At 41.0% G+C, this 57671-nt stretch carries 38 protein-coding genes (2 of these 38 cut by a window edge); 7 read left to right on the top strand and 31 right to left on the bottom strand.

The features are described 5' to 3' along the window. Both ACT3CD_RS09610 and topA read right to left on the bottom strand, forming a co-directional pair. Positions 1 to 189: the 5' end (the start) of an arginase family protein gene (locus ACT3CD_RS09610; protein WP_444645179.1), read on the bottom strand. Its footprint begins 951 nt before the window's first position; the window shows 189 of its 1140 coding nt (coding positions 1–189); its start codon is at positions 187 to 189; its stop codon lies beyond the left edge, outside the window. A 2-nt stretch (positions 190 to 191) separates the two neighbouring features. After that, complete coding sequence (topA, locus tag ACT3CD_RS09605) at positions 192 to 2642, bottom strand: type I DNA topoisomerase (RefSeq protein WP_444645177.1); 2451 nt, start codon at positions 2640 to 2642, stop codon at positions 192 to 194. Positions 2643 to 2990: 348 nt separating this feature from the next. Here topA and ACT3CD_RS09600 point away from each other — a divergent pair, with 348 nt between their 5' ends. Further along, positions 2991 to 5348: a penicillin-binding protein 1A gene (locus ACT3CD_RS09600; protein WP_444645175.1), complete on the top strand. Its 2358-nt coding sequence runs from the start codon at positions 2991 to 2993 to the stop codon at positions 5346 to 5348. Positions 5349 to 5380: 32 nt separating this feature from the next. Here the strand turns inward: ACT3CD_RS09600 and radA are convergent, their stop codons facing one another. The 3 genes from radA to panC form a co-directional block, all read right to left on the bottom strand. Continuing rightward, complete coding sequence (gene radA, locus ACT3CD_RS09595; RefSeq protein WP_444645173.1) at positions 5381 to 6751, bottom strand: DNA repair protein RadA; 1371 nt, start codon at positions 6749 to 6751, stop codon at positions 5381 to 5383. 137 nt (positions 6752 to 6888) lie between these two features. After that, positions 6889 to 7239, bottom strand: a complete 351-nt coding sequence (gene panD, locus ACT3CD_RS09590; protein WP_444645171.1) for an aspartate 1-decarboxylase — start codon at positions 7237 to 7239, stop codon at positions 6889 to 6891. Next, entirely contained in the window at positions 7236 to 8090 is an 855-nt protein-coding gene (gene panC / locus ACT3CD_RS09585; RefSeq protein ID WP_444645170.1) for a pantoate--beta-alanine ligase, read from the bottom strand. The genes panD and panC overlap by 4 nt, the downstream gene beginning before the upstream one ends. A 305-nt stretch (positions 8091 to 8395) precedes the next feature. Between panC and ACT3CD_RS09580 the strand changes: the two genes are divergently transcribed. Together ACT3CD_RS09580 and ACT3CD_RS09575 are read left to right on the top strand one after the other, a co-directional pair. Continuing rightward, positions 8396 to 9196, top strand: a complete 801-nt coding sequence (locus ACT3CD_RS09580; RefSeq protein WP_444645169.1) for a glycogen/starch synthase — start codon at positions 8396 to 8398, stop codon at positions 9194 to 9196. Positions 9197 to 9262: 66 nt separating this feature from the next. Next, positions 9263 to 10687, top strand: a complete 1425-nt coding sequence (locus tag ACT3CD_RS09575; protein WP_444645167.1) for a DUF4270 family protein — start codon at positions 9263 to 9265, stop codon at positions 10685 to 10687. A gap of 79 nt (positions 10688 to 10766) precedes the next feature. Here ACT3CD_RS09575 and ACT3CD_RS09570 read toward each other — a convergent pair whose 3' ends face one another. Further along, complete coding sequence (locus ACT3CD_RS09570; protein ID WP_444645165.1) at positions 10767 to 11366, bottom strand: riboflavin synthase; 600 nt, start codon at positions 11364 to 11366, stop codon at positions 10767 to 10769. Positions 11367 to 11544: 178 nt separating this feature from the next. On the opposite strand from ACT3CD_RS09570, the gene ACT3CD_RS09565 reads away from it, so the two are divergent. Then, positions 11545 to 12552 (top strand): NAD-dependent epimerase/dehydratase family protein, encoded by a 1008-nt coding sequence (locus tag ACT3CD_RS09565; protein ID WP_444645164.1) that lies wholly within the window; start codon positions 11545 to 11547, stop codon positions 12550 to 12552. Positions 12553 to 12638: 86 nt separating this feature from the next. After that, positions 12639 to 14921, top strand: coding sequence for a penicillin-binding protein 1A (locus ACT3CD_RS09560; protein ID WP_444645162.1), 2283 nt, complete (start codon positions 12639 to 12641; stop codon positions 14919 to 14921). Positions 14922 to 15046: 125 nt separating this feature from the next. Here ACT3CD_RS09560 and ACT3CD_RS09555 read toward each other — a convergent pair whose 3' ends face one another. The 5 genes from ACT3CD_RS09555 to ACT3CD_RS09535 form a co-directional block, all read right to left on the bottom strand. Next, on the bottom strand, positions 15047 to 16072 hold the full coding sequence (locus ACT3CD_RS09555) for a hypothetical protein (RefSeq protein WP_444645160.1): 1026 nt from the start codon (positions 16070 to 16072) through the stop codon (positions 15047 to 15049). Positions 16073 to 16542: 470 nt separating this feature from the next. Continuing rightward, entirely contained in the window at positions 16543 to 17583 is a 1041-nt protein-coding gene (locus ACT3CD_RS09550) for a Gfo/Idh/MocA family protein (protein ID WP_444645158.1), read from the bottom strand. Then, positions 17580 to 18146, bottom strand: coding sequence for an acyltransferase (locus ACT3CD_RS09545; protein ID WP_444645157.1), 567 nt, complete (start codon positions 18144 to 18146; stop codon positions 17580 to 17582). Before ACT3CD_RS09545 ends, ACT3CD_RS09550 begins: the two co-directional genes overlap by 4 nt. A 60-nt stretch (positions 18147 to 18206) precedes the next feature. Beyond that, the gene (locus ACT3CD_RS09540) at positions 18207 to 19340 is read right to left on the bottom strand and encodes a DegT/DnrJ/EryC1/StrS family aminotransferase (protein ID WP_444645155.1); all 1134 of its coding nucleotides are present in this window, start codon (positions 19338 to 19340) and stop codon (positions 18207 to 18209) included. 178 nt (positions 19341 to 19518) lie between these two features. Then, complete coding sequence (locus ACT3CD_RS09535) at positions 19519 to 20565, bottom strand: hypothetical protein (protein WP_444645153.1); 1047 nt, start codon at positions 20563 to 20565, stop codon at positions 19519 to 19521. A gap of 144 nt (positions 20566 to 20709) precedes the next feature. Between ACT3CD_RS09535 and ACT3CD_RS09530 the strand changes: the two genes are divergently transcribed. Then, complete coding sequence (locus tag ACT3CD_RS09530; RefSeq protein WP_444645151.1) at positions 20710 to 20901, top strand: hypothetical protein; 192 nt, start codon at positions 20710 to 20712, stop codon at positions 20899 to 20901. A gap of 882 nt (positions 20902 to 21783) precedes the next feature. Here ACT3CD_RS09530 and metK read toward each other — a convergent pair. Beyond that, on the bottom strand, positions 21784 to 23031 hold the full coding sequence (gene metK / locus ACT3CD_RS09525) for a methionine adenosyltransferase (RefSeq protein ID WP_444645150.1): 1248 nt from the start codon (positions 23029 to 23031) through the stop codon (positions 21784 to 21786). 463 nt (positions 23032 to 23494) lie between these two features. Here metK and ACT3CD_RS09520 point away from each other — a divergent pair, with 463 nt between their 5' ends. After that, the gene (locus ACT3CD_RS09520; protein ID WP_444645148.1) at positions 23495 to 24958 is read left to right on the top strand and encodes a beta-N-acetylhexosaminidase; all 1464 of its coding nucleotides are present in this window, start codon (positions 23495 to 23497) and stop codon (positions 24956 to 24958) included. Here ACT3CD_RS09520 and ACT3CD_RS09515 read toward each other — a convergent pair. From ACT3CD_RS09515 to ACT3CD_RS09425, 19 genes are all read right to left on the bottom strand, one after another. Beyond that, the gene (locus tag ACT3CD_RS09515; RefSeq protein WP_444645146.1) at positions 24952 to 26073 is read right to left on the bottom strand and encodes a GDSL-type esterase/lipase family protein; all 1122 of its coding nucleotides are present in this window, start codon (positions 26071 to 26073) and stop codon (positions 24952 to 24954) included. The two genes, ACT3CD_RS09520 and ACT3CD_RS09515, sit on opposite strands and share 7 nt — an antisense overlap. 167 nt (positions 26074 to 26240) lie before the next feature. Continuing rightward, on the bottom strand, positions 26241 to 27455 hold the full coding sequence (gene gluP / locus ACT3CD_RS09510) for a glucose/galactose MFS transporter (protein WP_444645144.1): 1215 nt from the start codon (positions 27453 to 27455) through the stop codon (positions 26241 to 26243). Between the two features lie 554 nt (positions 27456 to 28009). Next, entirely contained in the window at positions 28010 to 29191 is a 1182-nt protein-coding gene (locus ACT3CD_RS09505; protein WP_444645142.1) for an MFS transporter, read from the bottom strand. Positions 29192 to 29234: 43 nt separating this feature from the next. After that, on the bottom strand, positions 29235 to 31577 hold the full coding sequence (locus ACT3CD_RS09500; protein ID WP_444645140.1) for a GH92 family glycosyl hydrolase: 2343 nt from the start codon (positions 31575 to 31577) through the stop codon (positions 29235 to 29237). Between the two features lie 127 nt (positions 31578 to 31704). Then, complete coding sequence (locus tag ACT3CD_RS09495; protein ID WP_444645139.1) at positions 31705 to 32529, bottom strand: alpha/beta hydrolase; 825 nt, start codon at positions 32527 to 32529, stop codon at positions 31705 to 31707. Positions 32530 to 32569: 40 nt separating this feature from the next. Beyond that, positions 32570 to 33811, bottom strand: a complete 1242-nt coding sequence (locus ACT3CD_RS09490) for an alpha/beta hydrolase family protein (RefSeq protein WP_444645137.1) — start codon at positions 33809 to 33811, stop codon at positions 32570 to 32572. 27 nt (positions 33812 to 33838) lie between these two features. Further along, positions 33839 to 35965, bottom strand: coding sequence for a right-handed parallel beta-helix repeat-containing protein (locus ACT3CD_RS09485; RefSeq protein ID WP_444645135.1), 2127 nt, complete (start codon positions 35963 to 35965; stop codon positions 33839 to 33841). Between the two features lie 115 nt (positions 35966 to 36080). Beyond that, positions 36081 to 36923, bottom strand: a complete 843-nt coding sequence (locus ACT3CD_RS09480) for an alpha/beta hydrolase (protein ID WP_444645133.1) — start codon at positions 36921 to 36923, stop codon at positions 36081 to 36083. Between the two features lie 163 nt (positions 36924 to 37086). Next, positions 37087 to 38208: a glycoside hydrolase family 88/105 protein gene (locus ACT3CD_RS09475; protein ID WP_444645131.1), complete on the bottom strand. Its 1122-nt coding sequence runs from the start codon at positions 38206 to 38208 to the stop codon at positions 37087 to 37089. A 34-nt stretch (positions 38209 to 38242) separates the two neighbouring features. Continuing rightward, positions 38243 to 40171: a hypothetical protein gene (locus ACT3CD_RS09470; RefSeq protein ID WP_444645130.1), complete on the bottom strand. Its 1929-nt coding sequence runs from the start codon at positions 40169 to 40171 to the stop codon at positions 38243 to 38245. Positions 40172 to 40445: 274 nt separating this feature from the next. Further along, on the bottom strand, positions 40446 to 42218 hold the full coding sequence (locus tag ACT3CD_RS09465; protein WP_444645128.1) for a hypothetical protein: 1773 nt from the start codon (positions 42216 to 42218) through the stop codon (positions 40446 to 40448). Between the two features lie 102 nt (positions 42219 to 42320). Then, entirely contained in the window at positions 42321 to 44504 is a 2184-nt protein-coding gene (locus tag ACT3CD_RS09460) for a glycoside hydrolase family 3 C-terminal domain-containing protein (protein WP_444645126.1), read from the bottom strand. A gap of 87 nt (positions 44505 to 44591) precedes the next feature. After that, on the bottom strand, positions 44592 to 45377 hold the full coding sequence (locus tag ACT3CD_RS09455; RefSeq protein ID WP_444645125.1) for an SGNH/GDSL hydrolase family protein: 786 nt from the start codon (positions 45375 to 45377) through the stop codon (positions 44592 to 44594). 111 nt (positions 45378 to 45488) lie between these two features. Beyond that, positions 45489 to 46886 (bottom strand): alpha-L-fucosidase, encoded by a 1398-nt coding sequence (locus ACT3CD_RS09450; protein ID WP_444645123.1) that lies wholly within the window; start codon positions 46884 to 46886, stop codon positions 45489 to 45491. Between the two features lie 299 nt (positions 46887 to 47185). Next, the gene (locus tag ACT3CD_RS09445; protein ID WP_444645121.1) at positions 47186 to 48409 is read right to left on the bottom strand and encodes an SGNH/GDSL hydrolase family protein; all 1224 of its coding nucleotides are present in this window, start codon (positions 48407 to 48409) and stop codon (positions 47186 to 47188) included. Positions 48410 to 49003: 594 nt separating this feature from the next. After that, a complete protein-coding gene (locus ACT3CD_RS09440; RefSeq protein WP_444645119.1) occupies positions 49004 to 50968 on the bottom strand; it encodes a hypothetical protein in 1965 nt (654 codons plus the stop codon). 121 nt (positions 50969 to 51089) lie between these two features. Further along, entirely contained in the window at positions 51090 to 52670 is a 1581-nt protein-coding gene (locus ACT3CD_RS09435) for a fimbrillin family protein (protein WP_444645117.1), read from the bottom strand. A gap of 109 nt (positions 52671 to 52779) precedes the next feature. Then, positions 52780 to 54573, bottom strand: a complete 1794-nt coding sequence (locus ACT3CD_RS09430; RefSeq protein WP_444645115.1) for a RagB/SusD family nutrient uptake outer membrane protein — start codon at positions 54571 to 54573, stop codon at positions 52780 to 52782. A 35-nt stretch (positions 54574 to 54608) separates the two neighbouring features. Next, positions 54609 to 57671, bottom strand: the 3' portion of a protein-coding gene (locus ACT3CD_RS09425; protein WP_444645113.1) for a TonB-dependent receptor. 318 nt of this gene lie beyond the right edge of the window; only the last 3063 of its 3381 coding nucleotides appear in the window; the start codon falls outside the window, past its right edge; it ends in the stop codon at positions 54609 to 54611.

Raw genomic sequence — 57671 nt, 5'->3', positions numbered from 1 at the left:
ACATGATTTATTGTCAAAAGCATTTCTTGACTCCTCAACGCCAACAAGAACCATCCTGGGCTTCACATTCATAAACCAGTCAGCACTCCCATCAAAAAACGCCACCTCATCACCCAATGTCTCTTCTTTTTGAAGACCCACTAAATTAAAAGGCTGCTTTATGTATGGTTCAAGATAACGGTTTATCATGCTCACTTCTTTTTCTTAACAACTTTGGTTGCCGTTTTTGATTTGGGCTTTGCTTTGGCTTTTGAGGCTGTTTTTGTTGTCGCTTTCTTTTTAGTCGTACTTTTACTTTTGGCAGCCCCTTTCTTCCCTTTCGTATCGCTCTCAGAGACTATTTTAAGACATTCGTCAAGCGTTAGCTTATCGGCCTCGGTACCTTTGGGTATCTTAAAGTTATCAGTTCCAAACTTTATAAATGGTCCCCAACGCCCATTCAAAATTTGCAGCGTCGGTTCTTCTTCAAACGTTTTTATAATCCGTTTATTGTCTTTTTCTCTTTTTTCTTCAATAAGCTCTATGGCGCGACTCAGGTCTATCTCCATCGGATCATCTATCCCCTTTTTTAACGACACAAATTTACCATCGTGCCGCACGTAAGGACCAAAACGACCTACACCGACGACCACTTTTTTCTCTTCGTAAAGCCCCAAATCACGAGGCAATTCAAATAATTTTAAGGCCTCCTCCAGTGTAATGGTTTCAATATGCTGTTCGCGTGTCAAAGAAGCAAAAGTTGGTTTTTCACCCTCATCCGAAGTCTCTCCAAGCTGCGCCATTGGCCCGTACCGGCCAATACGAACACTAACGGGTTTCCCGGTTTTAGGATCGGTTCCCAAAATTCTCTCTCCGGTATTTCGATCCGACACCTCCAGTGTTTCTACAACCTGATTATGAAATGGCTTATAAAACGCATCTATTGATTTAGTCCAATTAAGCTCTCCTTCTGCAATCTGGTCAAACTGTTTTTCAACCTTCGCCGTAAAATCAAAACTTACAACATCAGGGAAATACCTCACCAAAAAATCATTGACCACCATTCCTATATCCGTGGGAAATAACTTCGACCGCTCAGCACCTGAATTTTCTGTTTTTATTTGACGAATGAGCTTTCCTTCATTCAAAGACAGAAAACGATACTCACGTGGTGTTCCCTGACGATCTTCTTTCACGACATAACCACGTTGTTGAATCGTGCTAATGGTAGGTGCGTAGGTTGACGGACGCCCAATGCCCAATTCTTCCAGTTTACGAACAAGGCTTGCTTCTGAATAACGAGCAGGTTTCTGCGTCCAGCGTTCACGGGCTTCCACTGCTGATAAAATCAAGGAATCATTTTTCTGCAAAGGGGGTAAAAATCCGGACTGTTCCTCGTCCTCCTTTTCCAAATCAGACGATTCCATATATACTTTCAAAAACCCATCAAAAAGCACCACCTCACCCGTTGCCTGAAATTTATAGGAAGAGTCGGCAACATTTACAGAGACGGTTGTCTTTTCAATTTTAGCATCACTCATTTGTGAGGCCATTGTTCTTTTATAAATTAAATCGTAAAGTCGTTGTTCGGCAGAAGAACCAGAGACCGAAGGCTGATCCAGATAGGTGGGACGTATTGCTTCGTGAGCTTCCTGCGCACCTTTACTCTTGGTTTTATATTTCCGCACTTTTACGTAGCTGTCACCCATCTGAGTTTTTATAGCCTCCACCGCCATATTAACAGCTGATTCAGCCAGATTTACAGAATCGGTACGCATGTATGTTATTTTCCCGGCCTCATACAAACGTTGCGCCACAGACATGGTTTGCGCCACAGAGAAGCCGAGCTTACGAGCCGCTTCCTGCTGCAAGGTCGATGTGGTAAAAGGTGCTGCAGGCGATTTGGTCAATGGCTTACGAATAACCTCATCCACAACAAAAGAAGCATTATTGCAGCGGCTTAAGAATTCGGCTGTTTCATCCTCAGTTTTAAAACGATGATTAAGCTCCGCATCCATAAAATGCTCTTTACCATCTTTTGGTTTTACCGTAAAACGAGCCGTAACACGAAAGGCCGATTCAGCCTTAAATGCAAAAATCTCACGCTCACGCTCTACCAGCAAACGCACCGTAACCGATTGTACACGGCCCGCCGAAAGCGATGGCTTGACTTTTTTCCATAATACCGGCGATAGTTCAAAACCAACCAAACGATCAAGCACCCTTCTTGCCTGTTGAGCATCAACCAAATTCAGATCTATTTGACGCGGATTGTCGATGGCTCGTAAAATAGCCGTTTTGGTTATTTCATGGAAAACAATACGTCTGGTATTTTCTGGAGTCAACTTAAGAACTTCATATAAATGCCAGGCTATAGCCTCTCCTTCACGGTCTTCATCAGAAGCAAGCCATACAATAGAAGCTTTAGCGGCTAACTCTTTCAACTCCTTAACCACCTGCTTCTTGTCGACTGACACTTCATACTGAGGTTCATAATTATTGGAAATATCAACGCCAAAATCCTTTTTTTGAAGATCCCTTATATGACCATAGCTCGATTTTACCAAAAATTTGTTTCCAAGGAACTTCTCTATGGTTTTAGCTTTGGCCGGCGACTCAACAATCACCAGATTGACATCACTACTACTTTGATTTTGCGCCATTGTATATTAATTTCTACCTACAAAACATTTAATAAAGGCAACAAATTTATAAAATTATGTCTGACCCTATAATATGTTTGAAAACTTCTTCCCCAAACTTTACATTTTAACACAAATAAAGCCAGTAGATTAGGCGGATATAAAATAATCAAAAGAAAAAAATAAAAATATCATTCCGCTCCAAAAATTCACCAAATAATAGCCAACGCAAATTCTGGCACAAAATTTAGTACATTTATCCCCAAATTATTTTTCGTATGAAACAACCCGGTTTGTAAGGCAACACAAATACCATGGTTAATAGCAAGCAAGGTGTTTCAGCCGACCTTTAAAAACAAATCTTTACGGATGAAAAATTTAACGTTAAAGAAAAAAATCATTATTACACTTTATGGCACTTTTGCCACCGGAGTGATACTTGTCGTCATCCTGTTTTCACTTATCTCATCAGGGATGCTTGGTTTTATGCCTAGTTTCGAAGAGCTTGAAAATCCGCAGACTCAGCTGGCCACCGAAATTTTCGCAGCCGATGGCAAAGTCCTTGGAACCTTTTTCAGTGAAAACCGCAGTCGCGTGGATTATCGCGAAATATCGCCCAATGTAATCAATGCACTAATAGCCACTGAAGATATTCGTTTTCATGACCACTCGGGAATTGACGCCAGAGGATTGGCGCGGGTTCTTTTTGTAACGATCCTGCTTCAGGAAGAAAGCTCAGGTGGCGGAAGTACCATCACACAACAGTTGGCCAAACTACTTTTTCACGATCCGGCCACCAACGTCATGGAACGCGCTTTGCAAAAATTAAAAGAGTGGGTAATCGCCGTCAAACTTGAACGCAGCTACACCAAAGAAGAAATTTTGACGATGTATTTAAACAAAGCACCTTTTATTTACGATGCCTACGGCATAAAATCAGCCGCCTCTACATTTTTTGGCAAATCACCATCTGATTTAAAAACAGAGGAAGCAGCAGTCCTTATAGGAATGTTAAAGAACCCTTCTTTGTTCAACCCAGTACGCCGGCCGGAAATAACCTTAAAACGACGCAACGTTGTTCTGCACCAAATGATGAAGGCCAAATATCTAACCAAACAAACCTATGACTCCCTGAAAACGCTGCCGTTGCAGCTTGAGTTTCAACGTGCCGGCCATCTTGGCGGCCTTGCACCATATTTCAGAGAATACCTGCGCCTGACACTTACTGCGGAACAACCTGTCCGGGAAAATTATGCATCGTGGCAAAGTCAAAAATTCTATGAAGACAGCATCGCCTGGAATACTGACCCATTATTTGGCTGGGTAAACAAAAATCTAAAAGCGGACGGCACCAAATACGACATCTATCGCGACGGTTTAAAAATATACACCACCATCGATTCGCATCTACAAACTTATGCCGAAAAAGCAGTCACCAAACATCTGGGGCAGGATTTACAGCCCCAATTCTTTAAAGAGAAGAAAGGTCGCAGCCGGGCTCCGTTTACACGCCATCTCTCACAGGAGGCTTATGATAATATCATCAACCGAGCCATTCGTCAAACGGATCGCTACCGCATATTAAAACGCCAGGGAACCTCTGAAGATTCCATTAAAATAGCCTTTGAAAAACCAGTTTCAATGCGGGTATTCTCCTACCACGGCGAAGTGGATACCATTATGAGTCCACTGGATTCCATTCATTATTACAAATCCTTTTTACGCGCCAGCCTGTTTTCCATGGATCCGCATTCAGGTTATGTAAGAGCCTACGTTGGCGGGCCAAATTACAAACATTTCAAATACGACATGGCCACTTTAGGCAAACGTCAGGTCGGATCAACTATCAAACCCTTTGTATACACATTGGCCATGCAGGAAGGATTAACGCCATGCGACATGGTGCCCAATATTCCGCAAACATTTTATTTGCCAACAGGCCAAACCTGGACTCCCCGCAACGACGGTTCAAAAAGAGAGGGTGAAATGGTTTCTCTGAAGTGGGGGTTAGCCCAAAGCAACAATAATGTGACTGCCTGGATCATGAAGCAATACACCCCGGAAGCGGTCGTTCGCATGATACACACATTGGGCATAAAAAGTCCCATGGACCCAGTCCCGGCATTGGCCCTGGGAACCCCTGACATAGGCCTCTCGGAAATGGTAGCCGCCTATGCCACTTATGCCAACAAAGGCGTTCACACCGAACCCCTTTTTGTAACAAGAATAGAAGACCGCTACAGTAACGTAATATCAACTTTCAGTCCCAGAAGAAAAGAGGCCATCAACGAATCCAATGCCTATTTGATGATTAACCTTCTGGAAGGTGTTGTTAACACAGGGACTGGATACAGACTAAGATATCGCTACCATTTTAAAGCCGAGATAGGAGGAAAGACAGGTACTACACAAAACAATTCGGATGGCTGGTTTATTGGTGTAACACCGAATTTGGTTACGGGAATTTGGGTCGGTGGCGAAGAACGGGACATTCATTTTGATGACATCCGACAGGGACAAGGAGCCAGTATGGCACTCCCCATTTGGGCGGAATATATGAAACCGGCCTATAACGACCCTCAATCTGGTGTTACCGAGGAAGACCTGTTTGAAAAACCCGGGCACTTCAATGTTAATCTAATCTGTCCGGATGAATACAAACCAAACACCGATGATAAAGAAGTTATTGAATCAACCTACCAAAATCAAAACAACGAATTCTATTAACAGATAAAACAGGTCTAAATAACAGGAGGCTTTCAGGCGAATAACTGTCTGAAAGCCTCTTCAATTTTGGACACCTGAACCACATTGATAGTATAGCTCTTAAAATCAACACCCTTATTGTATCGTGGTATCACAATCGTTTTAAAACCCAACTTTTCAGCTTCGCCTATTCGCTGTTCGATACGGGTAACAGGTCTGATTTCACCAGAGAGGCCAACCTCACCGGTCAGACAGATGCTACCCGGAATAGCCAGATCAGTGTTTGACGACAAAACCGCACTAACCACCGCCAGATCGATAGCCGGGTCGCTCACCTTAAGACCGCCGGCAATATTCAAAAAAACATCTTTGGCCGCCAATTTAAAACCGGCTCTCTTTTCTAAAACAGCCAGTAACATATTCAACCGGCGAAGGTCGAAACCCGTAGACGACCGCTGCGGCGTGCCATAAGCCGCCGTACTGGCCAACGCCTGAACTTCAATTAAAAACGGACGCATACCTTCAATGGCTGAAGCAATAGAAATACCGCTCATATTGCCATCCTGATGCGCCAATAACATTTCACTGGGATTGGACACCTCTCGAAGTCCGGAGCCCAACATCTCAAAAATCCCCATCTCGGAAGTAGATCCAAACCGATTCTTTACCGACCTTAATATCCGGTACATATAATGACGGTCGCCCTCAAATTGCAGAACCACATCAACCATGTGCTCCAAAACTTTAGGCCCCGCCAGGCTTCCTTCTTTAGTAATATGACCAATAAGCAGGACGGGCAAATCACGCTCCTTTGCCACCCGTAATATAGCGGCGGTGCATTCCCGTATTTGAGACACACTGCCCGGCGCCGACTCAACACCTTCACGTTCCATGGTTTGAACCGAATCAATGACAAGAAGACCGGGCTTAACATTATCCACATGATTTAAAATATGCTCCAGTGATGTTTCACTTACCACCAAACAATTAGCCCCCATATCTTTACCCAATCGATCGGCACGCAATTTTATTTGTTGTGGGCTCTCCTCACCTGAAACATAAAGCACCGTGATGTCCTTTAATTGCATAGCCAGCTGAAGCACCAAAGTAGACTTCCCTATTCCGGGCTCACCGCCAAGCAATACCATTGCACCAGGTACCATACCTCCGCCAAGCACCCTGTTAAACTCAACAATACCGGTGTCGATACGTGGTAGCTTATCAACAGATACCTCAGTAACCGGAACCGGTTTTTGCTTAACACCACTCAACGATCCAACACTTTTTAATGCGCCGGCCTTCCCGGTGATAACAGTCTCCTCAACAAAAGTATTCCATTCTCCACACGAATAGCATTTACCTATCCATTTTGGAGATTCCGAACCGCAGTTCTGACAAACAAATACCGTTTTGGTTTTGGCCATTATAAATAATTTAAGATCGAAAATACTGGTTTAAAAAAGCAACCACTTAACAAAAGTGCAGAAAAAGAAATAATAAAAAAAGACCGCCCAAAATGGGACGGTCATAAAAAACACTTAATATTTTCAATGAAAATAAATCAAATCAATTTGTTCGTCGCAGTATCGGGAAAAACAAAAATCGGCTTGAACGTCTTAGCATCTTCAAAGGGCATCATGGCATAGGTGATAATAATAACAATATCACCAACAGCCACCTTACGGGCAGCAGCTCCATTCAGACAAATCACTCCGGAGCCACGTTCTCCCTTAATGACATAAGTTTCGATACGCTCCCCATTGTTATTATTCACCACCTGAACTTTCTCATTTTCAATAATATTGGCAGCCTCCATCAATTCTTCATCGATGGTAATACTACCCACATAGTTCAGATTGGCCTCGGTAACAGTTACATTGTGTAACTTCGACTTTACAACATGAATGTTCATGACATACTGTTTTTGTAAACCACATTATCAATCAGCCTGATTTCACCTGCATAAACAGCTATACATCCCACAATATAATCGCTGTCGTCCCACAACATCACAGGCTGAAGGGTGTTTCCATCCACAATTTCAAAATACTCAACTTCTAACTGATTAGAAGCATTAATGGCATCCATCACCATTTGACGGGTTTCCTTCACACCATTAGCGAGTGCAAAATTACAAGAATCAAATAAAGAACGAGCGATTAAAGGTGCCTTTTTTCGCTGTTCGTCATTTAAAAGTAAATTTCGCGAACTCATAGCCAGCCCGTCTTCCTCCCGAATAATCGGGCAATCAACAACTTGCACACTCATATTAAGTTGCCGAACCATTTCCCGAACCACTGCAATTTGCTGAAAATCCTTTGCCCCAAAAAATGCCTTATGAGGTCTTACGATATCAAATAAACGACTTACGACCTGAGCCACCCCGATAAAATGTCCCGGCCGGAACTGACCTTCCATTACTTTATCAATCGACCCAAAATCAAACACCCTTGTATCGGGTTCAGGATACACTTCATTAACAGATGGCACAAAAAGAAGTTCACAGGCAGTCTGCCTTAAGAGTGCCATATCCTTTTCAATATCACGGGGGTATCGATCAAGATCGTCGGGATTATTAAATTGAGTCGGATTAACAAAAACGCTAACGACTACTACGTCGCAAAGGCGGCCGGCTTCCTTTACCAGCGACAAATGGCCCTGATGCAATGCACCCATTGTTGGCACAAAGCCTATTGTTTTTCCAGATGCTTTAAAGTCCTTTATTTTGGCTGCAAGTTGCGCCGAAGTTTCTACCACCTCCATAGTTTATAAATAAAAAAACAGAGCAAATTAAAAGAATAAAACCCAAAAATTAAAAAAAGGACTCTTAAAAAACCTTACTTCTTTTCACCAAAAAACACCAAAAACGATACATTGCAGCTAAAATCAGCATTTCACGAAGACCAAACGACTTTGTTTTGATCCTTTATTTTTTGTATTTTTGTGCAGAAAATAAAATTATACCTAAACAAAAAAGTCATCATTTATCTAATCACAGATGAATTGATGTCGTAAAATAAAATGTCGTAAAATAATTACGACAGATTGTTTCATTATTTAACAGACCAATGGAAAATACCAGAGTCTTATTTATCTCACAAAAAATCACCCCTTATTTACCGGAATCTGAAATGTCACTGATAGCCAGAAACCTACCACAGGGCATTCAGGAACGAGGCAAAGAAATCAGAACTTTCATGCCCCGATTCGGATCCATCAATGAACGACGCAACCAACTCCATGAAGTTATTCGTCTTTCAGGTATGAACCTGATCATTAATGACACCGATCACCCATTAATAATAAAAGTAGCCTCCATTCAGGCAGCCCGGATGCAAGTCTATTTCATCGACAATGATGATTATTTTCAAAGAAAAGAGACGCTAACCAACGAAGATGGCACTGAATTTGAAGACAATGATGAACGTGCCATCTTTTTCGCACGAGGTGTTTTGGAAACGACCAAAAAGCTAAGATGGGCCCCGGATATTGTTCATTGTCATGGATGGTTTACCGCCATGTCGCCATTAATGGTAAAAACACTAATGTCGGACGATCCATATTTTGCCAATTCCAAGGTTGTCTATTCGGTTTATAACGATGCCTTTAACCAGCCTCTCAACAAAGAAATGAAGGACAAACTGGTGGCTATGGGCGTTGAGGCAAGTAAGCTAAAACAACTGGACGATCCCACTTACACAAACCTGACCAAACTGGCTATTGATTTATCAGATGGCATTATTCAGGGAAGTGAAAGCATTGATTCTGAATTGACAGAGTACATTAAGGCTTCCGGAAAACCATTTTTAGAATACCAAAGCGAAGAAGATTATATTGATGCCTACAACAAATTTTATGATGAACTTTAATCAATGGATTAAAAAAGGCAGGGCACAAACAAACAAATAGAGGAGACACAACCATTTTACAGTTTTATGCAAAACCTGAAACAAAGATTAGCAACAGCTCTGGGCTCAATCGTTTTATCTTCGTTAATTATTGTTGGATGCACTAACGATCCATCCAATATTGGGGGCCAGATACTCCCAACGTCAGACCTGATCACGGCCAATGCCGACTCACAAAAGATGGTTGTCAAGAACATACTGCCGGAATCTATTTTATCAGACGGAACCATGCAAGGTGCCGTTGGATTTATAGGCCATTTTAACGATCCCCGACTTGGATCCACCAAGAGTGACTTCGTTACTGAAGTAAATATTGGCGACGCCATTGATAGTCTTGACGCCGACGGCTTAAACTATTTCCCCGATTCCGTGGTATTAAATTTATACTACACTAATTATAGCTGGTTTGGTGATAAAGATGCCAGTCTGAACCTCAAGGTTTATGAACTAACCGAACGTTTATCGTCCGACCAACCATACTATAGCAATGAGCCAATGGATGGCCGTTACAATCCGGTGGCACTGGGCGAGAAAAGAATCACGCCCTATGACAACAGAACAGACTCTTTATGGTCGGCTTACAAAGCAGACACCATACAAATACGTTTAACGGATGAGCTGGCTAGTCGACTATTCGACGTGCGCAATATTTCAACAGGGGATAAATCAGAACGCGATGCTTTTAAAGATATCCTAAACGGGCTTTATGTTACCCTCGACAACTCTTTGGATGTAACCAATGGTGTTTTATTGAGAATTGATTTATTAAATACCCTGTCAAATTTAACGCTTTACTACCATAAAGAATTTTACGACCTCGAAAAAGAACAAATACTGGCCATAGAGTCTCATAACTATGTCTTCCCAATAAACGAAGAAGGCCGTATCTTCAATCGCTTTGAACACACTTATACCTCAAATGTGATTTTCAATGATACAGACGCCGGTCAGGTATTCGCTCAAGGAATGGCAGGGAGCTATATGGAAGTTGATTTATCTGATATCTACGAGCAATGGGCTGACTCGGTAGATCATTATAGAATATCAAACTCACAACTAGGATTTAGTGTCGTTGAATTAATTTTGAAAGCTGATACAACCACATTAGATGAAGAAGAAGACCTGTACCTTCCAAAGAGTCAAACGCTCTCTATAAAGGTAAAAAACGAAGATGGTAAATTCACTTACCCTTCTTATGAAGAGAATAACGAAAGCTACATGGGCTTTTCAAACTCAGGCCAGGCAGGATTTAACAGCGAAAAAGCTTCTTTCACATTTTCGATGAGTAAAGACTATTTCCAATTCCAACTTAATAAGGTTTTAAGCGGAGAAACGCCTGATAAGTTATTTATCAGGCTACCCAGCACGCAATTTAATCCCTATCGCATCGTAATCTATAATAACCATGAGACCTATTTTCCAAAAGTAAAAGTAAAATATGTCGTCTACTAATAAAGAAAAATACTGAAAACAAAGCCCGGAAATTCGAGAGAATTTCCGGGCTTTGTTTTGCCTTTACAGTCAGATGAGTCTATTTCACCATCATCCGACTAATATATTTACCAATAATATCAAACTCAAGATTAACCACACTGCCCGTCCTAATCTGATGAAAATTAGTAAATTCATAAGTATAAGGAATAATAGCCACCGAAAAACGATCTTCTTTGCTGTTAACCACGGTTAAGCTCACCCCATTTACACAAACAGAGCCCTTTTCAACGGTAACATATCCCTGTGAACTCATCTTCTTATCAACATCGTACTGAAAGGTAAAATACCAACTGCCATCGGCCTCTTTCACTTCAACACAACGTGCCGTCTGATCCACATGTCCTTGTACAATATGACCATCCAATCGGCCATTCATCAACATACTGCGTTCCACATTTACCTTATCGCCAACATTAAGCAACCCAAGGTTAGATTTATCAAGTGTTTCCTGAATTGCAGTCACGGTATAGCCTTTGTCATCTTTTGCAACCACCGTCAGGCAAACGCCGTTGTGTGCCACACTCTGGTCAATTTTCAACTCATCCACAAAAGAACATTGGAGAGTTATATTCAAATTTCCTTTTTCTTTTATCAATTTTACTACCGTTGCCGCTTCTTCAATGATTCCGGAAAACATATTCTAAAGTTTAAAAATGAAACACTATAATCAAAAAAAACAGAACCAATAAAAACTAAAATGTAGGTTCTTAAATGATTTGAATGTGCTAATTTAGTAACAATTTACGAAACGGGTCAACGCTCAATCATAATTAAATGATTACAATATTATAATCCCGGTTAAAAATCAACCAGTTATGATACTATTAACAGGAGGAACAGGATTAGTAGGCAGTCACCTATTAGTTCAACTGACCGAAAAGGGTTACAAGGTAAGAGCTATTTACAGAAATAGACGCAACCTGGAAGAGACCAGAAAAATATTTCAATATTACCATCACAATGACACCTCGTTGTGGAATATGATTGAATGGGTTGAAGCCGACTTAACGGATTACTTTTCACTGGAACAGGCACTTGAGAAAGTAACACGCGTGATCCATGCTGCTGCTATGGTATCATTTAACCCGGGCGAATCAGACAAAATGATGGCTATAAACTCAGAGGGCACCGCCAACCTAATGAATGCCTGTCTGTCCAAAGGGGTTCAAAAGGTGTGTTATGTAAGTTCCATCAGTTCATTGGGCAAGCAACTCGACAATGCTTTGGTAAATGAAGAAGTGGAATGGCAGCCAGATTCACGCCGGTCGGCCTATTCACACAGCAAATTCAGAGCTGAGATGGAAGTCTGGCGTGCTTCAAAAGAAGGACTGCCGGTAGTCATAGTTAATCCATCCGTTGTAATAGGCCCGGTTAATTGGAAAAGAAGCAGCGGCAAACTCTTTTATTCGGTAAAACAAGGGATGCCTTTTTATACCAATGGCATAACCGGTTTTGTTGACGTGAGAGATGTGGCCAAAGCCATCATTATATTGATGGAAAGCGACGTTCTAAATGAACGTTTTATTCTCAATGGAGAGAATCTTCCTTTTAAAACGATGTTTACCATCATAGCACAAGAATTACATAAAAAACCACCGTTTATCAAAGTGTCAAAACCACTCACCGAGTTGGGCTGGCGTATTAACCTCCTTCTCTGTTTTATTGCCGCCAAAGCACCAGCCATCACCCGCGACACAGCACGATCGGCTCAGTTAAAGTCCTTTTATTCGGCGGATAAATTTAAAAATCGCTTCAAATTCACCTTTACTCCCATCCAGGAAGCGGTAAAGAACACCGCCCGCTGGTATCAATTAAACCAATAACATCAGAATCCAGACATCTTATTTTCATGACCCACTCAAAAAAAAGATCTAAAAAAAAGAAAGCCTCACCATTGAAAAAAAGGGTTATGCTATGGGCTTTCAAATTATTGACATTGGGTATAAGCCTTCTGACTCTTTTTATATGTTTAGTTTACATAGGCCTGTTTGGCCGTTTGCCAGACAAACAAACGCTCAAAAACATCCGCCACGAAACAGCCTCGGCAGTTTATTCGTCAGACGATAAACTTATTGGGAAATACTATATTGAAAACCGTCTGACAATTGATAATAAAGACATCTGCCAACATGTGAAAAATGCCCTGATAGCAACGGAAGACAGCCGATTTTTTGAACATAAAGGATTGGATTACATTAGTCTGGGGCGGGTTATCATCAAAACATTTCTTTTGGGTGATTTTAGTCAGGGTGGCGGCAGTACCATCAGTCAACAGCTGGCAAAAAATCTATACCCCCGAAAAGATCTGGGCTTCCTGACGCTTCCGGTAAGTAAAATCAAAGAAATATTTATCGCCTCCCGGCTGGAACAAGTCTATAACAAAGATGAAATACTGGGCTTATATCTAAACACAGTTCCTTTTGGAGAAAACATTTATGGCATTGAAGTCGCAGCCAACCGCTTCTTCAATAAAAGGTCCTCTAAACTAACTCCTCCTGAAGCGGCAACACTGGTAGGCATGCTGGCCGCCAACACAGCTTATAATCCGAGATTAAATCCTGAAAGGAGTAAAAAACGCCGTGACATCGTTTTACAGCGTATGCAGCAAAATGGTTTTCTAAGCGACGACGAAGCCCGCCTTTATCGCTCGCAACCCATCAAAACCAGCTACCATCGTCTCGACCGAACCACAGGGCCTGCGCCCTATTTTCTGGATCAGGTGCGGATTCAGACACTCGACATTCTGCACCAAACGTATGGTGACACCTACGACATCTATACCCAGGGACTAAAAATATATACGACACTTGATACAGAATTACAACGTTTTGCATCTGATGCTGTACACCAGCACATGAGTTACCTGCAAAAAACATTTAACACACATTGGAATCAGTCAGAGCCGTGGGATGCTTTTCCGTCGTTCTTCAAACAGGAACTCAAAAAGACCCCTCGTTATCAGCAACTACAGAATCAGGGCTTAAGCGAAACCAGCATCATCAAAACTTTGGGAAAACCAACACGCATGACCATCTTCACTAACGGTGTCGAAAAAACGATTTCAATTTCGCCCATCGATTCCCTCAGGCTGGCTTTACGAACATTGCAGTCCGGTTTTTTGGCCGTCAACCCAACCAACGGCTACGTACTTGCCTGGAGTGGCGGTCTCAACTACAAATACTACCCGTACGACCATGTAACTTCACGACGACAAGTGGGCAGCACCTTTAAACCCATTGTTTATGCCACCGCACTAGACGAAGGGGTTATGCCGTGCGAAATGATTTCAAACGAACAAAAGACTTATGATGATTGGACGCCATCCAATGCCGATGGCAACCACAAAGGTTACTACAGCGTAAAAGGAGGGCTTGTCAATTCTGTCAATACCGTGGCGGCAGAACTGATTAACCGAACAGGTGTGACGGATGTTATCACAATGGCACGCCAAATGGGCATTGAATCAACGATTCCGAAAGTGCCATCCATTGCTCTGGGAACCGCCGAGCTCTCCCTACTGGAAATGGTAACGGCCTATACCGCCTTTGCCAATTATGGGCATGCCATAAAACCGGTGTTAATAATGCGCATTGAAGATGCCAACGGAAAAATACTGTATCAAAATGAAGAACACAATCACTTGTCTGAGGCCTTTAACGAAGAGACCGCCCGAATGATGGTACAAATGCTACGTGAGGTTGCGCAACGAGGAACAGCGCATAGCCTTTATCAACGCTACCATTTAACAGGCGACTATGCCGGCAAAACCGGCACCACACAAAACAATACCGATGGCTGGTTCATTGGCTTTACCCCCAATTTGGTCGCCGGCATTTGGGTGGGCGCCGACCATCCCATCATCCGCTTCCGGACCACGGCATTAGGGCAAGGGGCACACATGGCTTTACCTATTTTTGCCCGATTTATGCAAAAAGCTGAAGCCTCGGCAAACCAGCGCTATCTGTCACAAAACATTTTCTATCCACTCCCCGACTACCTCGCCGATCAAATGGATTGTGGCGATTACATGGAAGATTTCCAACCGGCTGAAGAGATGAATTTTTTTGAACGACTATTCGCGCCAAACGAATCAGAAAAAACAAACGAAAAAATGCAGGATACAGATACACTTCGTGACAACAACAAAGGATTACTAAATCGTATGCGGGATATTTTCAGGAAGAAAAAATAAACACAATATCACAAAAGCAGATCATAGGCAAAATTAATTCACCTCTCAAAGAACAAAGTGATGCAAATTTTATCCCCATCGGAAAGATGCTAAAGACTCACACAACTTTTAGCCTCTTTTCGGTTTCATTTTCCCCAAATTACTTCTGCTTTTCGGCCAATAACAAAGAACAATACGGCCAATATAAAGAAAAATAAGACCGGTGGTAAAGGCTCCCACAAAAAAAGAAAATATTGCGTACACGCATCAGCAAAAAAAGCCAGACTACCCATCCACACCCAATCCTGTCGTTTTTTACGACGACCTGTCCGCCAAAAATAAAACGCCAAAGCTGCCATTGCCATACCCCACGGCAACAACTGAAGAGCAGTAGCCGATTCCCAGGCCTCCCATGAAGCATAATTGCCAAATAAGGCACACATCCAAAAAGAAAACCACATCAGCAGCAATCCCAACTGCAGCGTGAGACTATAAAAACGCGTTATATAGCCCAATTTCTTCAACCCTTGAAGTACCAGCATAAAAACAGCCGAAAAAACGAGATAACGCACTGCCAGATTCATGCCCCAAAATACAGCGTTCCAATCATCGGCGTAGGCGGTTTGAAGCCCAAACCAAAAGAAAAAAAGGGCACATCCTAACAGCCATAAGAGAGAAGATCTGAAAAAATAACCAAGACACAAAATCATAATGGCCCCCGTTAGGAGCTGTAAGATTTGTGTTCCTGGCTGCCATTCAAAAATAACGTGCGCATAATACAACATACCGCCAAACGACAGCCCTGACATCAAAAGCAATGCTTCTTCAAATATTCGGGACGACACTTTGGCTGAATTTTGCACAAACCAGGCAACCAAAATAAAAGTGACAGTTAAAACCCCCAGCAATATCATAAAAAAACCATCCGACAAAGCCACAAAATTATCCAGCAAACGCAAAACCCATTCATCGGCTACCAGCTGAAAAAATGCTATCACCATGAAAAAAACCGCTAACCCAAGCATGTTTTGTGCCACACGGTGCCAATTAACGGCTTTTCTGCCTATATCACTGCTTAACAACTGTTTCTGATCAGATGAAAGCAATCCCTTTTCAACCCAATTTTCAAGCAGACGCTCTACCAATACATATTGCTTTTTGGATAATTTCACGAGTAATTATTTATATTAAAATCCAAATATTTTTTTTAATCTCACAGAAAGCTCACAAAATAAATAAATTATATGGAATCCTATTCCTTTTAACACACGATCAATCCTTTTAATATTCTAAATTAGAATCACTTGTTAAATGCTTACCCAAAATATACGGTGGCAAAAAACCATTTTTGAAGCTTGCGTAGTACGAAAAACGGAAGTTTACTATGATAACTAACCGTTTAAAGGACAAGTATAATGCAGGAAATACACTCTTCCTGCAAACACTTTTTACCGGTTGACGACCGATATTAAATGCCAGCCGATCAATAACCTACGCAGCAAGACTAAACAAGTGTAAGTGAAAAACCAAACCAGAACCTCCAAATTTCAGAAATCATTCACATTCTCCTTAAACGTCGCCACATCAACAATATCCAAAAGCCCTTATATTATGACAACCGTCTCCTCGTATCAATTGCAGGTTATAAACTTTCACGAATGGTTAAGGCACCTTCGCCCCTAACGCTATATATCCGTTCAATAATATCGACCACTTTCATACCCTCCAAAGCATTGGTAGCCACCTGCATTTCGCCTTTAAGCGTTTTTACCACATTTTCAATAACGGCACCATGATTAGAAGCCGATCCTTTATAGCCACCGTAATCGTTAGCCGGCAGGGCTTCTTCCAAGGGTTCAGGAACATAATCCTTCACATGGCAATAAGCCACTTTATCCATATACTGACCGGCAACTTTCACCGATCCTTTTTCCCCGATAATAGTAATGCTGCTCTCCATATTTTTATCCCACACAGCCGTAGAGTAATTAATGGTTCCCATACCGCCATTAACGAAATCAAAAATGACAGTACCGGCATCTTCAAAAGGTGTTGACTGATGATGAGCAAAATTTCCAAAATTTCCTTTTATATTCTCAATATCACCAAACAGCCAATACATGATGTCAATAAAATGGGAAAACTGAGTGAATAATACCCCACCATCCAAATTGGCGGTTCCATGCCATCCGCCGGGTTTATAGTAACGTTCATCCCTATTCCAGTAACAATTTAGTTGCACCATAAAAATACGCCCAAGCCGTTGCTCGCTAATCATCTGTTTCAGCCATTTAGCAGGTGGCGAATAACGATTCTGCATCACGGCAAAAACCTGACGTGACATCTGTAACGCTTTAAAAATAACTTTTTCAGCATCGCGACGTGTCAAAGCCAGCGGTTTTTCCAAAACCACATGCTTATGATACGCCAGCACTTGCAACCCCATTTGAGCATGTAAACCATTGGGCGTACAAATATTAATAACATCGGCATCGGTATGAACCAATAATTCTTCAATAGAAGAATAGTAAGGAATTGAAGGATCCTCAAAACCAGTTTCAGTAGCCTTGCGGATATCACAAACCGCGACCAACTGCGACTCCAAATTTCGTTCAATCATGGCAACATGACGCTTGCCGATGTGCCCCAGTCCCACGACTGCAAATTTTACCGCTACACTCATTCTTTCAATATTTTACTAACACCATTATCGTTAAGTTCATAGCACTGACCGCTTTCAGGACACACCGCCCTTCCATTATCAAACACTAATTTATGACCATACTCACTAATCCATCCGGTCTGTCTGGCCGGCACACCCGTCACCAATCCGTAATCAGGCACATTGTGTGTTACCACAGCTCCAGCGCCAACAAAAGCATACCTACCAATAGTCACCCCACAAACAATCGTCGCATTTGCGCCAATCGTAGCACCCTTTAACACCTTTGTGGGACGATATTCATGTCGCCGGCTAATGGCACTACGAGGATTAAACACATTGGTAAACACTACCGATGGACCGATGAAAACATCATCGTCGCAAGTAACGCCTTCATACAATGAGACGTTATTTTGCACCTTTACATTATTACCCAACACCACCCCGGCAGCCACCATCACATTTTGCCCCAGAGAACAATTCTTTCCAACAGAACAACCGGAAATAAGATGACAAAAATGCCAGATACGGGTACCTTCACCAATCAGACAGCCGTCATCAACAATGGCAGATTCATGTATCATTTAAATAAATATTACAAATAAAACGACAGCGCAAACTCCTGACTTTTGAACAGGAACTATTTAACTTTTATAGAATTCTTTAATAGTTCTAACCACTCTATCCACATCCTGCAACGACATTTCGGTATGAACAGGCAGAGACAGCACATCGCCACACAAATTTTCGGCAACAGGTCGGCTAATACCATCGGCCCAATTCTCAAAAGCTTTTTGATGATGCAACGGTACCGGGTAGTACACCCGCGATGAAACACCCTGCTCTTTCAAATATTTCTGTAGCCGATCTCTGCCTCCATTAAAAACCCTGATGGTATATTGATTATAAGTGTGGGTTGCCAAAGCATCCATCCCAGGCACAGCCAGATCCTGTAATCCAGCCAGACCTGCGTTATACCGTGTGGCTATCTTTTGTCGGATTGACAAAAACTCATCCAGATAGTTCAGCTTAACATTAAGAATCGCCGCCTGAAGGGTGTCAAGCCTCGAATTAAAGCCAACCACATCATGATAATACCGTTTAGAAGAGCCATGCCCGGCCAACATTTCCATTTTAGCCGCAAGGCGCTCATCGTTGGTAAAACAAGCCCCTCCATCTCCGCACCCACCCAAATTCTTGGTAGGGAAAAAAGAGGTACAGCCGATATGCCCAATGGTACCCAGCTTCTTTTTGCCCCCCCGATAATGGTAATCGGCCCCAAGAGACTGGGCCACATCTTCAACAACATACAGATGATGCTTGTCTGCCACGCGCATAATATCATTCATTGCCGCAGCCTGTCCAAACAAATGTACAGGAAGCACAACGCGGGTACGCGGCGTGATAGCAGCTTCTAATAAATCAGACGAAATATTAAACGTTACGGGATCTACATCCACGAAAACAGGCTTCAGTCCAAGCAAAGCAATGACTTCGGCCGAAGCCACAAATGAAAAAGCGGCTGTAATGACCTCATCGCCCGGCTTAAGGTCGAGGGCCATCAAAGCCATTTGCAAAGCATCAGTTCCATTACCACATGGCACCACATAGTCAACATCAAGATATTTAGACAAATTAGCAGCCAACAAAGACACTTCCGGGCCATTAATATAATTAGCACCTGCCATGGCACTCAAAACAGCCGCATCCAATTCGCTCTTCATCCGCCGGTAAAGTGATTTCAAATCAACCATTTCCATATCTTTCTGCCCGATCATCCTATTATCATTAAAATCTTTATTTCTCTAAAAGCAATCGCAGATACACGTAACAAAAGAGAATTTATTACCGCACTCATGTTAAAAACCATTTCAACAGTCACACAAAAGCCCTGCCGATTTAATCTTTATGCTAAAAAAACGATTGCTATTAAGAAACGTTAAAACAGCGGAGATATTATTTTAAATCGTCATATACTTTAAGTTCTGCCAGCCTTTGTCGAAAAGAATAAAACCGAACCGTTTTTTTTGTCATCAGCTCCCGTACCAACCGAATGGTGTCAGGCCCAATATTTTTCGAATTAAGCATAATCTGACTGTTATCGCGGGCCATGGTCATCATATAGCCCCATTTAAAACGGGTTTTATTTTCGGGTGATAAACGAAAATATCTGGCACCCAAATTAAACCATAAATGCCCCCAAAGTTCCCGATGTGTAAACCCCAACGGCTTGCCATCGCCATAACGACTCAGCGAATTAGTTGAAAAGAGCCCCTGCAGATAAAAGACAAAACGCAGTAAACCCGGTATAAGCACCGATTCTTTGGGGAACTCCCAAAAATAGCCATTGGTCGCTTTAAACAAAACGGAGTCGTTAAAACGATAGTACAAATCACGAGGGATCGCCCTATAATCGAACGGGAACTGAGGTTCCAGACTCTTCGTCCCAAAGACCACCGAAGAATCAACCCGAATACCATTGGCTTTTAAAGCATCGGCCAGCTTACTAAAAGGATGCACACGCGAACCTCCGGCTCTGAACACCCGCACCTTATAATCGGGATCCTCCTTTCTGATAACCGACTCCATCAGAATCCGGGCCTGCGTGATGCAGCCCATAACCGTCTCAACATCATCAGGATTGGGTTCATCCCACAACCGATGCAGTGAAAACCGATTATGGTGAAACTGCCACTGATTATTCTCCCAACACGCATCGAGCCAATGCGGATAAATTTGCATTTGCACATCATGACCGGAACGAATCAGCGTCCTGATTTGCTGTTCAATCATATCACGATCATAATACAAATCGCCTACTTTATCCTCCAACTGTTTAAGTCTGTAGAAATGAAGAATATCCCAAAACACCGTCATCTTATAACCATGACGGTTCAATTCAGTCATCAGTCGACGTACCGGGCGAATCATACAATTTTCGACCGTTCCCGAATCAGAACCAAAAAACAGTTCATAATCAACCGACAAGAGAAAATTCTTCATAAACAGTTTCTAACGATAAGCTACCCCCTAAAATAAACATTTTATTAACTAATCAAGTCTGCCATATATGTGAAACCAGAAAAACCAAAATTATTCACAAAAAAGATAGAATAGTAAATTATCCCGAAAACAAAATAACAAAAAATGGATGTTCGGAAACTACCCGGGCTCAATTACATACCGGTAGAAATACAACTGACTATTATGAACTTACCGTCGTGTTTTATGTTTTTGGAAGAATATCCATACCTGCATTATACTGTTTTTAACCTCCGGGGTTTAAAAAAAAGTGATTTTTATAACTCAAAAGTTAAAAATCAGCATCTTTTGGCTTAAAACCTCCTGTTTAGACAATAGCTAAACCTGTTTTATTTCTGTTATTAGCTTTTAATTTATCTTCCTTTAGCCCGTGTTTGTCTATAAAGTCAACTTCTGCGTTATACTTATCATAACAACAGTCATTTACAAAAAGAAAACTCCTTTATTTTTATAACTTCGCAAGCCTTGAATTTCAACTTTATATTTCAAACACTTAGTTTATAAACAGACTTTATCTAATAAAAACAACCCTTAGCAATAAATTATATTTTCAGGCTTAGAAAATTCCTGAAACAGAAATAGAATCAATCAATTTGAGAACTAAAAAATTTATAAGCCCCTCTGCACGCTGAGTGTTATTAAAAATGAGTCCGTTTGGCTGTCAATCATTTTTCTGACAGCCAAATTAAATTTAGTTTGCACTCTAAAATTATTTTGAGAGGTAAATTGACTCTAATTTGACTTCAAAATTTTTCTGACAGTCAAATCAATTTTAGTTTGCACCCGAAAATTTTTCTGGGCGAAAATCTAATTTTTTAGTTCTGATTAAAATGTTATTGCCTCCTAAATCAGTTTTAATGAAGCATAAAAATTCATTTTTATACCCAATCAAAATATTTTAAAGCCTCAACAGCAACCAGACAAAAAACATAAAAAGCAGATGTCGTGCGACAAGCAAATCCGGGGCGAAATTCTGATGACGATCGGACACCCCCTTTTTGCAATATAGACACCAGAACACGTCAAGAGCATTGACTCCGTTAAAATATTCCGGAAATAAAACGAAAAAATTAAGGCACAAACACGCTGAAATAGAGAGCAAAGAGTTGATTGTTCCTGGAAAATAGAAAGGCCGCCCTGAAACTACAAGACGGCCTCTTTGAAAAAAAACATTATAATCTACAATCCGAATGCTTTGCGGATAGTATCTACATAATCAAGTTTTTCCCAGGTAAAAAATTCCACTTCTTTTTCCACCTCAACGCCATTCTCCATCACCTTCACCTTTTCCATATAAGGCTCGCGCCCCATGTGTCCATAAGCTGCGGTGGCCTCAAAAATAGGGTTCTTCAACCCCAGACGACGAACAATCATCCCGGGACGAAGGTCGAATATGGTTTGAATCCGTTCTGCAATAGCCGCGTCATCAAATTTAACTTTAGACGTGCCATAGGTGTTAACATATACCCCCACAGGCTTCGCCACACCAATGGCGTAAGCCAATTGTACCAGAACTTCATCGGCCACGCCTGCGGCAACCATATTTTTAGCGATGTGACGAGCGGCATAAGCAGCCGAGCGATCCACCTTTGAACAGTCCTTACCAGAAAAAGCGCCACCACCATGCGCGCCTTTACCGCCATAGGTATCAACAATAATTTTACGTCCGGTAAGCCCCGTATCACCATGCGGACCACCAATGACAAACTTACCGGTAGGATTAACATGCAGAATATAATCGGAGAAAAGTCCGGCCACATTTGCATGCAGTTTTTCCTTCACACGTGGTATTAAAATATGCTGAACATCCTCTTTTATTTTAGCCAACATGGCATCGTCCTCATCAAACAGGTCGTGTTGCGTTGACACTACAATGGTATGCACTTTAACAGGCTTATTGTTCCCGTCGTACTCCATGGTCACCTGCGATTTGGCATCGGGGCGTAAGTAGGTCATCACCTTCCCTTCACGACGAATGGCTGCCAGCTCGAGCAATAACAGGTGCGATAACTGCAAAGGAAGAGGCATATATTCTTCGGTGTCACGACAAGCATAACCAAACATCATACCCTGATCGCCGGCACCCTGGGTTTCTTCACTTTCGCGATCCACACCACGGTTAATATCCTCCGACTGCTCATGCAATGCCGATAAAACACCACACGACCCAGAGTCGAACATATATTCGGCTTTGGTATACCCAATACGCTCAATCACGCGCCGGGCAATCTGCTGAACAGGCACATAACCCAGCGTTTTAATCTCGCCACTTACGACCACCAGTCCTGTTGACACCAATGTTTCACAAGCAACTCGCGAATTTGGATCCTGACGCAACAATTCGTCGAGAACGGCATCAGAAATTTGATCGGCCACCTTGTCGGGATGTCCTTCCGACACAGACTCCGAGGTAAACAAATATCCCATAATAATATACCATTACTTACCCTGTTCAATTATGAACAAAGTAATGTTAAACAAAAAAAGAATGGGGAATTTGGAAAGCTAAACATCGCGTTTTAGCACTTTTTTTAAGTGGTTGCAATCGGCCAAATCCCTCCACTAAATTTATCATACAAAGAAACAAAAATTATTTCAATATAGGACACAAATATCCAAATTCATGAACGCAATAAAATGACAGAAACCATCAATATTTAATAACCACATTTCAAAGAGACCCCGGGGATGGCGCAAAAAACAAACAGACAATATATAAAACATGACAAGGAGTAAGCAGCCTTTCACTATATTTAAACCTTTAACGAATTCTAAAAACCAACCAACAATGACGATCAAGGGCCTTCAATCCTTCATTATAGCATGCATTCTCCTGTTCATCACAACATCTTCGTGTATATCTGCCACAACCGACTTAACTCACCATAATGTGATACCCAAACCTTTATCAGTTACGGCTACACATAATGTATACCGGCTAATGGATGAAACCACGGTTACCATTAACTGCGAAGAATTACGTCCGCTGGCCCAATACCTCGTAGAATTGCTGAAACCGGCCACAGGTTTTTCATTTTTTATTGAAAACAAGGTATCAGAACCCGAAAAAAGATCCATCTCTCTATACCTTGATGAATCGTTTGAATTAAAAAATAAGGAAGCTTACAGATTGACTATTAATGAACACCACATTGAAATAATATCAACAAAAGATGAAGGTATTTTCAGAGGTCTCCAGACGCTGCGTCAGTTATTACCTGCCACCATTGAAAGCAAAAAACAACGATCCGGATCATGGGAAATTGCAACCGGTATCATCACCGACCAACCAGGATACAGCTATCGGTCCACGATGCTCGATATAAGCCGTCATTTCTTCGATGTAACAACAATAAAACGCCACATCCGAAATATTGCGCTATACAAAATAAATACGTTACACCTGCATTTATCCGACGATCAAGGCTGGCGCATTGAAATTAAATCGTGGCCTAACCTAACAACACATGGGGCAAATACAGAAGTAGGTGGTGGCAAAGGAGGCTTTCTCACTCAGGAAGATTATAAAGAGATAGTGTCGTATGCTGCCCGATATTTCATTACCATAGTTCCCGAAATTGATATGCCCGGACATACCAATGCGGCGCTCGCATCCTATCCCGGACTAAACTGTGATAACAAGGCCAGGGATTTATATACCGGCACGGAAGTAGGGTTCAGCTCACTATGCACCAATAAAGAACTCACATACCAGTTCGTCGATGATGTCATCAGAGAAATTTCAGCCATAACACCAGGCCGCTACTTTCACATAGGCGGCGACGAATCGCACGCTACCACACATCAAAATTATATCGACTTCATTAATCGCGTACGAACAATGGTTAAAAAAAATGGCAAGCAGATGATTGGTTGGGAAGAAGTAGCACAAGCAAGCATTGACAGCAGTGACCTGATCCAATTCTGGAATCAACCCCAAACAGCAATCAACGGAATAAAGCAGGGCGCGCAGGTCATTATCTCGCCTTCCAAATATGCGTATCTGGATATGAAATACAATTCAAATACCTTAATAGGACAAAATTGGGCTGCAATAATTGACGTAAAGAGAGCTTATGAATGGAATCCATTACTTCTGATTAACGAAATTACAAAAAAAGACATTATTGGTTTAGAAGCTCCATTATGGACTGAAACCGTAAAAACAGCCGATGACATCGACTACCTTGTATTTCCCCGGTTAGCTGCCATTGCCGAAATAGGCTGGACTCCCGACGCACAAAAAAACTGGAATAACTTCTGTAAACGATTATCAGAAAATGGTAAAAGGATGAAACAACTCGAAATCAATTTCTATCCTTCACCATTAATCTCATGGGACAATAATCAATAAGTGCCAAACAGTTCTGACGTTTCAAAATCCCATCCTAAAACAGTTGAAATTGGTTGCACCAATTGTTCAGCCATTTTCTTCTGCCCGCTGTATGCGGGATGTGAATCGGCACCCAAATCGGTTTTTCTGTTCAAAAGACCATCCGGCAAACCTATAAAATAGACATTGTCATCGCCATAAAGCGTATTCATAATATCCACCACCTCCATTACATATTCAAAAGCAGGTTTCTGAAGCATCGGTCCCACCATGCAAAAAACCGGGATATTACCGTAGGCCGCCCGAACATCAAGAATCAATTTCTCATAAGCCCTTTGAAAAACAGCCTTATCGGGATGGGGACGGGTAGAAAAATCATTGGTTCCCAAATTTATGACAACTACATGGGGTACCCAACTGGCAAAATCCCATAAAAGAGAAGAATCATTATCAAGCGTTCTGTTAAAGCGACCCGTCATAGACGTTTTATGCGTAGAAATTTTTTGTGGATCGCCATAATTACGCACCACTCCCAACCCGGAATGGGAAGAATAACGTCCTTCAGCATTAAACGCACGCGCCAAAATTGCCCCATAAGCTTTTTGATTATTCTCAGTCTCCGGCTTAAAACTATCAGATGCCGCAACACCTTCAGTTCCGTAGCCACAGGTAATTGAATTACCAATAAACTCTATCTTACGAGACTTGATAAAATCGGGGACATCCATTTGTCCGTTTTTTTTCAGCAAAAGCCCATAAAACAAAACCTGCCCCATATCTCCTTCAGTGCGTTTAACCAGGTCGACCTGATGAGGCCCCTTTCCCTTTAAACCATTAATCCATAAAATTGTATCTCCGAGTGAATGAACGACCTCCTTCAACCGGCCATCGACCAGCAGGTTAAAATAGTTCTTCTCGCCTCCATTAAACTTCAATGCCACATCACGACCAGAAAATTTAAAATGCACACCAACTCCGGGCCAATCATAACGCACAAAACGATTGTCGGACATATCCGTACGGCCTGAATAATACAAACGAGCATCATGCGCTGAAATAGACTTAAAATCAGACTGTCCGGAAACATGAACAACAGTAAATATCAAAAACGAAACAACACCTATCCATTTCATCATAAAGCAATTATATTAAACAAAATATATTTAATTACACATTGTATCAAAAACAAAAAGAATTTTCTTCGTTACTCTCACTTTCAAAATGATCATTAAGGGCCGAAAACTCCTGCTTTTCAAATTTTGAAAGCCTCAAAATAATACAATACACCCCCTATAAACAAGTACTACGATCTTATTTTATGCCCCTTCAGCGCATAATAAAGAATGTAAAAAAATATAGGGACGATCACCCAATAAGCATTTTGGGCTCCTACAGAGTCTTTCACAAAACCATAAATTGTCGGAATCAAAGCACCCCCAACAATAGCGATGACCATAAGAGAGCTCCCGGCTTTGGTAAAATGGCCCAGGTCGGTCATTGCCAGCGGCCAGATGGCAGGCCACATCAAGGAACATCCCAATGCTATAAAAGCCACAAAATAGATAGAGATAGCCGCAGGCGTCAGAACCACCAACAAAGAACCAATGATAGCTGTGAGCGATACTATGATTAAAGCAGTAGACTGACTCACATATTTTGGAATAAAAATAATGCCGGCTAAATATCCGATGACCATTCCCACGGGAGCAATCCATGCGTAAAATTCAGGGTTTGACAAATGAAGCTCTCCGGCATAATCGACCAAAGTTCCCAAAGAAATAGTTTCGGCTCCCACATACAAAAACAAAGCTAAAACACCCAGCAATAAATGCGGGAACTGCCATACCGAAGTTTTTGTGGCCGCGTAGGGACAATCTTCAACACGCTCTTCACCGGCCGCTTTGACTTCAGGCAAAGGGGCTAACAAAGCCAAAATACCAAGGGCAACAAACACTACTATAATAATCGTAAAAGGCGTATAAATATCAGAAAACTGAACATCCTGCACGCTTTTCCCAATCACCAATGCCAAAAACATTGGCGCCACCGGCCAGGCCAGCTTATTGGCAATTCCCATAATACTGATACGCCGGGCCGCACTCTCCATAGGTCCTAAAATTGTGACATAAGGATTTACAGTTGCCTGCAGAAAGGTATTGCCCATACCACTAATAAAAGAAGCTACAAGAAACAACGGAAGACTCTCCATCTTTGCGGAAGGAATATACAGGTAAAACCCGATCGAAAACAAAAGAAACGACAGTGCCATCGTTTTTTTATAACCAATTTTCTTTATCACCAACGAAGAGGGATATCCGAAAATCAAAAAAGCAGAAAAAGTCGCGGCCAACACCAGGTAAGACTGTCCTGAAGAAATTTCAAGCGACTGATTCAATAAAGGAATTAGATAACTATTAATTCCCAGAGCAAAGCCAATGGCAAAAAACATGGTTCCCAATATAACCAGAGGGAAAAAATAATTTTGTGCTTGTTTTTTGGATTCAGAGGATAGATTCATAAATCAAACATTGAGATTCTATTTTACGAAAAATAAAAATATTACCTGATTAAGAGCGACTATAGATTAACCTTTGGCCCTAGCTATTCATATATTTACGAAAGCCATTACACCATTTCATACTTTGATCTGATTGCCATGCGTTGACCTGTTATAAATACCACAACCACCTTTCAAACAAACAGATGCCCCCCGGGGTGCACAAAAAACCAACAATATAAACCTAAAAACACTTTCCCAACCGAAACAAAATTACAACAATATACACATCGGCCAATAATAACGGCCGTTTTTCGGAACAACAAAGATTTTGAAAAAGGCTGATAGCAATGAGATAGAATCACGGCCATTTCAAAGCCGGCCTCAATCATCAGAAAGGGATCCGACAAGTGGCATCTCCTTTGGCACCTGCTTTCTGCTAAAAAAACAGAAGACTTATCTTTTCAATATTAAATGACAATGAATACCGCATGTAGAATCAAAAAAAGCTAAAAGGACTTTATCTTTTAGCTTTTCATTTTGGTTAAATGACATCGATCGATTCAAAATCAAATTTATGACACCCCCTGCTCCCTTTTGCCAGAAAAAGCCAAATAAGACAAATACAAAGCCCCAGCCAGGATCACTATCACAGAACCAACCTGTGAGCCCATTGCATCAGACGTCAGGCCCATTAAAAAGGGAATAACAGCACCACCAAAAACACCTGTAATCATTAAACCGGAAATTTCATTGGCCTTATCAGGACGCGACTGAATCGCCATCCCGAAAATAATTGGGAAAATATTGGCTATGGTAAATCCAATAATACCGTAGAGCGCAAAAATAACGAACCGATCACCCACAAAAATCAAAGTCAGGAGTGCCAATACTGCACCGGCTATATTAATTTTAAAAAATTTAACCGACGAATATTTAGCTAAAAAAAATGCGCCCAAAAATGCGCCCAATGTTCTAAAGGCAAAATAGACACTAGGGCCGTACCCGGCTTCGATTGAGGACAGACCACAACGTTCCATCAAAATTTTGGAAGAAGCCGTATTAACCCCCACATCAACACCAACTACAAACAAAATACCCAGAAATATCAACAAAATAGTTCTATCTTTTAAAATACCAATCACGCTGGCAAATGAACTGGCCTTTTCTTCAACCGGCTCTTCAATGATCGTGGTTGCCATAAGCCATACGGTAGAAAGCAATGTGATGACAGCATAGATGGGGAAAATATACTGCCAGTTACCCAGCTGGTTTGCGGCAAAGGCAGCAATAAAAGGCGCACTAAAAGAAGATATTGCCTTTACAAACTGGCCGGCCGTTAAACTGCTCGTCAGCTTATCGCCTTTAACAACATTGGTTAACAATGGGTTTAAGGATACCTGCAAAATGGTGTTTGCAATTCCCAATAAGGCAAAAGCAATTAATGAAGTAAAAAAGGTATACTCAATGAGTGGAATAAACATAGCCACAATAGTAATGACATTACTCAAGAGCACTGTTTTTTTGCGCCCAATACGATTCATAAAAATACCTGTGGGAACAGAAAAAATCAGAAACATTGAGAACAAAGCCACTGGTATCAGATTCGACAGAGTGTCTCTAAATTCAAGACTATAGGCCCCCAACAAATCTTCTTTAACATGCGCAGAAGTAATTCCCACGACATCACAAAATCCCATTACAAAAAAACCGAATAAAACGGGAAGGATGGTTGATACACTCACTTTCTTTTCCATAAACCTGAATTGTAAATAATTATATTTATACTTCTGTTGTACATCATCTCACCGAAGGCTGCGGTTCTTGCACACCCCAGCTTTTATTCGGATTTGGGCCCAATTCAATTTCAAGTACGCCTCCTTTTATTAAATCAGAATGATAGAACCAGCAATTATTTAAGATCTGATGATTCAGTTTCGCCGATTGAATATACAGATTCTCCGGACTATTGTTTTTCGTTTTAATGACGAACCGCTTCCCCGGGAAATAACGATTGTCCAGTTGAATGGTAACCTTATCGAAAACGGGACTTGTAATATCATAGTACGGATTGACGGAAGCTCCACCATCCACCTCAAACAACCCAATAGCCATCAACACCCCCAAGGCGCCCATTTGCCCTTGATCCTCGTCACCACGGTAACCATCATAAGGCGTAGTATCAGCAAAAGAAGCCTTGACTTTTCGGACCCACTTTTGAGTTAACCATGGCGATCCGGCATAATTAAAGAGATGAACCATGGCCGTTCCGGGCTGATTTCCATAATCGACCCAACTGGAAGCATGATTTTTATTTTTACCCACAAAAGCGAGCGGTTCCCCTGCCACAAACGAATGATTCAAAAAGTCAGTATAAACCTCGTTACCACCAAATAAATTAATCAATCCCGGCATGTCATGAGGAACAAAATTGGTATAAATAGCGGCATTGCTTTCACAAAAACCACGTGCGCTAAAGCCATCAGCCACCGGTTTAAAATCAGTTATCCAGCTGCCATCCATCTCCCGCGGATGAATTAATTTTGTTTCTGTATCCCACAAATTTTTATAATTCTGACCACGACTGTTAAAAAACTTAAAATCCTCTTCATTTCCCATGGCTTTAGCGAGTTGACCCAGACACCAATCTTCGTAGGCATATTCCATAGTCATTGCTGCGCCATCCAGATGCATGCCCTTCGATTTAATACCTTCGGGAATCCAGCCCTGTTTGATGTAATATTGCATTCCACCACCATAAGCCGGATTGTCATGCTCATAACCGGCATGATCTCTAATGCCGCCAACAAACGCATTTTTACGCAACCCTTTATAAGCATTCGCAACATCGTAATTTCGAATTCCTTTATTATAGGCTGATGCGAAAAAGGGAACAGCGGGATCACCAATCATCACAAACGTATAATTACCACCCGACGGGCCTCGCGGAATCATTCCCCCATCGTTGTACATATCAACCATTGTATTGCAAAAGCCATCGACTATTTCGGGATAGACCAACGACCATAAAATATTAAGAGACCAATGACTTCCCCACCAGGCATCAAAATTGTAATGAGGGAAAAGCGGTTTTCCCGTTTTGTCGAGACGAACGCTCTTTACAAGAGGCTTACTCCCCGTCATGTCCATATACTTTCCGTCAACATCGCTTGTTATACGCCGCCCCAACAGGGCATGCCACAAATCAGTATAAAACTTAACCTGTTGTTGATGACTTCCACCTGTAATATCAATACGGCCCAACCAATCATTCCACGTTTGAAATGATTCGTCAACCACTCTGTCAAAATCCCAATGACTAATTTCAGCATTCAAATTTTTACGGGCTTGCTCAACACTCACATACGAAACCGCCACCTTCATTAATATCGGGCCCGCTTCGCGGGAATCAAAAAAAACAGCGGCCCCCGCGTCTACACCCTGAATGGTATCAGTATCAAATGTTATTATTTGTTTATCCACCCAACCTTTAAAAGAACGAAAAGGCTGATTCAACCTGGCCACAAAGTAAACGGGTGTATCCTTAGGTCTTCTGATGGTTTTACCGATTACCTGAACGCCGGCAATCTCAGTATTGCTAACTTTCCACACTTTAGAAAAAACCGTTGGACTATGCGCCAGATAAGCACCTGTATCAAAAATTATAGACTTCTCTTTGTGAGATGGAAAAGTATACCTATGAAAACCAACCCTTGTGGAGGAGGTCAATTCCGCCGTAATACCATAATCACTTAAAAACACTTTATGATAACCGGGCTTCGCAATTTCATCATCATGACTAAAAGCAGACTGGTAGGCATCCATTCCATGGTTGCCTTTAAATTCACCAGTTGTTGGCATGACGGCCACACCGGCCAACTGCCAGGCATGTATATGACTGAAACAACGAATAGAATGGCTGTCGTACAAATAGCCAGACTCCCAACTGGCTTTTGTATCAGTATCAGGACTAAGATTAACCATTCCAAAAGGCCGACACGCAGAGTTAAAATAGAACCAACGAGATTTGTGCGTATCTATAAACGGATTAACCAAATCGACCGGGTTTTCCCGGGCATACAACCGGAGTGAAGCCGGCACTATAAAATAAAAGAATAATAGCACATTAAACAATCTCTTCATATTTCTTCCCTATTATAAATTCAATTTTCAAAGCAGTTAGAATCCGTTCATTAAGTACAACAAACTCAAAACGAAGCATTCGCGCCGGCCACTAGAATTTAGTGGCAAACACCAATGACCTCCTTTATTATTTCGACTTCTGAGTATCAAAAAAATCATCAAAAAACATCAACTGATATTTAATGGAATTGGCCCAATATTCAGAGGTATGTTTTCCCGGACGCTCTATATAGTCGTGCGGGATATTTCTTTCCAGCAACTTCTCATGCATCCGTTTATTGCAATCATAAAAAAAGTCATCAACGCCACAATCAAATATTAATTTCAACTTCGAACCCTCGAGCAAATACACCATATTAATCACTGTATTATTCTCCCAATTATCTTTATTCTCCGCATAGGGACCTAATCGTTTGGCTAGATTCCAGTTGTTTGGAAACGACCGGATATCTAAACCGCCACTGGTACTGCCGGCAGCACCCCAGATATCCTGATGACGAAATGCCAGATAAAAAGCGCCGTGCCCGCCCATGCTTAATCCGGAGATTGCTCTGCCTGCTCTATTTTTCATGGTACGGTATGAATAATCAACCTCCTCAATCAACTCCTTCGAGATATAGGTCTCGTATTGCATGGCCGGATCCACCGGACTATCAAAATACCAGCTGGTATGGGCGCCATCGGGACAAACAATAATAAAATTGTATAAATCAACATATTCAGCCAGACGCGGAACTTTTCTCAACCAATCTTTATAATCAGCAGAAGCCCCATGCAACAGGTACAATACAGGAAACGAACCACTTTGTGCGTCATACGAATCGGGCACAATAACCAAATTCGGGATAGACTTTTTCATCACATCACTTTTCACATAGAGTGTATCAATACGAGACGCCGTAATATTTACAGAACAGACGACCAGAACAATCAACAATATTTTAAATCTCATACCATTATATTTTAATCATTACCAATCAAAAAAATACAACTTACAGTTTAATATATATCGGACTCGATACCGACACCTCCCGATTATCGGTAGCATAAAAAAAAGCATATTTAAAATCAGCGTCGGGCATATCACAACTTATCTCTCTTTTATCCTGATTGATGGTAGCAGCCAAATCAAACCAAACTCGATTTGCATTGGTCGACGTTGTATCAGAGGAATAATAAAACCGGGCAGACCGTAACCCTGCAAATGAATTAAACCCGGCACTAACTGACGACTGAGTCCGTTTCAGTTCTTCTATTTTAGGCAGAGGTACGCCTCCATTCACTACCGATTCAAAGAAATATCGTATTTCTATTGGGCGCCAGCCCTCGCGGTGTCCATGCCTCATATTTGGTGTTAAACAAATATTTTTATGACAATTTTCAGGTAGATTATAGGTCTTGTAATAGGGTACGATATTATAGAAATAGTCTTTGTTTCCATCAATAAACAGAAGAGCTGGTTTAGCAAAAGGAAGATAAACCGATGGATCAAAATATTCCATCCATTGCTTTTCATAAAAAGGAGTCAGTTCAGACAAAGGCTTACCAAATGCGTCGGACTCGTCATAGTAACCGCACCCATAAACAGGCACGGCTGCTTTAAACCGGTCATCGAGGCCCGCGACAATACACGTTAAATACCCACCCCAGCTAATCCCGGTCAGACAAGTTCTTTCGGCATCAACTTCAGGCCTACTCAGAATAAATGAATGCGCCAGAATTATACTGGCAACAGCATGATAACTCCATACATTTTTTAAGTCCCCTTTTTGAATGATTGTAAACTTGTTTTCATGCGTTTGATCGGGTCCTGCCATAAATAATGGTTTTCCGGAACCATCTTTGCCGCCCAAATCCATTGCAATGGCAGCATACCCATCGGCAGCCCATTTTTCAACCCATTCTTTAAATGCTTTTCCACCTCCGCCATGAACTAAAACAACAGCAGGAAAAGAATTTTCTGTTTCCTTGCCTTGTAACAAATCCGGATTGGAATAATAAGCAAATACCCGCGTGGGCTTTCCTTCGAAAGAAACACTTTCATAAGCCAGAGAACGAACCGAAGAAGTAGAATCGATCCATGAGAAAGCCGGAGAATTACTTAAAGAATCCAAATTCCACAATATTTCGGAATCCTGAAACTTGTCGACATCAATTTTATGAATCTTTTTCCCCGTATTTATTCCACAGGAAACAAAAATAAATAGTAAAAAAAGTGAATATACACGTATCATTCTAGGTAATTTAATTATTGATTAATTTTATTCCTGTGAATTGGCCTGTCGTTTGAGCTCCTCAACAATTTCATCAAATTTATCGGCTAACTCCGGATCGAATTTCGCCCGTTCTTTCCAATCCTTAGAGCCATAAACACCGGCTTTTGAAAAATCAAAAGGCACAAAATCAATTTTTCGGATAACTGATTTGTTTTTAATTCTGAAATCAAAGTTTTGCGGGTCAACAAACCCGGGATCAGCGATAATGGAATTTTTATCTTTCCCTGTTTTTTTCCATTCGTCAAACGATAAACCATAAAAAACAGGGGACGGGTCACTTGTTTTCCAATAGCAATTGCAATCGTAATTCACCTTTATTTTTGTTCCATTATCTCCATCCCACACATCCGATATTATTTTCCCCTCTTCCTGATAAATAATATTGTTTGTAAATGTATAGGACAAATGCTCTTCCACCTTTGATACCTGAACACCAGACAGTTGGTTGAAGGCAAAAATATTGTTCTTTATAATATTCTCCTTGCCATAATGCTGGTGAAATCCGGCACTTTTACAGGCATAAACCAGGTTGTTTTCCATAACGATTCCGGTTGACCCTTCATCAGTGTATAAACCCCAGCCACCATATCCACGGGAATATACGTGATGAACAACATTATTGCTCACCGTAGTTCCTTCGGATTCGCCAAGCGTATAAATGCCGCCCATATCACTCAGGTCACCCCATCCAAGATGATGAACATGATTGTACTCAATTGTATTTCGTTTCGATGGACTATAATCATAGCCCCAAACCCATCCAACAGAAATGCCGGAGTAACGAAAATCAGCAATTTCATTATGGGTAATTTTATTATCGCTGGCCTGAAAGATGATAACACCAATAGCGCATGGGAATATGAAACCACCTGAACGTATTATATTATTATCGACTGTGATATTACGGGTTAAATCGTCCTGGTTGTCAGGAATCTGAACATCCCCCACTTTAATACCCCCGGCACCCAAATCACTTATATAACAATGAGATACAGAACAGTCGACACAGGCTTTTCTGAACCAAAACGCATTTGTCCCAATTTGACTGACACCACAATTGACAAAATCAATATTTTGTGCGTAATCCAACATAACCACAGCATTTACCGGGGCGGCCGCCTGAACGGGTTCGTTGCCCCATAATGGCGTCCGATATCCGGCCACTTCAAAACGAATATTTTCGAAGCTAATATTTCGTACTTCTTTTCCCTCCGATCCTTTAAAAACAAGGAACCGATCAGTAACCGGCGCAAATACGCTAACCTCCGTCATATCGTCTCCTTGTCGGGGGATATAATATAAATCACCGCTGCGCTCAAGGAACCACTCACCGCAGGTATCCAAACCCGCTTTATAGTTGTCAATGGTAAACCGTGTTTTATTGTCGAGCTTATTCCAGGGCTTCATTCCTGCACCTGCAGTAAAAACTGCTGCACTGTCGGCACTAAAAGAAGACACCCGTTTACGGGTATTGTCCCATTTATGATAAAAGGTAACCAGTGCGTCATTAAAATCGCTATTTGAGAAAGAGGCAAAATCGGCGGCTGCCTGTGGAAAAAGCTTTAATTTTTGCACCGCCATTGCCGCAGTGCGACCTGTACCCCGTTCGATAATAGTTTCATTCACTTCCTTCAAAAAATAAAATCCACTATTGGGCGATTTTGCCTGAACGGCTCGCTTCCCATTCACATATAACTGTTCGAAATACAAACCATAACGACTTACTTCCGGAACACTGGTTCTCCAAACTTTGTCTGTTACTTTCTCCCAATTCCCTATTTGAATTCCTCCAACAAAAACAGGTTCTTCCCCTTTTGCAGCCATAAAAACAATGGGAAAGCTGTCATTCCCTGAATCAATATCGGTCAATACCAGGGGTTCTGTCATGAAGTAAATTCCACCGGAAATAATTACCCGTATTTCTTCATTCAGGTTGTTTGCTTCTCTCAATTGCCGGATTAAATCACGGGCGCCTTTTAAACTCGCCAAAGGTTGCTCTTTGGTTCCAGTCGCCTTATCATTTCCATTTACAGAAATGTAAAGATTCTTTCCTGAAAGATTAATGCTTAATAAAATTGCCAATATAAAAATGGAAAATCGCTGAAAACTCATTTTGCTGTGTTTTTTTAAATTTTTAATTTGATAAAATCAGAATCAACACCTTCATTTATCTGTTAACTAGACATATTAGAGCAGATATCAGTGCTCTAATGCAATGACCAGATTTTTATTCGTCAGTGTTATTTGCTTTTAAAATTTTATCAATTTGATCTAATAGAATATAATCGGCCGGAATAGTCATTGTTCCATGGTTAAAACCGGGCATCTCATATATGCTGGTTTGTTTATGTCCAACAACTATCATCATACGATACAAATACGCATTTTCCTCATAACGGCCCAGCATCTCCAATTCACGGTCGCCCGTAATCAACACCAATGGAGGCGCATCCGAACGCACGTGGTACAACGGCGCATACTTATCGACAATGGGTTGCTTGTCACTAATGCCCATTTCCTTACGCACCGTCATGTGGGTAATAGCATGCCCGCTAAACGGAATCAGCCCCGCAATTGAATTCGCATCAATACCGAACTTTGCCAGGTAACTTTTATCCAAGCCAATCATGCTCGTTAAATAACCACCGGCAGAATGACCTGACACAAAAATTTTTGTCCGACTGCCTCCGTATTTTTCAATATTTCTAAAGACCCATGCCACCGAAGCAGCTGCGTCTTCAATATAAACAGGACACTTAACCTTCGGATACAACCTATAGTTGACTGCTACAACCGCGATTCCTTTATTTTTCAATTCGTTTGCAATTGACTTATGGCCGCTTGTTAATCCCCCTCCATGAAACCATACAACCGTTGCAAAATCCTTTTTATTTTCAGGGTAATAAATATCCAGTTTGCAGCGTTCGTTCATGTACTCATCTGCCTCGCCCTCATACACGTCAGTATAAGAGATGTTTTCAATGAGTTTGTAGGTTATGACCTTTTGTTGAGCAATGGCTGAGGTTACGATACCGAAAACCAAAAAACCAAGCAAAATATATTTTTTCATCTGTATATAAATTAGGTTCTGATCGACACATGAAACACTCCATAATTAAGCACAAGCACGCTAAACTTCGATTCCAGTACAAAAAACAATTATCATAACACCACCCACTTGGGTGACTATCAATTATTTAATACCATTAAAACAAAGATTTAACACATAAACCTTACCGTAATAAAGCCGCAGCGCACCATAGCAAAGGAGCCTGACCATGCAAATCACCTACAATGCGTGGACGATTCATATAATGATCCCGACTGTTTTTAATATTTGTTCCGGCACAGACGTCTGTCAATTCATCATCGGCATTGATGTAGGTGGTTAATGCCAACCATCCTTTGCGAGCAGCCGTTCCAAAGCGCCCCTTATTCAGCCAGCCATTTTTCACCCCTGTAATCATCGCATACGTAAACATAGCCGTTGCCGAAGTCTCTTCCCAAGCTTCCTCATCATCAATAATTTGTCGCCACATTCCATCAGCTTCCTGGTATTTAAGTAAGGCAGCCATCATTTTGTGATACCCTTGCATGATACGCTGCCTGTTGGGATTTTCCACCGGAAGAATGCGAAGTAACTCGGCCATTCCAACAGCCATCCAGCCATTTCCTCTTCCCCAACAAAAGGGCGCTTCGGGTGAATGATAAAACAGCCCATTCTTTAATTGTATTTCATCCAGATACAAAACCATTTCCTTTGCTGCCCGGTCAATATATTTAGGATCATCCGTTGCCAAGAAAGCCTGCGACTGAACCGCAGTTATCATAAACATATCATCAATCCAAATACGTGTTTGCCAGGAATATCCCTCGTCGGCCCATTGTTTTTGTTCTGATGTTGCACCCTCCGGCAAAACCCACTGACTATCGGCATATTCTAATCCCAGTTCAAGATATCGCGATTCACCGGTCTGCCTATATAATTCCAATGGAACAGACCCGAATACGTTGTTATCAACATGATTCGGAACGGGAAGCATATTCTTTTCTTCATTAAACAATGGTTGAAAACGTGCTTTAAACCGGCCCAAAAGCGCCGTATCTTTTGTGGTTTCGGCAAACCACATTCCACCCAGCCAGGCGCAAACGTCGGGATAGGTTATTTGCGTCGGAGGTTCCGATGGCCGGGTATCACCATATTGAGAATGAGATGTACTCAAAAATTTTTCGGCAATACGTAAGCCTATTTCCTCAGGAGACTTACCTTCCGGAAAATGCTCCAAATCAGTATTACTTTGACATGTTACAAAAAATACCGTCATGATCATTATAAGCAAAATTCGTGTTCTCATTTTTTTTACAATTAGTAATCGTATGGGAAATACTTTAATTGGTTTGTGTTATCACAGGCAGATCCGACTGCCAGTCGACTTTTATTTGGGTCGTTCCATCATTAATTAACAGCACGTTGTTGTCCATATTAACATATGGGCTTTCAATCATGGGCCATTGACGATAACCGACATCTGCCTTGTTATTGATTTTCACAAGCGGTACTGATTCGGCCAGACCGGCAACTCCTCTTTTGACCAGATATTCAGCCAGATTCTTTTCCGGCGCAATATTCAATCCGCCACGATATTGAATCTGTATCTTATCATTCTGCGAATCAACATAAGTAACACTCATTGTATTCCAATCAACGGACAGCTTATTTCGTTGTAACTTTTTTTGAAAATTTTTAAAACTCTTAAATTCATCCAAAGTACCCAATTCGAAAACAAAACCTGTTTTAGCATGGTCACTCTTTACGATGTTAAAACCGTCAAGACCAATACCTTTCATATCAGTCTGTTCGTAATAACTTTTCAAAGGTTTTATGCCGATAAAAGTTTCTCCTTCGCGCAGAAAAATCCACCCCTTTTCTTCCACTTTTTCATCAATTGATTTGGGATAACGTAACATCCCCCTTTTTATCAATTCGTCGGCATGCCCATCGCGCCAGGCCCATTTGGGCGCACTTGGGGCCTTGGGCCATGGATCTTTCTCCGGAATATTAAATAAAGTAATGACAGTATTTTTATCATGTGCTGTTTGCTGAAAAGGAGACGTATTTCCCTTATTCCAGGTGTCCGGTGTATGGTCTTTATCATCCCCGTCACTGTACCAATAAGGATGAAAACAACCAATATAATTAAACCGGTCCGCGCTATGGTATACAATGCTAAAGCCATTAATGTCGTGATCGGCATAATCACCTCCAGGCACCCAACGAAAATTACCAGTCCCTACAGCATAGGTTTTATCACGATAAACCTTACGCATCATCTGATGAGAAGCGCCGGAACCATAATGTCCGAAAGCTGATGCTGATGTTTTCAATTCCATCGGAGCAACCTCGTTTTCACTCAGTCGAAAAAAAACATTTTCAGGAATGATTCGTGAGAGAGCGGCATAAACAGCATAAGTGGTTTCAGGATAATCCGTAAAATGATTGATGAATACATTTCCGGTAGCCGGTCCCCACCCCCACAATAACCAGCTGTAATAAGTCGTAGCTGAGATATAACTATTATCGGGAAAATGATCTTGTTGAGTATTCATTCGCCCATAAGGGGCTAAAATATTTCCCTCAAAGTTATTTAACGACAACAATGACCACTTATAAAGCATATAAGCTTCAGCAATCGCTTTCACTTCCGGATCTTTTGCATATTCCAATAATATTTCAACCGGATTGTTCATCACGACATCATAGGTTGTTGAGAGATATTCAGCATAACCATGGCTATAAACATTCTTAAATGTTTTTCGCAGGCGCTCTTTCATATCCGCCATCAACTCTTCACTGGTCATCCCATTAGCCCAATGCGCATCGGGAAACATCTGACCAAACAAATAAGCACTACACCACATCATTGTGGCATGATTTTCTGTACCATGCCCCAGAAAACCTTCCCCATTTTGTTTGTCTTCTTTTGCCAAATACTCAAGATTACTTTTAATTTTCCTCAACTGAATTGCATTAAAGCTATCCCAGTATCGACACAGTGCCAATGCAATACCCGGGAAGTCAAACATGGTTTGACGTCGATTATCGAGACTATTGGTAATATAAGTCAAGGCCGCCCCATCGTGCGGATTGAACTCCAGACGAACAATGGCTTTGGGTAACCCATGTTTACCATGCTCTGCCAGCGTTGTATTTTTTAAACCCTCTAAAACCCATTGCTTCCTTTTTTGATAGCTCGAAAAATCCTGAGAAAAAGAGAGAACTGGTATCAGCAAAACGATTAATAAAAATAGTTTTCTCATTTAATGTTGTTGTTTATTGAATTAATATGTGTTTAAACAATCAGGTTCTACACCTATGCCACTTCTTTACTGAATCAAGTTCCATATCTCTTTTTTGAATGGCAAAGATTTCACCATTATTATGGTTTTCTTCATTCCTAAAAAATGAGTTTCAATACAGATAACACATCCAGTGGAGATGATTATTGTTACAGCACCAGGCAACAATCACATATCTCAGCTACAATAAGTCCTATATCCAACACAAAAATTCCCCTTCACTTATTTTAGTTCTTCAATTATTGGCTTTTAAGTTCCGATAATTGTCTATTGTCTTTTTCAAACCTTCTTCACCAAAATAAGTTGGAGAATTGTCATAGTTAAAAGCAAAAGGACGATATAGTGAGGCGCAATCCTGATTCTGCGCCTTTAGGTTGATCAATTCGTTCCACAACAAATCATATCTTTCAATCGCTGAATAAATTGCATTATAATCGTAACTCCCGGACAACTCCCCTATTTGTCCTTTTAGCATAATAATCCAAGCCTGCTCATAAATGGCATACAAAAAATACCCATAGCGTGTTGAGGTTCGAATGTAATGCACAGTTTGGTCCTCTGTTCCATTCAACGAATCCGCTATAGCAACCATCTCGCTCCATTTTTCAACACTCATCCGCTTTTCTTCAAGCATCTTATCTACCAATCCATTGCGGATGATATTCTTAAAATTATCAGCTAATTCGTTTTCGCCGCCAATAAATTCATCGCGAGTCCACCATAGATTGATAGGCGTAATTAAGGAAGCGCGACCTCTGACAATCGCATCAGCCGACAACAACGCCAAACTATGAAACCGTTGAATATCCACACCTTCAAAGCCTTTCATCCGGGCATAGCGGCTAAAAATCTCTTCTTCCGATTGATCGGGATTATTCGCCCATTGCGATAGACAATAGGCATTTAAGTCGCACCACAATTCATTTGAAATATATGGACCGACCCAACCACCACCGCGCGACCAGGTCCACACGCCGGCAAAATTAGGGTCCGTTTTCAACTGGTTGAGACAATGAATCACCGTGTCCTTTTCGAGTTCCTCAAAACCATCAATCACTCCTTTAGCAATATAGTTTGGATAAGCCCCCTTCCCTTCGTATTCACGTTGGCACTGTACTTCAACTATTTGTTTATGTCTTCCTATCCCCAGCGTTGGATTAAATTTTAGAGTACGATGATAATCTCCTTTCACATATTTGATACTGAAAAACAAATTTGGATGTGGCTCAATAGAATCGGTCACAGAGAGATAATATTCAGGCAATACATGGAAAAAACCAAAGTCCCAGGTGCGATAAAAAACTTTCTTATTAAACTTTTCACACACTTCATCGCGCAACAAATCAATTAAAATACGATGAATCTCTTCTCCCCCGTCACTATTACTTGCCGTATTATGCATCCATGATTTCTCATCACGGGGTATCGGTCCATTTCCGGTATGATATGGCAGGTTTTGCAAATATGTTTCTCCGACCCTGATAACCAGTCCGTCCAATCCGGGAAACCGGTTAAACACCTCATCAAGCATCATTCGATGTATTTCCTGTGTTTTAGGTCTGGTAAAATCAATGCGTCCGGTAGAATCACAAATCTCATCCTTATAGAGCTTCACCAATCGACGAGGCAAAACAATAATATCCATGAAATAATACGCCTCCAGTCCTTCCTTATGTATCTCTTCAATTCGCTTTTTAATTCGATTAGCCAATGAATCAATCCAAAACCTCTCTTTTGATCCCTCCGGAAAAATATTTTTATTCAACGAATTGTAGGTAATAGCACAATGAACCGACTGAAATTCATTAACAACCTGAGCATTGTAACCATATTCATGTAGTTTTCCCGGTTCGTTGAAACTGGTTTTCGTAAAACCTTCTCCCGGATTGTTATGGACCATATCCATAACAACCAAAGATGTATCATCGAATTTCTCTCTGTTTTTGCACGAATTAAGGCCAATGCAGCCCGATATTAAAATACTGATCCAGATCCCAACTTTTTTCATGTGTTTAAATTTCATTTCCAATGGTCACATGAAACTCGCCACCTTAATCACTTACATGTGTAAGAAATACTTATTCATGGCTCGTTTCATCGTATGATTTTTTTATTCAATCACCTTTATGCGAACAGAACTTCTTATATCGGCAGACGAAGTTGCCACAGATAAAGTAAACCGGTCAGGTTCGACTACCCACTCATGTTTTTCATCATCAAAAAAAGCCAAGTCTTCTACGGGTATTGAAAAAGAAACCGTTTTTGTTTCACCAACCTTCAGAAAAACTTTTTGAAAAGCCTTCAACTCTTTAAGGGGACGTGGAAGTGATGGATGCTGCTGAGAGCTGTAGATCTGTAATGTTTCGGCACCGTCATTTTGTCCATTATTGGAAATACTGCATGACAACCTGATCACATCAGATTTTGAATATTCCTTATTTTCGGTTATCAATTTCCCATAATTGAAAGTCGTATATGACAATCCGAAACCAAACGGGAATTGAGGTTCAATTTTTTTTGTATCAAACCACCTGTATCCCACAAGGATATCTTCCTTATAATACACATTAATACTATCGCCCGGATAAACCGACGGGCCAAAAGAATTTGCCCCATTATCGTTCAACTTTTTAGGTATGCTAAAAGGCAGTTTCCCACTCGGATTAACCTCTCCGGAAATTACGTTAGCTAAAGCGTTTCCGGCCTGCGACCCCAAATACCAGGACTGAATAATCGCCGGCACCTGATCAATCCATGGCATGGCGATTCCATTTCCACTAATTATTACTACACCGGTATTCTTGTTAACCCCAAGTAAACTCTCTATCAAATCATTCTGGCCGTAAGGTAAATCAAACGCTTTTCGATCATGCGCTTCGCTGTCCTGAAAAGGATTTTTATTCAGGCCTCCGATATAAATAACAACATCAGCGCTCTTTGCCAAATTAAGCGCCTCTTGCATAAGTGAATCAGCGTTATACTTCTGTGGTTCTGAAGTATAACCTGATGTGTAATAAATAGTCTCTTCGCCGTATTTGTCAATCAGGCCTTCCAATGGGGAAACTTCTTTTTTCACTTTCAATTCTGACGACCCGCCACCAACAGTAAGTGATTTGGTTGCATTTTCGCCAACCACGAGGATTCGGTTATATTTGCCCACCGGGACAGGAAACAATGGGGTCTCATTCTTCAGTAAAACAATTCCTTGCTCTGCTATTCGCCGCGAAATATCAGCGTGAGCTTCTGTTGCAAAACTACCCCATGGCCGGTTCCTATCCATATTGGTTCTGAAAACCAAACGCAATACACGTCTCACTTTATCATCAAGGAGCTGTAGAGGCAATTCTCCACTCTCAATTTTTTTCAGAAAAGGGCGAGCCAAAAAATAATCATCATAAGCAAAAGCCCTACCATAACTCAAACCATCGCTCCAGGTTCCCATTTCAATATCTAATCCGTTTCGGGCAGACTCATCGGTATCATATACGCCTCCCCAATCACTGACAACAACTCCCTCAAAGCCCCACTCGTTTCTTAATATCTGATTTAACAAAAGATCATGATGACAACAATGCTGACCTCTAAATAAATTATAAGCACCCATAACGGCCCACACGTCACCCTCTTGCACGCCTGCCTTAAACGCAGGCAGATAAATCTCATATAGCGCTCTGTCGCTTACTTCCACATTAATGTTGTGTCGCCATCTTTCCTGGTTATTCAACGCAAAATGTTTCAGGCAGGCAGCCACCCCGTTTTGCTGAACTCCCTGAATATATGGAACGACCATTTGGGATGCCAGATACGGGTCTTCTCCCATATATTCAAAATTTCTACCATTTAGGGGAGTCCTATAGATATTGACCCCCGGCCCCAGCAATATGTCCTTTTTGCGGTATCGGGCCTCGGCTCCAATTGCAATCCCATACTCCATAGCCAATTGAGGATCAAAGGTGGCAGCCAAACATGTCAATGCAGGAAATGCGGTACATGAGTCATTTGTCCAGCCCACAGCCTTAAAGCTGTCCCACATCAGTTCCGGTCTGATTCCGTTTGGCCCGTCAGACATCCAGATCTCAGGGATTCCCAAACGGGAACAACCGGCAGAACTAAACTTGGATTGAGCATGCACCATTGCAACTTTTTCTTCCAGTGTCATCCTTGATAAAGCATCTTCAACCCTTTGTTCCAAAGGCTTGCTATCATCCAGATAGGTCGGAACAGACCGTTCCTGCGCCGACACACAGAACACTATTAATGAACATATTAACCCGGTAAAAAATGATCGTTTCATGTCAAAATATTTTTTTATTTAGAAAATCTATCCTTCCCTGCTGGGTGAACAGCATTACAAAAATCTATCAGAGCCCAAAAATCAGTACTATTTTTTAGCGCTTAAAACGATTGCTTTCACAGCGAGCGCCTCCATCACTTCATAACCTTCCTTGTTGGGATGTACCCCATCGAAAGTATATTCATCTTTCATTCCTTTACGCTCGTCAACCAACGAAGAATAAAAGTCCAAATATTCCACATCATTTTTAGAGCAATAACTCTTAATCCATTTGTTAAGTGACACAATCTTTTCAGCGGGTTCAAGCCCTCGGCGCCACGGATAATCGTATACCGGCAAAACGGAACAAAGAATAACACGAATGCCATTTGCCTTTGCCATTTCAGTCATAGATGCATAATTGTCTTCGATCATTTCCAGTGTTGAAGGCCCCGTATTGCCAGCGATATCATTTGTTCCGGCCAGAATCACAACAATTTTTGGATTAAGGGCAATTACATCGGCCCGAAACCGGGCCAGTATTTGCGGCGTGGTTTGTCCACTGATACCGCGGTTAACATAGGGCGTTCCTTCAAAAAATTCAGGACGAAGATTTATCCAATTATCAATGATTGAATTTCCTATAAAAACAACCCTTTGCTCTTTTTTACCTGGTTTTTCAAGTTTACTATTGGCTTCTCTGTAACGGTTTAAACCTGGCCAGTCGTCCCTGAGACTTATCCATTTTTTATACTCCTGAATCATCTTTTCCATCGTTTTTGACGGAACAGAACTTGTCGTCTCAACGTTTTGTGCACCCAGTTGAGACATCATAAGCTGAAGCATTACGAAAAACAAAATGCTTTTAAAGCCGACTAAAAATGTATTCTTCATATATTTATATTTTAATTTCATTTGTAAGATGAAACGCCCGTGAAAGGATCCTCCTTCTGTATGAGAATTTTAACACATGGTCATTCTACAACTCGTGATATTAACCTCTAATCAATAAATTAGCGATTTGGCTTTAACCTGAAATGCCCATGCATATTGGCAAATCGGATTATGCTGTAATGTCTTAGGGATGCTGATGACCATCCCTTTTCCGTTGTTCATCCAACTCAAAGGTTTTTCATATCCAAGCAGATACACCTGGCTCCCTTCCACCGGTTGAAACGACGAAATTAAAATATTGGCAGGCATCTCTTTTTCGTCTTCATCCGGCAGGTAAAAAGCATACACCGAATCATCCTTTCGTGTAAAAACCATCTTCGTCTCCTCATAGGGAGTTATCGATTTTGTACTATAGATGCCCTTTCCATTAATCTTCATCCACTGGCCAATTTCATTTAATCGCTGATATGCTACAGGATCGAAATCTCCATCAGGTCCCGGGCCAATATTAAGCAGTAAATTTCCCCCCCGTGAAACAATCCGTACGAGAAGTTGCACCAATTGATAAGCGGACTTATAATTGTCATTTGGTTTATACGACCATGAATCGCCCATCGTCATGCAGGTTTCCCAGGGGTAATCCAACGCTTTTTCCGGCACTTCCTGCTCCGGCGTACGATAATTCTCATATTCCCCTTTTGAACTTCTTACCACCATCATGACTCCGGGCTGGTTTCTGCGTAGCATTGAGGAGATCGGCTGCCAGTCCACTTTCTTTTCCTTCGAAATATGATTCAAGTCAAACCAAAACAGATCCAGTTTTCCATAGCCAGTCGACAACTCTTCCAACTGATTATATACAAATTGATTATAACGGCACCATTTTTCAGGATACTTCTTTGGTGAGTAATTCATCGTACGATCTTTGGGAGGGAAATAATCCCACCAAAAATCATTATTGTGCCAATCAGATGTCGAAAAATAGGCGCCAATCATAAAATCTTCACGACGAAAGGCCTCAAATACTTCTTTGGTCACGTCAGCTTTGGAGTTGGCACTAAAAGGGCAGGCCTGGCCGGTAATTTTATAATCGCTTTGCCGAGTGTCGAACATATTAAACCCATCATGATGTTTGGTGGTAAACACGACATATCTCATCCCCGCTTCCTTTGCTGCCAAAGCCCATTTGTCAGGATCGAATTTTGTTGGATTGAACGTGGTAATCAAATTCTCATATTCCTTCACATACTGCGCATAACTTTTATCCTTGGGACGTGGATTCCAGGACCAGTCTTCCGGACACAAACTCCACGATTCAATAACCCCCCACTCACTGTAGGTTCCCCAATGCATAAACAGTCCAAACTTCTGATCCTGCCACTCTTTTACCTTTTGAAAAACCAATGAATCCTTTGGATATTCATACTTATCCGTTTGTCCGAACAAAGAAAAAGGACAAACAAACAGACAACTGATTAGAGCTATATTAAACAAAGAAGTATATTTCATCTGTTTATAATTTGTTTGTTAAGGTCAGATGGAACTCCCATGAAAATAATCATCCCCCTGTGTGAGAATCCCTTTATCATGGTCGTTTCATATGTTTATAATTTGTTTTTCAGTTGTCATATGGAACTCGCCTAGCTTAATCATCCCCCCTGTGTGTGAAACAATTCCCAGGGCTCGTTTCATATGATTATAATTTGTTTGTTAAGGTCATATGGCACTCGCCGGAATTAATCATACTCCTGTGTGTAAAATAATTTCCAGGGCTCGTTTCATCACTTTGGAATAACCTATGCCTTGTACTAATTTCCGCGGTTAACTAAGAAGTTTACTATCTGACAGGTATGACCCGTACTATTTTCATTCTTTTTTTCAGATATTCTGATTGTTAACCGATGACGCTTAGCCGACAAGTTATCCTCAAATACAAAAAATTGGTTTAAGTATAACTTACTACTGAACTTCGAAAAAAGATCTTTTTCCTGAAATTCGCCATCGTCAATTTTATATTCTATAATACCGGCATCAGGGCCTGCAACATTGCTAATACCTACCGCAGTTCCTTTAAAATTAAATGTGATTTCAGTTCCCGGAGTGGACGATATGAGCATGGGAACATTGACAAACCCTTTTCGGGTTGGCAGATGATCAGCCGGCGACCAATTTTTATCAATCCTCCATCCGTCAGACCGACCCGCTTTGCGAATATTAACATAGCATCCGGACACAAAGCTGTATGAATCCATTTGTGATGGAATGACATGTGCTTTTTTTGCACTGGGCGTGCCGGCAGCTTTCCAGCAATTCTCCAGCCACGAACGCATAGACTGAAAATACAGTTCATGACCAAAAGGAGATGGATGCAAATTTTTAAAATCCTGATCCCAGGTAAATTCTCCGGCATTGATCCGGTCTGTTATTTCCTTTGCCAGATTAAGCGAAGGCAATTGATAATATTCAGCGACCTCATTATGAGCCTCAACAGCAGGTGGGATTTGTCCCAAATTATAATAATTCATTTTTTTGGGATCAACAAAATACATCAACACCACATCTGTCATAGGATTGGCTAGCAAAGCATGACGAACAATACCTTCCATCCCACGAATATCCTGAGTCTGGGATTGCCCCGCATCATTCACAGAAGCTTCTTCGAACAATAAATCAATTTTCCCTTTCGACAGCACATCGTTCTCCAACCGAAATGCCCCAGCCGTACTTCCGGTAGATGGAATTCCGGCATAAATAAATTCAAAATTTGTTTCCGGGAAACGTTCTATCAGGTACTTGGTAACCTTTTCTTTCCAACCGGTCATCTCAGTAATGGATCCACCGACAAATGCCACCCGACTGGTTTTTTGCGTAGTGAAATGCAAATAACTGTTTGCGAGCCCGCCTCTTACTTCCTGATAATCGAGCTGATTAATTTCGGAATAGGTTAATACCGAATCGGCTTTCTGTTCTGCATTTTGGGCAAAAAGCTGGTAACTAGTAAATAATAATAAAACAATTATACACGTTTTCATAAATCACATTCTTTTCAAGATTATCTGATAAACATCAGATTTAACAAATATTGAAATCTCAAACCGCCATTTTGGACTACTTCCGTCATAGCCTAAAAAACAACCAATACAAATCAATTATGATTACAGTTGGCAAGAAGACAGTCTGAAAAATTCGAAAATTACCAACATGAGAATTTTCATAAATTCAAACCTCTTTTACCACTGCAATCAAAATCTACCCCAAAAAACAAGACGATTAGATAATACTAAGCAAAATAAATTTTGCCCTATTTGAATATTTAGTGTTTGTCCATAAAGTCAGCCACTTAGTTATCCTGTCCATAAAAACAGTCATATACAAAAGTTAAACCCATTGATTTACACGACTACACAAATCATGCATTTGAACTTTATATTTCAAACACTTAGTTTATGGACAGACTCTAATTAGAGTCTGTCCATAAAATCCAACTTCGGCGTTACGCCTGCTCTCAATTTTTATTTACAGAAGTAAACTCTCATTTCTGGAGCTACGCAAGGCTTAATTTGAACATTTCTAAAACAGCTGACTTTAATGTACAGGCACTATTTAGAAGTTTGGTGTCCAAAAATCTATTTTGAGATAATCGGCAAAGTACCTGTCCAGATTACTCTGATTCTTGTGCCCCCTTCTTCGATGGTAAGTATTCCATCATCCATTGTCACATCAGGACTTTCCAGTAATGGCCAGTCCGAGTATGGTTCATCCTGAATCCCATTGACCTTAACGGTTGGTACAGATTCATGCATACCACTAATTCCGTATGATTGCCAGGAAGCAGGCGGATTGGTTACAGATACAAAGGGCAACCCTTCCTGATATTTAATATACAGATCGTCTCCCTTGGTATTCGTATATTCACAAGTCATTGCGTCCCAGTCCACAGATAATGAATTGCTCAGTACTTTTGTTTGAAATTGAGTAAAACTACCAGAAGTTTCAGAGTCGCTAACTTCAAATACGAAACCCGTTTTAGCATATTCACTCTTAACAACATTAAAGCCAACGAGACTGGGATCAGGGGAAGTTCTATCGATGGTATAACCTTTTAACGGCTTTACACCTATATACACCTTTCCTTCACGCAAGAAAATCCAACCATCTTTTTCAATTTCCTCATCCATAGAACCAGGATAACGGAACATTCCAACTTTCACTAAATCATTAGCGTAAGCCGATCTCCAGCCCCAAAAATCTTCACCGGATATTGGATTCTGGGTATTAGGCCATGGATCTTCCTGAGGGATATCGAATAGTGTGATCACAGTTCCCTCATGATGAGCTGTTTGCTGAAATGGAGAGATATTCCCTTCATCCCAGGTATCCGGGTCTGTTCCATGCACATACCAATAAGGCGAATAACAGCCAATATAGTTAAATCTGTCAGCGGAATCCCAAATAATATTAAAGGCATTAGCTGCAAACAGTAAATCACCTCCTGGAACCCATCGACAGTTACCTGTTCCAATCGCATAATTTTTAGCTCTATAGGCCTTGCGCATCACGGCATGAGGGACACCAGATCCATACGAGCCAAAGGTTGGAATGGATGATTTGATCGTTATGGGAGACTTAGACATTCCAATTCTAAAAAAAACTTCAGGAATATCAACATGCGATACAACGGTATATAGAGCGCCTGTCGCGTCCGAGAAATCTTTCGTAAATTGATCTAATGTTACGTTATCGGTCGCGGCCCCCCAACCAAAAAGTAACCAATTATAATAACTGGTTCCTGCAACATAGTAATTGGTAGGCGCATGATCTTGTTGCGTATTCATTCTCACATAAGGGGCAATTGTGGTTCCCACAAATTGATGCAGAGAAATCAAAGCCCATTTGTACAGCAACATCGCTTCAGCCATTTTTTTCACTTCCGCATCTTCCGCACATTCATATAAAATTTCGACCGGGAAATTATATACTTGCTCGTAAGTTGTAGAAAGCGACTCCGCATTTCCTTTAGCATAAACATTTTTGAATGTGCGACTCAAATTATTCTTGAGACTTGCCATCAACTGTTCGCTGGTCTGACCATTGGACCAATTTGCATCCGGGAAAAGCTGTGCCAATAAATAGCCACCACACCATAACATACTTGCGTGGTTCTCTGTTCCATGGCCCAAAAAACTACTGGCATAAGGTTCCAGCTTAGACTTCAGATGCTCCTTTTGCGCTGTCGAAAAATTATCCCAATAACGGGAAAGAGCAAGTGCCAACCCCGGGAAATGAAACATATCAACATAACCATCAGCAACATAAGTCAAATAGTTAAGCGCCTTTTCATCATTGGGATCATTCTCGAGCCTTATTAAAGCAAAAGGGATTCCATGCTTTCCACTTTTGGTAAGCAAATCATCTTTAAATGCATCGATAAGCCAGGCTTTTCTCTCATTATAAGGTGTCAGGTCCACGAAACCAGGGGTTTCACCCCCCGGCTCTGTACCAGACTCTAAATCATCATCCTTACAGGAAGAAAAAGCCATGGTCATCAATAACAATGATATCAGGACATAAATACTATATACTTTTTTCATATGATTAAATTTATCTTTCAATGGCCATATGGAACTCCCGATGAATTTTAATCATTCTTCTGTGTGTATTTTAGAATGCTAAAATTCAGGTTCGTTTCATATTATTCCAGTTACTGATAGGTTAAAAACCTCGAATGGCTCTGAATTGACAGAGGTTCTTCTTACTCTTATACAAACGTCCATTTCTACTAATAACCCCTTTGAAACCAACATAATTTTTCGCTGCGCTCACATCCATTTCAGTGGTTGATGCGTGCCCGCGATCATCAGGGAATTTACCTCCTCCTGCTGCCACTAATTTATCATTTAAGGCTGTTCTGGCGATAAGATTATCCCCACCCATTATATTTGATTCATAATTAAGCGTAGGAATAATATCGAGGCCGGCAGAGGTAAGAATTGCTTCATCCCACTCTGTAACAACCTCATCATAATCAATTCCGAATGAAAAAGCCATCATTCGGCGAAGTTCATTAAACGAAGGCATATACCATGCGCCATCAATATCGCCGCTATTCAGAACTGAATAAACATAATCAAACAAAGCATAATTTGTTGAAAAGTCAGCCTCGTCTTTATGCGCCGCAATTAAATCTTTTGTTGCCGTTTCGCCATCATCCTCACTGGCCATCGACGGAATCAGATTTGTTTCAAAAACATCATCCACGCCCCAACGTGCTCCCCATGTTCCAGGTGCATATCCTGAAGTATTAACGTCATTCAGATTCATGACCAACCCATGACGTCCTTCGCTAATCGGATCAACCCAAAACACAATTCCTTGAATCTGAGCCTTTGCTTCCGGATCATTAAGATCGACCTCCGGATCGGGATAATAGTCACCCACATTGTATTTTATTTGTGTGGCTCCCTTTTTGTACAAGGTTATAGGGAATTCATAACTAATACCTGTTTCAAAAGCCAGTTCATCAGGAATCTCATAAAATGCCGGCTCTAAATCCAGTTCATCAGGCGCCGATACACTTATTACCCGGCCTGTAAAAGTATTTGCGGAAGCAGGGATAACCAATGCATCATATTCTACTCCGGCTTCAGTTGCCCTCATCTCTATCGGTGCAATATTCTCTTTATTTGAGAACATTTCTGTTCCAATATTAAAATCAGCAGTGGTCGGCATTCCATCTAATAATAATTTGATACCTGAAACATCCAGATCTTCAATGTCAACATCTTTTTCTATGTTAACTTTAATTTTAGCCAGCTTATGCGTGAAGCCAAACTTAATATTGATAATGGCATCCTCTTGTGTTTTATTTTTGATGGCTGCCCGCATCAAATCAATTTCCTTTTGATCACTTTGTTGCGATACATCCAAGGAATAGATGCCATTGGTTGTAGATGAATTATAAGGATAATAAGCATAAAAATCCACATTGCTTCCATCTGAAGGAAAATACATTTCCTCCCCTTCAGGAACAATATTTCCATTTATGTCGAATAAAAACTTCTTATTATCTATACCATTTACAATATTTTCAGCGACTAAAGGCTCCCCTTTGGTTACCATATATACGCCAACTTCGTCATTCTCGGTCCAGGTTGTTGCACTTGCATCACCCTCAAATTGTGAAATAATTCCATGAAATTTAGTCGGTTCATAAACAGCATCATTGCTATCATCACAAGAAGAAAATGCAATGTTGAACACCAAAAGACACAAAATAAATATATTAGTTTTCATCTGTATAAAGTTTAATTTTTAATGGCAAGATGAAACGAATCATTTTTGTAGGTAAAAAACAGCTTTATGGCCCGTTTCATCTTGCAACTATTTATATTAACATCAGGATTTAATTATCATATCCCGGATTTTCTAAAAGATTTGAATTATTCCCTGTTCTGGCCGGTGTTATTGGGAAATAATAATTGCGATCATAAAAAGCCGGAGGGTTAACAGTTCCATCTAAATTTTCAACTACAATAACCTGGTATTTTCTAGTATTGTAATCGAGTCTATACCTTAACCCACTAAACTTTCTTTCCGAACTACTGGTCAATTCATTAACAGCCGTTCTCCAACGACGTACATCCCAATACCTGTGTCCTTCGAAGGCCAATTCTATTTTCCGCTCATGGCGGATTTTATCTCTGTCAATATCTGTCAATTGAGCAACACCGGCCCGAACCCTGATTTTATTAATCGCATTTAAGGCTTCGTCGGGTTTATCAAGCTCAAATGCTGCTTCAGCAAAATTCAACAAGACCTCACCATAACGAAATAACTTCCAGTCTTGTGGTGACGTGTTTCTCTCGCCATTCACATCCTTATCTTCATCCAAATATTTCAAAATACCAAAACCAGATCCTTGTGTATAATCCTGAGCTTGCTCTCCAAGCGTCTTCAACCCTTGATAGGATCCTGTTTCTTGTACTGATCCATCCGGAAGTATAATCCCTTTGTGCCATGAAAGGTTTATACCTTTCCACGCCATACCTTGATAATAAATGGTTGCAAAGAATCGAGGTTCTTTCCCCTGAAATAATTCTTCTCCGGTCCAAAATCCCTGTTGAATGGCATCTCTATCCAGAGGAGCTGCTTCACCCGGCGTACCATTTACATTTTCAAATTCATCAACCATCTCTAAATAGGGCTGACCAGTATTCCCACTTCCCCATGCATTAGGTTTTGGACCCTGAAAGAAATCCAATGACCAACCTTGTCCCGGGGCCCAATTTGAAACGTACTCATCATGCACACGGGCAAATATGACTTCCTCATTCTCGTCTTCCAGAAATAATTGTTTAAAATTCTTAATCTTATCTTCGGGATATCGGTTAAATAAAGAGTGCACTCCACCACTAATAATTGTAGATGCCGCATCGTATGATATCTTATAATAGTCTTTTGCTTCAGAAGCAGGAAATCCTAAAATACCATCCAGTTGCTGAGTCCCAAATTGAGCAATACTTCCAGCGTAAAGTGCTGCGCGACATTTCAATGCTGCTGCCGCCCATTTGGTAGGTCTGCCATAATCTGTCGTTCTAACAGAAGGTAGATCATTAAAAATATCATCACATTCAGAAATGATAAAATCATATATTGTTTTCTCAGAATCTCTTGAACGGAAAAGCTCTTCTTCAGAATCATCAATACTTTGGGCGCTGGTTATTAATGGAACACCACCGTATCGAATCACCATCGCAAAATAATTGTAAGCCCTGATAAATCGAGCTTCGGCCGCCCTGTCTATTTTGAAATCCTCACTAACAGGCGAATCAGGAACCCTATCGATAAAAGTATTCAAATCTCGAATAATCTTATATGAATCTTCCCACCAAGGCAACGGATTGGAGTTAACCTTAATGCTTCCTCTTTTCCAACTTCCTAATCCTCTATCACTGGCCTCGTCAGAAATCCCATCTATATCCATGTGCCACCATGTCCGGGCATTTGCCTCAGTCCAGGAATCCTTATCCCATACGCACATCCTCGTATATACACCTGTGAGATAAGAATCAATAAGCACCTCGTCGTTCCATACCGCTGCGTCTGATATAATATCTAATGGTTCTTTATCCAAGACATTTTCGCACGAAGACGCAATTACCAATATAAATATGAAACTATATATTAGTTTTTTCATAATACAAATTTTATCTAGTTAAAATATATTACCGACTAAAAAGTAAGGGTCGCACCAACAGAAACAGTTCTCTGTTGCGGATAATAATATGCAGAATGACCACTGGTAGCCATAGGCGCTTCCGGATCCAATCCATATTCACTCAGTTTATCAAAAGTCAGTAAATTAGTGCCAGCCAGGTATAAACGCACTTTTGAGAAATTAACTCTTTCCACCCATCTTTGTGGAAGTGAATAGCCGAACGTAGCCGTTTTTAGTCGAATATAACCGGCTTTCTTAAAACGATAGTCAGAATATAATCCGTTGGTACCTGCCCCGCCAAGACGAGGAACTAATGCATCAGCATTGTTGTTCGCTTCAGTCCATCTCAACTCATAATAAGTCGACATATTTGTTGTAAGATCAACATATGTATAATGGCCAAAAGCGCCTTGCCACAATGAAGTCAGGTCGAAGTTACCATAGGTAAACCGCGTATTAATACCAACCGTCCAATGAGGTAATTGTCCTTTACCAATCTCAACCTGGTCTTTCCAGTTCAGAACACCATCATCATTCACATCAACGTATTTAATATCGCCCGGCCTCAAACTCGTGTTTCCTTGTTGATCCTGATCAAATTCCAAATTGTCAATTTCTTCCTGACTCGTAAATAAATGATCACTTTTATACCCAAAGGTTACATCAGTCCATCGTCCGGAACGTTTTGAAATTCTTTTTTGATCCGGGTCCTCATAGTCGGGCTCTTCAAAATGCATCCATTTAGCTCTTGACCACGCAACCAATGCACTTATATCCCAGGTGAATTTCGGAAATTCGCCCGCAGTACCAACTTTGAAGTCAAAGCCGCGATTATTTAAACTGTTTATGTTCTCTGGAGGTAAACTGGCTCCAAAAGTATTAGGAAGCGAAAGAATCCTGGTTCCCGGAATGCCTTCCCGTTCCCGATAAAACACATCCATTTCTCCGTACAATTTTCTTCTCCACATTGAGAACTCTGCCCCCACATTGTACAATGAAATATTTTCCCAGGTCAGATTAGGATTTGCTAACCCTGTTGTATACAATCCGGCATTATATTCTGAACCAAATTTATAAACCCCATAATTTGCTTTAAATGAGTATCCGGTCAGATATTGAAAATTTCCAACGCCATCATTCCCCGATTGTCCGAAACTGGCTTTTAACTTCAAATTATCAAACAGACCCAAATCGGCAATAAAATTCTCCTCAGACAATCTCCAGGCCAAAAGAATACTTGGGAAATAACCCCATCTTTTATCGGAAGGGAATTTTGCAGATGCATCCGCACGAAAAATAGCCTCTAAAAGATACTTGTCTTTAAATGAATAATTTAACCTACCCACAAAACTCTTTCTACCCATTTCACTTGCAGTTCCGTCGTTTGTTGAGGTCCCTGAATCTCCTGCATACAATTGATCCAATGCAGATGTAATAAAATTGCTTCGTCTGGTATAAAGATAATCCGACTTATAGCCAATGCTCTCATAAAGAGCAAGTACCGTTAAGTGATGGTCAACATTAAATCGTCTGTCATAGTTGAGTGAAAACTGCGAGGTTAAGATTTGGCTCTCAGATTTTCTCAAGCTTAAAGCAGACTCACCTCTGGTGTCTGCCTGAAGCGTATAGATATCATCTTCATAGGCATAATTCCACATTTCATAGCCACCATAAAAGGTTTTTTGCTTTGTATAGTCCTTCAAATAATGCCAGGTATACTTAGCTGACAAACCTTTAATGAAATTCACATCGTAGTTTAAGGCAAAAGTACCTTCAACCCTTTGAAAATCGGTATCATTATACCCGCCAATATCCCTGTTAGATCCGCCATAAGCAGGATAATTTGTACCCACATATGGAAGCTTATCATCTTCGGGAAAGTCTGACCGATACATTGGGTTACTAAACCATAAGTCCTGCCAAAGCTCCGGATAATCACGACTCATATTACGTTTAGTTTCATTTAGATCACGAACCACACTCGAAACATCAATTTTCATATCCAAATTATCAGTCAGCTTCATATCAACATTCGACTGAAAATTATATCTCTGAAAATCTCCGCCATTCTTTTTCCAAAGCGTTTCTTGCTTCAGATAGCCCAAAAAACCATAATATTTGATTCTTTCGGATCCACCACGAACAGAAATATTATGCTCCTGCTGAGGTGCCCAATCTCTGATTAATAAACTAAACCAATCCGTATTAGGGTGATAAAGAGGATCACTACCATCGTAAAACATTCTTATATCTTCTTCCGAATAAGGGGCATTTTCTTCTGGTTTACCTGCCTGAAGATACGCCTCTCTTTGCATCTCTGCATACTGACCGGAGCTTACCGTTTTCGGGAAATTTGTGATCCCCTGACCGGAAAAAGAAGTATTTAAAGAAAAGACAGGCTTAGAAATATTACCTCGCTTGGTAGATACTAAAACCACACCATTACCAGCACGAGCACCATAAATGGAGGCAGAACCATCCTTCAAAACAGAGATGGATTCTATGGAATTCGGATCCAACAGATTCAAATCTCCTTCAACACCGTCTACAATAACCAACGGATTTCCAAAACCACGAATATTTAGTGTAGCTGCATCGGCCCCCGGTCTACCTTCCGATTGTACAGTGATTAAACCTGGCAAACGTCCAGTAAGAGCATTGGATGCTGAAGAAATAGGAGCTATCGTTAAATCTTTACTCTGAACCGATGAAATTGCGCCTGCAAGTGAAGATTTACGTCTTGTTCCATAACCAATTGCAACCACTTCATCAATGGTTATGGCCTCTTCAACCATTACCACATTAATGGTTGTCTGTCCTGCCACAGGTACTTCCTGATCTTTCATTCCAATAAAAGAAAAGATGAGTATGGCATCCGAAGAAAAATTAGTGAGAGTATAAATCCCTTCACTATTTGTAATAGTACCATTGGTCGTTCCTTTCTCAAAAACGGATACACCTGGCAAAGCATCCCCGGTGGAATCAACAACACGTCCGGAAATATTAACCTTTTGTGGCGCAACCGGCGCCTTTGCGGGTGAAAGAATGACATGTCCATCGCGAATAACAGTCGTTAT

It is taken from the genome of Geofilum sp. OHC36d9, assembly GCF_052400685.1.
Classification (GTDB): Bacteria; Bacteroidota; Bacteroidia; order Bacteroidales; family Marinilabiliaceae; genus CAZHHH01.
Note: the sequence above shows the minus strand (reverse complement) of the source record. Positions and strands in the feature narration are given on the sequence as shown.

Excerpts from the sequence above, each read along its gene's own strand:
- topA (WP_444645177.1), bottom strand. The coding sequence starts at position 2,642 with ATGGCGCAAAATCAAAGTAGTAGTGATGTCAATCTGGTGATTGTTGAG.
- ACT3CD_RS09600 (WP_444645175.1), top strand. The coding sequence starts at position 2,991 with ATGAAAAATTTAACGTTAAAGAAAAAAATCATTATTACACTTTATGGC.
- radA (WP_444645173.1), bottom strand. The coding sequence starts at position 6,751 with ATGGCCAAAACCAAAACGGTATTTGTTTGTCAGAACTGCGGTTCGGAA.
- panD (WP_444645171.1), bottom strand. The coding sequence starts at position 7,239 with ATGAACATTCATGTTGTAAAGTCGAAGTTACACAATGTAACTGTTACC.
- panC (WP_444645170.1), bottom strand. The coding sequence starts at position 8,090 with ATGGAGGTGGTAGAAACTTCGGCGCAACTTGCAGCCAAAATAAAGGAC.
- ACT3CD_RS09580 (WP_444645169.1), top strand. The coding sequence starts at position 8,396 with ATGGAAAATACCAGAGTCTTATTTATCTCACAAAAAATCACCCCTTAT.
- ACT3CD_RS09575 (WP_444645167.1), top strand. The coding sequence starts at position 9,263 with ATGCAAAACCTGAAACAAAGATTAGCAACAGCTCTGGGCTCAATCGTT.
- ACT3CD_RS09570 (WP_444645165.1), bottom strand. The coding sequence starts at position 11,366 with ATGTTTTCCGGAATCATTGAAGAAGCGGCAACGGTAGTAAAATTGATA.
- ACT3CD_RS09565 (WP_444645164.1), top strand. The coding sequence starts at position 11,545 with ATGATACTATTAACAGGAGGAACAGGATTAGTAGGCAGTCACCTATTA.
- ACT3CD_RS09560 (WP_444645162.1), top strand. The coding sequence starts at position 12,639 with ATGCTATGGGCTTTCAAATTATTGACATTGGGTATAAGCCTTCTGACT.
- ACT3CD_RS09550 (WP_444645158.1), bottom strand. The coding sequence starts at position 17,583 with ATGAGTGTAGCGGTAAAATTTGCAGTCGTGGGACTGGGGCACATCGGC.
- ACT3CD_RS09545 (WP_444645157.1), bottom strand. The coding sequence starts at position 18,146 with ATGATACATGAATCTGCCATTGTTGATGACGGCTGTCTGATTGGTGAA.
- ACT3CD_RS09540 (WP_444645155.1), bottom strand. The coding sequence starts at position 19,340 with ATGATCGGGCAGAAAGATATGGAAATGGTTGATTTGAAATCACTTTAC.
- ACT3CD_RS09535 (WP_444645153.1), bottom strand. The coding sequence starts at position 20,565 with ATGAAGAATTTTCTCTTGTCGGTTGATTATGAACTGTTTTTTGGTTCT.
- ACT3CD_RS09530 (WP_444645151.1), top strand. The coding sequence starts at position 20,710 with ATGGATGTTCGGAAACTACCCGGGCTCAATTACATACCGGTAGAAATA.
- metK (WP_444645150.1), bottom strand. The coding sequence starts at position 23,031 with ATGGGATATTTGTTTACCTCGGAGTCTGTGTCGGAAGGACATCCCGAC.
- ACT3CD_RS09515 (WP_444645146.1), bottom strand. The coding sequence starts at position 26,073 with ATGATGAAATGGATAGGTGTTGTTTCGTTTTTGATATTTACTGTTGTT.
- gluP (WP_444645144.1), bottom strand. The coding sequence starts at position 27,455 with ATGAATCTATCCTCTGAATCCAAAAAACAAGCACAAAATTATTTTTTC.
- ACT3CD_RS09505 (WP_444645142.1), bottom strand. The coding sequence starts at position 29,191 with ATGGAAAAGAAAGTGAGTGTATCAACCATCCTTCCCGTTTTATTCGGT.
- ACT3CD_RS09500 (WP_444645140.1), bottom strand. The coding sequence starts at position 31,577 with ATGAAGAGATTGTTTAATGTGCTATTATTCTTTTATTTTATAGTGCCG.
- ACT3CD_RS09495 (WP_444645139.1), bottom strand. The coding sequence starts at position 32,529 with ATGAGATTTAAAATATTGTTGATTGTTCTGGTCGTCTGTTCTGTAAAT.
- ACT3CD_RS09490 (WP_444645137.1), bottom strand. The coding sequence starts at position 33,811 with ATGATACGTGTATATTCACTTTTTTTACTATTTATTTTTGTTTCCTGT.
- ACT3CD_RS09485 (WP_444645135.1), bottom strand. The coding sequence starts at position 35,965 with ATGAGTTTTCAGCGATTTTCCATTTTTATATTGGCAATTTTATTAAGC.
- ACT3CD_RS09480 (WP_444645133.1), bottom strand. The coding sequence starts at position 36,923 with ATGAAAAAATATATTTTGCTTGGTTTTTTGGTTTTCGGTATCGTAACC.
- ACT3CD_RS09475 (WP_444645131.1), bottom strand. The coding sequence starts at position 38,208 with ATGAGAACACGAATTTTGCTTATAATGATCATGACGGTATTTTTTGTA.
- ACT3CD_RS09470 (WP_444645130.1), bottom strand. The coding sequence starts at position 40,171 with ATGAGAAAACTATTTTTATTAATCGTTTTGCTGATACCAGTTCTCTCT.
- ACT3CD_RS09465 (WP_444645128.1), bottom strand. The coding sequence starts at position 42,218 with ATGAAAAAAGTTGGGATCTGGATCAGTATTTTAATATCGGGCTGCATT.
- ACT3CD_RS09460 (WP_444645126.1), bottom strand. The coding sequence starts at position 44,504 with ATGAAACGATCATTTTTTACCGGGTTAATATGTTCATTAATAGTGTTC.
- ACT3CD_RS09455 (WP_444645125.1), bottom strand. The coding sequence starts at position 45,377 with ATGAAGAATACATTTTTAGTCGGCTTTAAAAGCATTTTGTTTTTCGTA.
- ACT3CD_RS09450 (WP_444645123.1), bottom strand. The coding sequence starts at position 46,886 with ATGAAATATACTTCTTTGTTTAATATAGCTCTAATCAGTTGTCTGTTT.
- ACT3CD_RS09445 (WP_444645121.1), bottom strand. The coding sequence starts at position 48,409 with ATGAAAACGTGTATAATTGTTTTATTATTATTTACTAGTTACCAGCTT.
- ACT3CD_RS09440 (WP_444645119.1), bottom strand. The coding sequence starts at position 50,968 with ATGAAAAAAGTATATAGTATTTATGTCCTGATATCATTGTTATTGATG.
- ACT3CD_RS09435 (WP_444645117.1), bottom strand. The coding sequence starts at position 52,670 with ATGAAAACTAATATATTTATTTTGTGTCTTTTGGTGTTCAACATTGCA.
- ACT3CD_RS09430 (WP_444645115.1), bottom strand. The coding sequence starts at position 54,573 with ATGAAAAAACTAATATATAGTTTCATATTTATATTGGTAATTGCGTCT.